General features: G+C 67.2%; 37 protein-coding genes and 2 pseudogenes. 29 read left to right on the plus strand and 10 right to left on the minus strand.

What is annotated here, in order from left to right:
* The first annotated feature begins 482 nt into the window (after positions 1–482).
* The 5 genes from AOK08_RS23580 (at position 483) to AOK08_RS45885 (ending at position 4,717) form a co-directional block, all read left to right on the plus strand.
* Entirely contained in the window at positions 483–2,633 is a 2,151-nt protein-coding gene (locus AOK08_RS23580) for a hypothetical protein (RefSeq protein WP_157876761.1), read from the plus strand.
* A gap of 225 nt (positions 2,634–2,858) precedes the next feature.
* A complete protein-coding gene (locus tag AOK08_RS23585) occupies positions 2,859–3,077 on the plus strand; it encodes a hypothetical protein (RefSeq protein ID WP_055529538.1) in 219 nt (72 codons plus the stop codon).
* Between the two features lie 139 nt (positions 3,078–3,216).
* Positions 3,217–3,621 carry a hypothetical protein gene (locus AOK08_RS23590; protein WP_055529540.1) on the plus strand — a complete coding sequence of 135 codons (405 nt, stop codon included), beginning with the start codon at positions 3,217–3,219 and terminating at the stop codon, positions 3,619–3,621.
* Complete coding sequence (locus AOK08_RS43545; RefSeq protein ID WP_079054228.1) at positions 3,618–4,148, plus strand: RNA polymerase sigma factor; 531 nt, start codon at positions 3,618–3,620, stop codon at positions 4,146–4,148. The genes AOK08_RS23590 and AOK08_RS43545 overlap by 4 nt, the downstream gene beginning before the upstream one ends.
* Positions 4,145–4,717, plus strand: coding sequence for a hypothetical protein (locus AOK08_RS45885; protein WP_157876762.1), 573 nt, complete (start codon positions 4,145–4,147; stop codon positions 4,715–4,717). The genes AOK08_RS43545 and AOK08_RS45885 overlap by 4 nt, the downstream gene beginning before the upstream one ends.
* A 191-nt stretch (positions 4,718–4,908) precedes the next feature.
* Here AOK08_RS45885 and AOK08_RS23600 read toward each other — a convergent pair whose 3' ends face one another.
* Both AOK08_RS23600 and AOK08_RS23605 read right to left on the minus strand, forming a co-directional pair.
* Positions 4,909–6,450, minus strand: coding sequence for a site-specific integrase (locus AOK08_RS23600; RefSeq protein WP_055529544.1), 1,542 nt, complete (start codon positions 6,448–6,450; stop codon positions 4,909–4,911).
* On the minus strand, positions 6,447–7,127 hold the full coding sequence (locus AOK08_RS23605) for a helix-turn-helix domain-containing protein (protein WP_241827061.1): 681 nt from the start codon (positions 7,125–7,127) through the stop codon (positions 6,447–6,449). The genes AOK08_RS23600 and AOK08_RS23605 overlap by 4 nt, the downstream gene beginning before the upstream one ends.
* A 95-nt stretch (positions 7,128–7,222) precedes the next feature.
* Between AOK08_RS23605 and AOK08_RS23610 the strand changes: the two genes are divergently transcribed.
* The 5 genes from AOK08_RS23610 (at position 7,223) to AOK08_RS23630 (ending at position 12,792) form a co-directional block, all read left to right on the plus strand.
* Positions 7,223–7,462, plus strand: a complete 240-nt coding sequence (locus AOK08_RS23610) for a hypothetical protein (RefSeq protein ID WP_055529546.1) — start codon at positions 7,223–7,225, stop codon at positions 7,460–7,462.
* A gap of 233 nt (positions 7,463–7,695) precedes the next feature.
* Entirely contained in the window at positions 7,696–8,985 is a 1,290-nt protein-coding gene (locus AOK08_RS23615; RefSeq protein ID WP_055529548.1) for a DUF3631 domain-containing protein, read from the plus strand.
* Positions 8,986–9,356: 371 nt separating this feature from the next.
* On the plus strand, positions 9,357–10,151 hold the full coding sequence (locus tag AOK08_RS23620) for a DUF2637 domain-containing protein (protein ID WP_055529550.1): 795 nt from the start codon (positions 9,357–9,359) through the stop codon (positions 10,149–10,151).
* A gap of 347 nt (positions 10,152–10,498) precedes the next feature.
* Complete coding sequence (locus tag AOK08_RS23625; RefSeq protein WP_055529552.1) at positions 10,499–11,059, plus strand: MobC family plasmid mobilization relaxosome protein; 561 nt, start codon at positions 10,499–10,501, stop codon at positions 11,057–11,059.
* Positions 11,056–12,792 carry a relaxase/mobilization nuclease domain-containing protein gene (locus AOK08_RS23630; protein ID WP_055529554.1) on the plus strand — a complete coding sequence of 579 codons (1,737 nt, stop codon included), beginning with the start codon at positions 11,056–11,058 and terminating at the stop codon, positions 12,790–12,792. Before AOK08_RS23625 ends, AOK08_RS23630 begins: the two co-directional genes overlap by 4 nt.
* A 406-nt stretch (positions 12,793–13,198) precedes the next feature.
* Here AOK08_RS23630 and AOK08_RS23635 read toward each other — a convergent pair whose 3' ends face one another.
* On the minus strand, positions 13,199–15,664 hold the full coding sequence (locus tag AOK08_RS23635; RefSeq protein WP_079054229.1) for an NACHT domain-containing protein: 2,466 nt from the start codon (positions 15,662–15,664) through the stop codon (positions 13,199–13,201).
* A gap of 319 nt (positions 15,665–15,983) precedes the next feature.
* Here AOK08_RS23635 and AOK08_RS23640 point away from each other — a divergent pair, with 319 nt between their 5' ends.
* From AOK08_RS23640 to AOK08_RS23680, 10 genes are all read left to right on the plus strand, one after another.
* Complete coding sequence (locus AOK08_RS23640; protein WP_198539353.1) at positions 15,984–16,652, plus strand: HAD-IA family hydrolase; 669 nt, start codon at positions 15,984–15,986, stop codon at positions 16,650–16,652.
* A gap of 95 nt (positions 16,653–16,747) precedes the next feature.
* Entirely contained in the window at positions 16,748–17,959 is a 1,212-nt protein-coding gene (locus AOK08_RS23645) for a helix-turn-helix domain-containing protein (protein ID WP_241827062.1), read from the plus strand.
* Between the two features lie 182 nt (positions 17,960–18,141).
* Entirely contained in the window at positions 18,142–18,585 is a 444-nt protein-coding gene (locus AOK08_RS43550) for a hypothetical protein (RefSeq protein ID WP_079054230.1), read from the plus strand.
* On the plus strand, positions 18,582–18,791 hold the full coding sequence (locus AOK08_RS23650; RefSeq protein ID WP_055529598.1) for a hypothetical protein: 210 nt from the start codon (positions 18,582–18,584) through the stop codon (positions 18,789–18,791). The genes AOK08_RS43550 and AOK08_RS23650 overlap by 4 nt, the downstream gene beginning before the upstream one ends.
* A gap of 157 nt (positions 18,792–18,948) precedes the next feature.
* Positions 18,949–19,836, plus strand: coding sequence for a glycosyltransferase family 8 protein (locus tag AOK08_RS23655; RefSeq protein WP_055529560.1), 888 nt, complete (start codon positions 18,949–18,951; stop codon positions 19,834–19,836).
* On the plus strand, positions 19,833–20,714 hold the full coding sequence (locus AOK08_RS23660; protein ID WP_055529562.1) for a phosphotransferase family protein: 882 nt from the start codon (positions 19,833–19,835) through the stop codon (positions 20,712–20,714). Before AOK08_RS23655 ends, AOK08_RS23660 begins: the two co-directional genes overlap by 4 nt.
* The gene (locus AOK08_RS23665) at positions 20,711–21,442 is read left to right on the plus strand and encodes a glycosyltransferase (RefSeq protein ID WP_055529564.1); all 732 of its coding nucleotides are present in this window, start codon (positions 20,711–20,713) and stop codon (positions 21,440–21,442) included. Before AOK08_RS23660 ends, AOK08_RS23665 begins: the two co-directional genes overlap by 4 nt.
* Positions 21,439–22,338 carry a PIG-L deacetylase family protein gene (locus tag AOK08_RS23670; protein WP_055529567.1) on the plus strand — a complete coding sequence of 300 codons (900 nt, stop codon included), beginning with the start codon at positions 21,439–21,441 and terminating at the stop codon, positions 22,336–22,338. The genes AOK08_RS23665 and AOK08_RS23670 overlap by 4 nt, the downstream gene beginning before the upstream one ends.
* Positions 22,335–22,949 (plus strand): hypothetical protein, encoded by a 615-nt coding sequence (locus AOK08_RS23675; RefSeq protein WP_055529569.1) that lies wholly within the window; start codon positions 22,335–22,337, stop codon positions 22,947–22,949. The genes AOK08_RS23670 and AOK08_RS23675 overlap by 4 nt, the downstream gene beginning before the upstream one ends.
* Positions 22,950–22,956: 7 nt before the next feature.
* Positions 22,957–24,021, plus strand: coding sequence for a glycosyltransferase (locus AOK08_RS23680; protein ID WP_055529571.1), 1,065 nt, complete (start codon positions 22,957–22,959; stop codon positions 24,019–24,021).
* Here the strand turns inward: AOK08_RS23680 and AOK08_RS23685 are convergent.
* Complete coding sequence (locus tag AOK08_RS23685) at positions 24,008–25,051, minus strand: phosphotransferase (protein ID WP_055529573.1); 1,044 nt, start codon at positions 25,049–25,051, stop codon at positions 24,008–24,010. The two genes, AOK08_RS23680 and AOK08_RS23685, sit on opposite strands and share 14 nt — an antisense overlap.
* A 377-nt stretch (positions 25,052–25,428) precedes the next feature.
* Complete coding sequence (locus AOK08_RS43555; RefSeq protein ID WP_079054231.1) at positions 25,429–27,612, minus strand: AAA family ATPase; 2,184 nt, start codon at positions 27,610–27,612, stop codon at positions 25,429–25,431.
* 283 nt (positions 27,613–27,895) lie between these two features.
* Between AOK08_RS43555 and AOK08_RS23695 the strand changes: the two genes are divergently transcribed.
* On the plus strand, positions 27,896–29,572 hold the full coding sequence (locus AOK08_RS23695; RefSeq protein WP_079054232.1) for an Eco57I restriction-modification methylase domain-containing protein: 1,677 nt from the start codon (positions 27,896–27,898) through the stop codon (positions 29,570–29,572).
* Positions 29,573–29,585: 13 nt separating this feature from the next.
* Positions 29,586–30,311 (plus strand): PaeR7I family type II restriction endonuclease, encoded by a 726-nt coding sequence (locus AOK08_RS23700; protein WP_055529577.1) that lies wholly within the window; start codon positions 29,586–29,588, stop codon positions 30,309–30,311.
* Positions 30,312–30,374: 63 nt separating this feature from the next.
* On the opposite strand, the gene AOK08_RS23705 is transcribed toward AOK08_RS23700, so the two are convergent.
* Positions 30,375–30,683 carry a hypothetical protein gene (locus AOK08_RS23705; protein ID WP_157876764.1) on the minus strand — a complete coding sequence of 103 codons (309 nt, stop codon included), beginning with the start codon at positions 30,681–30,683 and terminating at the stop codon, positions 30,375–30,377.
* 187 nt (positions 30,684–30,870) lie between these two features.
* Between AOK08_RS23705 and AOK08_RS45890 the strand changes: the two genes are divergently transcribed.
* Positions 30,871–31,767: a DUF4231 domain-containing protein gene (locus tag AOK08_RS45890; RefSeq protein WP_157876765.1), complete on the plus strand. Its 897-nt coding sequence runs from the start codon at positions 30,871–30,873 to the stop codon at positions 31,765–31,767.
* Positions 31,768–31,920: 153 nt separating this feature from the next.
* Positions 31,921–32,037, plus strand: a pseudogene (locus AOK08_RS48915) (IS630 family transposase); the annotation flags it as partial.
* Positions 32,038–32,448: 411 nt separating this feature from the next.
* On the opposite strand, the gene AOK08_RS23715 reads toward AOK08_RS48915, so the two are convergent.
* The 4 genes from AOK08_RS23715 to AOK08_RS23730 all read right to left on the minus strand — a co-directional run bounded on the left by AOK08_RS23715 (position 32,449) and on the right by AOK08_RS23730 (position 35,494).
* A complete protein-coding gene (locus AOK08_RS23715; RefSeq protein ID WP_055529581.1) occupies positions 32,449–33,027 on the minus strand; it encodes an HAD domain-containing protein in 579 nt (192 codons plus the stop codon).
* A 30-nt stretch (positions 33,028–33,057) separates the two neighbouring features.
* Positions 33,058–33,756 (minus strand): class I SAM-dependent methyltransferase, encoded by a 699-nt coding sequence (locus AOK08_RS23720; protein WP_055529583.1) that lies wholly within the window; start codon positions 33,754–33,756, stop codon positions 33,058–33,060.
* On the minus strand, positions 33,757–34,668 hold the full coding sequence (locus AOK08_RS23725) for a phosphotransferase family protein (RefSeq protein WP_055529585.1): 912 nt from the start codon (positions 34,666–34,668) through the stop codon (positions 33,757–33,759). It lies immediately after the preceding gene.
* 76 nt (positions 34,669–34,744) lie between these two features.
* Positions 34,745–35,494 carry a hypothetical protein gene (locus AOK08_RS23730; protein WP_055529587.1) on the minus strand — a complete coding sequence of 250 codons (750 nt, stop codon included), beginning with the start codon at positions 35,492–35,494 and terminating at the stop codon, positions 34,745–34,747.
* A 223-nt stretch (positions 35,495–35,717) separates the two neighbouring features.
* Here AOK08_RS23730 and AOK08_RS23735 point away from each other — a divergent pair, with 223 nt between their 5' ends.
* The 5 genes and pseudogenes from AOK08_RS23735 to AOK08_RS23750 all read left to right on the plus strand — a co-directional run bounded on the left by AOK08_RS23735 (position 35,718) and on the right by AOK08_RS23750 (position 40,933).
* Complete coding sequence (locus AOK08_RS23735; RefSeq protein WP_055529589.1) at positions 35,718–37,073, plus strand: NsdA family TPR-like regulatory protein; 1,356 nt, start codon at positions 35,718–35,720, stop codon at positions 37,071–37,073.
* 36 nt (positions 37,074–37,109) lie between these two features.
* Positions 37,110–37,610: an NUDIX domain-containing protein gene (locus AOK08_RS23740; RefSeq protein WP_055529591.1), complete on the plus strand. Its 501-nt coding sequence runs from the start codon at positions 37,110–37,112 to the stop codon at positions 37,608–37,610.
* A 50-nt stretch (positions 37,611–37,660) separates the two neighbouring features.
* Positions 37,661–37,777 (plus strand): annotated as a pseudogene (locus AOK08_RS47515) (GNAT family N-acetyltransferase); the annotation flags it as partial.
* A 620-nt stretch (positions 37,778–38,397) separates the two neighbouring features.
* Positions 38,398–38,874, plus strand: coding sequence for an HAD family hydrolase (locus tag AOK08_RS23745; protein ID WP_241827063.1), 477 nt, complete (start codon positions 38,398–38,400; stop codon positions 38,872–38,874).
* Between the two features lie 862 nt (positions 38,875–39,736).
* Entirely contained in the window at positions 39,737–40,933 is a 1,197-nt protein-coding gene (locus AOK08_RS23750) for an ice-binding family protein (RefSeq protein ID WP_055529593.1), read from the plus strand.
* Positions 40,934–41,134 lie beyond the last annotated feature (201 nt).

The following is a 41,134-nucleotide window of genomic DNA, read 5'->3' on the forward strand; positions in this document are numbered from 1 at the left end:
GCGGGGGAGGCGGCTGTGGCGGGGGAGGCGGCTGGGGCTGGGGCGCCCGAACCGGTCGATCCGTAGCGAGGGCGCCTATTTCACTCCGTGGGCCGGCACTCGGTCGTGGAGTGCTCCGGCAAGTGACCCGGCCGTGTACCCGATANNGGACTTTTAATCCATTGGTTGTGGGTTCGAGTCCCACAGGGTCTACGGTGCGGGTGGCGGGGGCAACCCCTCTGACCTGCTGCGCAGCGCCTGAGTCGACTTCGGTCGGGTCGGGCGCTGCTTCGTTTTCAAGCCACTGCGTGAGCGATGCGTGAGCGGATGTGCCCGTGGCCTGCGGGTCGGCTACGACTGAGCCCCTACGGAACGGCAGTGGCAACAGGCAGGTGGGTCGAAGCCGTCGGTCCTGCCCGCGTCAAACCTGCTGAAATTCGATGTTGAGCGCCTGAAGTGACCGGCTGGACCCGATGTCGGACCTGGATGGCACGATTCCCGGCATGGAACTCGTACACCCGCTCGACGGCCTGGACGGCCATCCCTGGTCTTCCTTCTCCCACGCCTACGGCAGCGCGGAAGATCTCCCCGATCTCCTGAGGACCCTGGCCGGCACCGACGAGGGTGCGGGGGACGAAGCATTGTCGGAGTTGTACGGATGCGTGCTGCACCAGGGGACCGTCTACGCCGCCAGCGCGGAGGCGGTTCCGTTCCTGGCCAGGATCGCCGCGGTCGGTCACCGGACGGCAGATGTGCTGATGCTGCTCGGGGGAATGGCCGAGAGCGATGACGAGCACGGCGTGGTACCGGGCACGGTCCGGGCGGCCGTGGTTGAGCAACTCCCGCTGATCCTGCCTCTGTTGGCTGCCACCGAGCGGGAGACCCGCCGGACCGCAGCCTGGGCAGCGTCCCACACCCGCGCGACCGCACGCGTGCTTCCCGCCCTCCGTACGCGTTGGAACGAGGAGCCGGAGCCCTCGGTGCGCGCGGAGGTGTTGGCAGGGATTTCCCGGCTCGACCCGTCGGCCGGCGCGGCGGGAGCCGCCACTGTCCTGGACCCGTCCCAGCCTGCCGAGCTACGCATGGCTGCCGTCTTCGCCTGCCTCGACGCGGATGGGTCCTGGACCGAGTCCCACCACACGACCATGCTGTCCCTTCTGCCCGCCGACGCACTTGGGTCCGACCTCGCTTTCGAACGCAACGAACCTCTGGCAGCCGTAGTGGAGAAGCTGCTGAGCCGAGGCCGGGACGCTGACAGGGAGGCGGCGTTCGCGCTCCTCGACGCCGCCCTGCGCGATGGCCGGGCCGATGTGCGGGCCGAGGCTCTGTGGGCGGCCGACCGTGCCTGCATGCTCTCCCGCAGCGCACCGCGGCGGCTGCTGGCAGGTCTGCGCGCGGCGGCTGTCGACGAGAACGCCGTGGTCGCCGTGTCATCCCTCCTGGGCCGTCTGGGCACCGCCGCCGCATCGGCCGCAGACGTCCTGGTTCCGCTCGCCGGCCGGAACCCGGAGCAGGACGACGACCATGCGGACCGGGCGCTGGCCGCGCTCGTGCTGGTCGCGCCCGCTCAGGCCGCACCGCTGCTGTCCGCCGGGCTCGGGCGACGCCCGCGGGCGCTCGATGCGGCTGCCGGGTTCCGGAGGCCGACGGACAGCGCCTTCCCGTACGACGGTGAGCTCCTCGACGCGCTCAGGCACCGCCTCTCCCAGCCCGAGGCCCTGAGCGGCAACGAACCAGGGCAGCTGACGAGCCTTCTGGCAGGTTGGGGCGCCCGGGCCGGGGCGGCGCTGGCCGAACTGCACATGATGCTCCCGCACTTCCCGGCCCAGGCAGCCCGGGCCATCGTCGCCATCGCCTCCGACGGAACTCCCGGCGAACGTGCCCAGGCGGTCACGTCGTTGCGGACCGAGGCGGAAAGCGGCTCACTCCCCGCGGCGAAGGCCCTGTGCGAACTCGTCGGCGAGCACACGCTCCTGGCAGACTGCCTCGATCGGGAGTTTCGCCACGGTGGCCGTCGGCTCACGGAAGCCGCGGCGACGGCCGGTACGCTCGGCCCCAGGGCGGCAGCCCTGGCGTCCGCCCTGCGCGAGGCGCTCAGCGGCCCGGACGGCGACACCACCACGCCCGCGCTGGACGCGGACGTAGCACTCGCCGAAGCGCTGTGGCGCATCACGGGGGACGCCGCCACAGCGGTCGCTGCCCTGGACTCGGTCTTCGCCCGCGCCGCACGCAACTCCTGGTCCCAGTGGTCCCTCATACGGGCCGCCCGAACGACGGCACTCTTCGGGGCGGCGGGGCGGCCGCTCACCTCTCGCCTGGAAGCCCTTCTCGACCACCCGACCCAGACACCGGCCGCGGTGCTGGCCCTCACCAGCGTGGCGGAACCCGCCTCACTTGACCGCACCACACTCGCCGCGGCCGTCCTGCGTTCAGCCGAACAGGAAGCCGATCCTTCGGGGGCCTGCGACGCCCTGGAAGCCCTCGGTGTCCGAGCTCTGACCGCCGACCACCTGTGTCGGCTGACCACCCTCGCCGACGGCGACGCCCGGGTCATCCGCTCGGGAGTAGTAGACCGCATCATCCGCGAGGACGAAGCCTTCCGAAGCCGCGCCCGGGCGCTCCTCACCACATTCACGACTCCCGCCGTCCCCTGACGTCCAGGCGCCACAGATCGCTGCAACGTCGCCCGAGTATGGTCCGCACTTCCCGAACCGAGACCATGCGCCGTAGCGGGCCGAACGGGTCAACTACTGGACTCTTGCCGTGCTTCCTGCACGCCGGCCGAGGAGGGACGAGGGTCGGCAGTCCGCCGTGCTTCGCTCCAGACCGACCTCGCCAACGCCCTCAGCCGAAACTCCCGCCTCACGTCGCGCATCCAGATGCTGGAGCGACGCCTGTCCGGCACCCTGGGCCAGAAGGTCTGGGAGGAATCCGGGCTGGGTCCCTCGGCCGACATCGACCACCTCCAGCGGCGCATCTCGGCGCTGGAGCAGGAACTCGTCGACAAGAACCGTGAACTCGACGAACGCGCGGAAGAGCTTGAGGCAGCCCGAGCCGCCAACCGGGATCTCACCCGGGCTCTCAACCTCCAGCACTAGCGAAGCCGTCCAGCTGCCGCCGTCCCCAGCCCATACTGGCGCCGCCCAGAAAATCTCGAAGCCGTCCCCAACCGATCTGCTCGTCGAGCCCTTTACACCTTCGAAGCAGAACAGCAGGCGACGAGAGGAACCCCCTCCGATGGAACTGTGGACCATGGCCACCGGCCTCTTCCGCCGAGGCGGAGGCGGCTTCTGGGCCTACATGACCGAGCGGACGAAGAACCGCACGGCCGTCGAGCTGGAGCGGGAGCGCAACGCGGCCACCGCGAACGTCATCCCGCTGCTGGCCCCGGGCACCGACTTCATGGAGTCCGAGGACGGCGGCCGAACCCGAGTGATCCGCACGGCTCCGCAACCGCCGAGTGCCGACAGCCGCGAGGCCGTGGACACGGCGGACACGATTCCCTCGCCGCTTCAGGCCGATGAACCGGACGTTCTTCCGTCCACTCGGCTCGCTCTTGGACAGGCCAATGGCGGCCTGACCCCAACCGTCGCGCCGCAGGGGCGCCAGGAGGAACTCCCGGTGGGTGACCTGCCCAGGTGAACGAGAAAGACAAAGAGCTCTACGACAACGAGATCATCGATCTCTACCGTGAACACAGTCCGGTAATGCTCGGGTGGCTCATCCGTAGGAAGATTCCGCGCCCCGTCGCTGAAGAGATCGTCAACGATGTCTTCGTTGCCGTCCGGCGCAGATGGCCCTACATCCGCGAGGGAAGCCCGGTGAGCTACGCCTACAAAATCGCCAAGAATGAATGCGCAACATGGTGGAGCAAGAACAAAAAAGAAGAAAACAATCGCCACTTCGGTGAAATTGACGAGATCGCCGATCACGACAAAATCAACGAGCTCATCACCCACATCGCGCTCGCGGAGGCGATCAAAGATCTGTCACCCCGAGAACAGCAAGTAATCCGACTACGATTTTTCAAACGGTTGAGCGTCAGGGAAACCGCCGAAGCCATGGGAGTTTCGGAAGGGTCGGTCAAAGGTTACACGCATACAGCAATTAACAAGTTGCGCGAGAAAGTGGATCCTGACTACAACAACAGCGGGGAGGAGGAGCAGTGAACAAGGACCAGGAAGAGAACCGCTCCGAGGAGGCACGCGTCGATTCGTTCATGCAGGCCCTCCAGCGGATGCACAACGACCCCGCCGAAGCGGCACGCATCGACGCAATCATCGAGGACGCCGAGAACCTCGACGAAGAAGCTAACAGCCACGACCGGCCGCTCGTGGTCCACATCCACAACGAAGGCGGACACAACATCGTTGACCTGTCCCCTTCCCCGCAACCACAAATTTTGGAAGAACCGGATCCCAATAAGGCCCCTCGGGAAACAAAGCTTAGGCGCTCACACGCTCTTGGCTGGCGCCTCCCTGCGGCCCTGCCTGCACTCACTCTAATGACGACTGTCGTCATCACGTCGATGGGGCGCGCCTCTTCAGTGACCTGGACAATTCTCGCCTCGCTCTTCATGGCGATTGCGGGAGTTTCGGTTTGGCTGTCAGAGACGATCGGGTCCAAAGCTCACTCGCATGCCGTTCGACTAACCCGCGCAGTTCTCGCAGAACCGGCAGCGCGCGAAGCAGAAAACTCCGAAATGAGCGAAGTGCCGGAAGCGCCCAGAACAGGATGATCATTTGAGGGTGCAGTTAAGCAACTGCACCCTCAAATGTTATTTCGACCAACCACTCCTCACCTCGGCATGTGATTGCGCAACACCTGTCGTACTGGATAACCTCTGGAACGGCAGCGCTGAGTTGCATCAACGCGAGGTCACTTGCCGCAGCCACAGGCTGAGCCCCAGAGAACCGAACCAACGCCCCTTCACCCCGCGGTGGTCGAGCCGGATGAATCAGTAGTTGCCGGACGCGACCGGGGGATCAGTTTCGCTGCTTTCTCGGCGATTTCACGGTCCAGCTCCGGGAGCAGGCTCGTATACGTGTCCGACGTCAGCGTGATGGTGGAGTGCCGCAACGTCTCCTTCACCGTGTGGATGTCGCCGCCACCTCCGTGCGTGAGCGTCGCGGTGACGTGGCGTAGGTCCCGCAGGGTGATGGGCGGCAGGTCGGTCGTGGCGAGGATGCGGCGGAAGGTCTCGGAGACCGTCCCCGGGTGCAGCCAGGAGCCGTCCTCCTTGGTGAAGACCTTGCCTGTGTCCTGCCAGGCGTCGCCCCACTGCGCGCGCTCCTTCTCCTGGCGGGCTTTGTGGTCGCGCAGTTCGGAGATGGTCGTACTGTCGAGCGCGATGGTGTTCGCGCTGCCGTCCGTCTTCGGCTCCGACTCGTAGATGTCCCAGCCGTCCACCACGATCTCCTTGGCGGGAGTGATGAGGCCGACGTCGAGGTCGATCTCATGCCAGTCCTGGCCGACCGCCTCGCCGCGCCGGAGGCCACGGGTGCCCATGAGGTGGAGTATCGCGTAGAGCCGGTCGCCCTCGGCTGCGTCGAGGAAGGCGCCGAACTGCTGAGGTGTCCACACCATGACCGGACCGGGGATCTGACTGGTCTCTCGCCACCGCCGGACGCGTTCGTCGGTCCACAGGAGGGGCTTCGGGCGCCTGCCGGACTCCAACTCAACGTGGGACGCCGGGTTGAAGGTGATCAGCTGCTGGGCGATCGCGGAGTTCAGGGCCGCGCGCAGGGTGCGGCGGATCGCCTGTCGGCTGGCCGGACCGGTGATCTTCCGGAACGGCTTCATCTCGTCCAGCTTGGCCCGTTCGGCCGCGAGCAGCTTCCGCTCGGCTCCGACAGGCCGTCCGGGCTTGCTCGGCTTGCATCGGGCGATCTGCTCGCGGCGGGCCTCGTTCTCGACCGCGATCACCTCGTTCTCGTCGGCGATCGCGTCGAACATCTCGACCAGGTGGCCGACGTTGAGGCGGTCGAGGCGTACACGTCCGATGCGCGGCTTCAAGTGGACGCGGATATGGGAGGCGTAGCCGTTGAGCGTGGTCTTGCGGCGCTTCTTCGCGGCGAACCACTGGTCCAGCCACTCGCCGACGGTGAGGTTGCCACGGAGTGCCAAGCCCGCCCTCAGACGGCGCCGGGTCTCTTCGATGGCTGGGAGCGACGCCTTCTCGACGGCGACCTCCTCCAGCATGTCGACGAGGCGCTGGAGGCTGTCGGGGTCGTCCTTCTCCGCCAGCGCCAGCAGGGAACGGACGTGGTCGAGGTCCGTCTGCGCGGCCTTGAGGGACTCGTACCCGGCGCGGCTGAAGGAACGGCGAGCGCCGTCTTCGGTCGGCGGGAGTTCCTGGCGTATGGAGTACGAGCCGTGCTTGCGGTTGGAGAGCTTGGGGCAGTTCTTGCCGAGCGGCTTGCCGGTCTCGGTGTCACGGCAGTAGCAGCGGCGGTGGGTGGAGCCCTTCAAAGGCGTTCCTCCGGGGTGGTGTTGGGTTCGGGTTCGGGTGGGTCGACGTCGCCCAGTCCCGGTGGGAGATAGGGCGGGGTGGCGCCTTCGTCGCGGATGTCGCGGCGGAGGTAGCGGAGTCTGTACTTGGCGGAGATGGCCTCGTCGGCGTACTTGGTCCGCCTGCGCTCGGCTTCTTCCTGCTGGGCGCGGTTGGTTGCCGTCTTGGCTGCGAACTGTGCCCGTTCCTCTTCTTCAAGGGCGGCCAGGGCGGTGCGTACGAGGCTGGCGTGTGCTTCGAAATCGGGGATCAGGCCCGCGTCGTACGAGGGCATGTCCTCGTCACCGACGAAGCGCCGCAAAGCCTCCCAGGTGGGCACCAGGCTCTGGAAGGGGAGTTCCTGGGTCTGGTCGACGTAGCCGACCGGGAAGATCAGGCAGACCGGGTATGTCTCCAGGGCGGCGGCCAGGACGATGACGTCCACCAGGGGAAGGCTGGCCCGGCGGCCGGACTCCATGTTGGCGATGACGTTGCGAGGGATGGGATGCCCGAGCTGCTCGCACTGGTCCGCCAAGTCCTGTGCGCTCCACCCCATCTCCTTCCTTCTCCGCCGGACTTCGCCGGCCACGTTGGCCTTGACCCGGTCCACCCACTCGGGAACGTCGTCCTCATCAGCATCCACACCGCGTTGTGTCATGGAGACACATTAGCTTGGTCATCCTGTAGGTAGACGTCTGGAGCCGGATGTGATGGACACGTTCGCCGAGGGCTGTACCGAAAGGGGCGCGCTGTATGCGCGAAGACGCGACGGCCGGACGATCGAAGGGCTCGAAGGGGATGAGTCGGGAAGAGCTGATTGCTCTCCCTGTGTCGGTTGACCTGGAGACAGGCAACCGCGCTCTGGGCCTCGGGCGGAGCAAGGGGTACGAGCTGGCAAAGCGGGGCGAGTACCCGTGCAAGGTACTGAGGCTCGGCAACGCCTACCGGGTCGTGACCGCGGATCTGCTCGATCTGTTGGGCCTGGCGGCGTGATGGGGTGGCAGAGTAGCAAACCGTTCTGCGCTGAGCTGACACAGAAGCGCTGGACTGTTGCCGGGTGTGGACGTACCGTCCGTGTTCCCTCGCGATGGCCTGGTGCCCGCGAGAAGGGGGCGGGTCCCCGGCGATGCAACGCCGGAGACCCCAGCAACCCCGACCGGCCCTGGAAGAACCAACCCGGCGGCAAGGGCGCACAAGCCCGCCACCGCCAGACGAGGAGCTGCCCCGTGGAACATGCGGGAGCCGAGCCCTATTCCGACTCCGACAAGCCCTCGTGGCCGCCCGTCACCGTCCCCGGCCAACTCGGCCACCACGCCAGTGAAGCCCCGACGTCCGCCAACGACGTTGCGCCTGACGCCACTTCGGCGGATCGACCCGCCGAGGAAGCGGCGCCGGATCCTGAGCCGACTCATGGCTCGGCGTTGCTGGACGAACTGCGTGCGCAGATAGCTAAGTTCGTGATCCTGCCCTCGCCGGAAGCGCTGGACGCGGTCACGCTGTGGGTGGCGGCGACGCATCTACAGCCCGCGTGGCAGCACGCGCCGCGCCTGGCGGTGGTGGGGCCGGCGAAGAGGTGCGGCAAGTCACGGCTGCTGGACGTGCTGACCGAGACGGTCCACGAGCCGATGCTCACCATCAACACCACCCCGGCCGCGGTCTTCCGGTCGATCACCGAGGAGCCGCCCACGCTCCTGGTGGACGAGGCGGACACCATCTTCGGCACGCCGAAGCAGGCGGAGAAGAACGAGGAGATGCGCGGCCTGCTCAACGCCGGCCACCAGCGCAACCGGTATGTCACCCGGGTCGTCGGCAACGACCACACCCCGCACCGGTTCGCCACCTTCGCCATGGCCGCGATCGCGGGCATCGGTGACCTGCCCGACACGATCATGGACCGGTCGGTCGTGGTCCGCATGCGCCGTCGCGCCCAGGGGGAGCACGTCAAGCCCTTCCGCTCCCGCCGCGACATCCCCGGGCTCCATGAACTGCGGGACCGCATCGCCGCATGGGCCCGGCCGTCGCTGGACGAGGCGGCGGAGGCGGAACCGGTCCTGCCGGTGGAGGACCGGGCCGCCGACACCTGGGAACCCTTGGTCATCATCGCCGACCTCGCTGCCGGGTCATGGCCTCGTCGGGCCCGTACGGCGTGTGCGCGGATGGTGGCCGCAGAGGTCGAGGCGGAGGAGGAACGGCCCGGCGGAGCCCGGATTCTCGCCGACATCCGCAGGGTCTTCGCCGCCCAGCGCGAGGTGGACAGCCTCTCCACGGACGAGCTGCTGTACCACCTGCGCCAGGACGTCGAGGCGCCCTGGGCGGAGTGGGGGCGCAACGGACTGGATGCCCGCGAACTGGCCAGGATGCTGAGCCCGTACGTCATCAAGCCCGGCAACGTCCGCCTCGCCGACGGGACCCAGCGCAAGGGCTACATGCGCAACAAGTTCCTCGACGCTTGGCGGCGCTACTGCCCCGCCGTCCACCCGGTGGACCCTGAGCCCGTCGCCACCGCTTCGGGCTGAGCCCCGCACCCCTCGGGTGACCGTCCCTGCCGTCCCTACCGTGATCTCGCAGGTCAAACGGCATGCAGACAAGACGGCAACCGGGGTCAAGACGGCAACGCGATCATGATGAGCGCGTTGCCTGACCAGGACCATGTCCCGATCCGTCTTGTGCCGTCCCGCGCGTCCCCGCCGTATCGCCGCAGGTCAGGGCGCCAGCCGCCGGGACGGCATCACACCACTACGCCGTCCCGGCCGAACAGGTCGGAGAACGCCTCCGGCATCGGCCGGGACGGCAGACCGAACCCCATGCCGTACCTGCCCTGACCTGCGCTTGCAACGGCCAAGACGGCAAAGACGGACCACACCAACAACGCCCAGGAGCACCCCGCTTGACCAAGCTCTCCACCTCCAGCCGCCAGGACAACCGCCTCGACGAGGGACGGCCGATGCTGACCAAGCAGGCTGCCGAGCGATTCACGCTCATCGCAGCGGGCGTGGTCATCGTGGCCCTTACGGCCGGTGGGTTCTGGCTCTCGTACGCGCATCTCGCCGAGGTCGCCGGACAACACGGCCTCAAGAGCTCCCCGGCCCGCCAGTGGGCCTGGCCGGCGACCCTGGACGCGTTCATCGTCGCGGGCGAACTGCTCATGCTCCGCGCGGGCCTGCGCCGGGTGACCGACAAGGGGGCGATCGCTCTCACGGCCACCGGATCGGTCGGCTCCATCGCGCTCAACGTGGCCGGGGTCAGCGGCACGGGTGGCACCGGCGCCGTGCCCCTGCTCGACTACGTGGTCGCTGCGGTTCCCCCGACAGCCGCGCTGCTGGCCTTCGGTGTCCTGATGCGGCAGATCCACCAGCTCGTCGATCAACCCGCAGGCTATGCGGACACCCCTTCCGTACGGCCCGCCGACATGGTGGCGACCACGTCCGCCGGGCCGCTGGAACCACCGGTCCGGGTTTCGGAGAGCAAGTCGCGCGGTGGCCGTCCTGCAAGCGCCACGGTTGAGGATCTTGTGGAGATCGGCCGGATCGCTATCGCTGAGCACGGCACGCTCAGCCGGTCCCTTCTCCGGAAGGCCGTCAAGGGCAGGGAATTGACGATCGGCAGTGAGCGGCAGACCGAGGTGATGGAGATCCTCCGGCCTGAAATCGAAGCCGCTGGGGCAGGTCCGGACAGCAACTGACCGGAATCCCGACGGGGTCGCCGGAACTGCTTCCGGTCACCCCCTGCCAGTCGGTCACAGCCCCACCCGCCCCCGTTTATCCACACCTGTGGAGGGGGCGCCGATCACCAACACCCTGCCGACCCCTCCCCGGCGCCCCACCTACCCTTGCGACCACTTCCGGAGAACCGCTCGTGACGCACCACCCGGACCACCCCGACCGCACTCCCGACGATTCCCTGCCTCAGGTGAAGTCCCCTACGCTGCTGGGACGTTTGCGGCAGGCGTTCGGACGGGCTGCCCCTGGCGGAGCCAGTAGTACCCCGAGTCCGACTCATGGCCGGTCTTCGGGGGTCTCCGCCCCGGGAGTGGCGGAGACGGCCCGGCGCCAGGGGGCGCCGGGCCAGGGAGTCGGGGCCGAGGGCGGCTCCGACCTGGACACGCTTTATGACGTCCAGCGCGAGACCCTGAGCCGCGTTCGCGCTGCCGAGACTGCTGCGGGCGAGCCCACTGTGAAGAGCGCGCAGCCCACGATCCGCCGCTTCAGCGGAGACAAGCGCGTAGAACGCGTCGGTCCGCTGCGTTTCCTCGGTGAGGAGCGCGCCCTGCTCCAGGAGGTCGCGGCCGAGCACGGCTACAAGGGGGAGTCCGGGTTCGCGGCCGATGTCGTACTGGCCTTCCTGGACGGGCGGTTCACCGCGAATCTCCCTCTGTCCGAGGACCGTCGGCGCCTGCACGAGTTCCGCGCCCAGGTGCTTCGTCAGCTCAACCGGATCGGCGTCAACGTCAACCAGATCGCCCGCGCCCTGAACAGCGATCTCACCCCACCCGAAATGCGCCGCCACCTCGATGAGCTTCAGCACCTGCTCTCCGTGATAGCCGAGGCGCTGCGCGAGCCCGCCGACCCGACGAAGGGCCCGCTCGCGTGATCGCCGCCATCAAACCGACCGGATCCAACACCCGTGGCCTGCTCGCCTACCTCTACGGTCCCGGTCGCCATGACGAACACCTCGACCCGCACCTGGTGACCGCCTACGCGATGCTCGGCATGCCCGACCCGGGCCGCGACGAGAGTGCCACCCTCACCCAACTCGCCCGCTACCTCGACGAGCCGGTCCGGCTGCGCAACGACGAGTTCGGCAAGCCCGTCACCGACCACGTCTGGCACTGCCCCGTCCGCTCCGCGCCCGAGGACCGACACCTCTCCGACACCGAGTGGGCGGAGATCGCCCAGCGCATCGTCCACGCCGCCGGTATCGCCCCCGCCGGCGACGACCTCGGATGCCGCTGGATCGCCGTACGCCACGCCGACGACCACATCCACATCCTCGCCACCACCGTCCGTGAAGACGGTCGCCGCCCCAAACTCCACGGCAGCGGTGTCCGCGTCGGTGATGCGTGCCGGGAGATCGAGAAGGACTACGGGCTGCGGCAGCTGAAGAAGGGCGACGGCACCGGCACCCGCCGTCCCAGTCAAGCGGAGATGCACAAGGCGGCCCGCCTCGGCTGGGAGCAGACCAGTCCCGAGTGGCTCCAGGACCGCATCCGCGCGGCCATTCCGCACGCGCGCACCGTCGAGGAACTGCTCGCCTACCTCGAAGCCGATGGCGTCGAGGTCAAGGGGCGCCGAGGGCCGTCCGGCGACCTTCTGGGCTACGTGGCAGGCCGCCCCGGCGACCTGGCCGAGAACGGCGAGCAGATCTTCCACGCCGGCGGAAGGATTGCCCCTGACCTCTCCCTGCCGAAACTGCGGGCACGACTGGAAAGCACCACCCCAGAAGAGCACCCCACCGCCCGACGCGACCGATCCACCACCCCCTGGCACCAGGCGACCGAAGCCCTTGACATCTTCCAGATCTTCCAAGCGGACGCATACGGCACCACCTCATGGTCGGACGCCCAGGCACAAGGCCAGGCCACCGCGCTCGGTGAACTCATCGAGGCCGCCGCCCAGAAGGCTCCCGCCGATCTCCGCCACGAACTGCGCGTCGCCGGCCAGGCGTTCGCACGCGCCCAGCGATCCCAGATCCGAGCCGAAGACAGCGCCGCACACGCCCTGCGGAGCGCGGCCCGCGACATCGTCCACACCGCCACCGGGCCCGACGGGAGCGCACTCGCCGCCTTGGTCGCCGCAATGCTCTGGGCAGCGATACTCGCCGGGCGCTGGCACGAGGCCAAGGGCCACGCCCACCAGGCCGACGCCGCTCGTCGAACCGTCCAGCACCTTCAGGCGGCGGCAGACCGGACCTTCGCCCCCGTACTCACCGAGCTAACGGCCCGTCGGCCCGACGAGGCCGTCCGCCTCACTCACGCCCACGACGTACGGGCCGCCCTCCCTACACACGCGGACCGCATCCTCTCCGACACCAGCTGGCCCGCCCTGGCCGCCGTCCTCTCCGACGCCGAAGCACGAGGCCACCGACCGCACCAGCTCCTGACGGAGGCTGCGGCCCGACGCGAACTCACCACAGCCCGCCAACCCGCTCGCGTCCTGATCACACGCATCCAGCACACCGGCCGCAACCCCGCCCCCAACCGCCGAGCTGAGGCGGCCCGCCGACGCACCACCATGAACTCGCCCATGGCTGGCGTCGGGCCGCACGTGGCACGGACCGCCACGATTCCGCTGCCCGCAAAGCCGAGCAACCGACGACAGCCGTAAGGAGACCAAATCCGGCTTCTCGAAGGCGTGACGTAAATGCCTTCCGGCGATCACGCATGGGCTTCTTCCGTCAATTCGGCTGTGAGACATCACTGACGCCGGTACTGCTCTTGCGGATGGCTCACCGCGCGCTCGCCCACCGTCGGATTTGCATCTCCGTCTGCGGCCAGTCAGCCGCGTCAGCGCTCGGCCGCATTGCGCCTTGCTGGCCAGGCGCTGGGCCTTGCCCTCTCGGTCAAGGAAGTCAGCGGTGGCCAGGTCTCGTAGCCCGGCTCGGAGGCGCCACGGTTGCTGGGGCCGCGTTCGCCCTCAGTGCCGACGGCGGTATCTCGCGCATCTGGGCTGTGGGCTCGCGAACCTGCAAGGTCGGCGGGGACGTCCGAACCCCGGGCCCGGCCGGCCCTGTTCAAGATGGGGCGTGTCCCGGAGGCGACGCCTGTTGGCCGTCCGGCTGTCCGCCCGTGCCAGTGGCCGAGGCGCGCGAGGAGTCTCGTCCGTCGCGGGCCCTGGGAGTCGGCACGGGCGGGCGTGCCAGTTCGTCCTGCAGCAGTGCGTGCCGGAACTGGTAGACCGCGCCTACCTGGCGGAGCACGCCCAGCCGGTGTGCCTCCGCGAGGCATGCCTGGAGCCGCCAGGGAAGGTGTCCGGCAAGGGCGTGCCGGAGGCGGGCTAGCGTGTAGTACGGCCAGCAGGTGCTCATGACGGCAACGGCCGCCCCGAGCGGGCCGACGGTGCCGACAAGATCCTGCAGGAGCAGCAGGGCGAATTCGCTGAGCGGCACAGCGCGGCTGTTCATCGACGCCATGACCCAGGTGACGGTTGTGTCGACGAGGGCGAGCGCAGCGCCGGCCGCGATGAACGCGCACGCGAGTCGCCTGTCGTGGCGGAGCGAGGAGCGGGGCGTGGACGGCCCCTGCCCAGCCTGCACGCCTGTGCTCTCGTACCAGTACGCCATCGCCGCCATGGCTCCGACGATGGCGCCTACTGCCAACGCCGAATCGATGTTTCCGGCCGCGCAGACCGGTTGGAATTGAAATTGACCACGGGATTGCAGGCAGAAATTCATCGATTCGACCGTCAGTGATGCCGCCCCCACCACCGCCGTCACCGTCGCGAATCTACGAGTGCTGGAACGGAGTCGCGCGCGCCATGCCCGCGTGGAGAAGTGGCCGCGCCGAGGCTGGCGAGGGCTGGAGGGGAGCCCCGCCACCATGAGCACCGGCAGGAACTGTGTGACGAGCACCGCGATGGTGAGGAGTGCCGACAGCAGTGGCCCACTGGGTGAGTCGTGCACATAGACGAGGGTGTAGGCGGCTGCGAGCGCTGCCGGGGCGATCGAGGCCAGCGTCACCACTGCGACCGCGTCGCGTACTCGGTTGGGCCGGTGCCGTGCGAGCCGCAGCAGGCTCGGCACGATCAGCAACAGGGAGAGCAGCCGTAGGACGAGCAGCGGAACCCAGGGGTCACCGTAGTCGCGAACGGCGGGATTGGATTTCGCGGAGTCCACGAGCCCGGGCAATGTCACCGCCACCGCAAGCGCTCCAACGAAGGCCCCGACGCCCCAGGTGGAACGGGTGGCCCCGGAGGTGTCATGCAGTTTCCACCAGGCGAGGTCACGGGTCCTCTGGCGTGCCATCGCGCCGGCGAGGAAGCGCAACCAGCCCTCCGCGCGCTCCGGCGAGCCCCCGTACACGTCCTGTGGATCGCGGGCGGCGGCCCGCGCGTAGAGCGCGGGCACCAGAGTGCCGAGGAGATGCCGCTGCAGCGTGTGCCGGTCCGCGAACCGGTGCCGGTCCAACAGCTCGCGCGGATCGATGGTGCCCTCCACACAGTGCGCGCGCACGAGGCTGACCCCCAGCGGGGTGGCGAGCACAGAGGCGAGCGGACCGTCCGGCGTGGCCGCGACTTCCTCGGCAACCCTGCGCCAAGCCGCCTGACGTGGCCCCGGCTGGTCGCACAACGCGAGCGACCGCACTGCCTCCGCCGGTGCCACCGGCGACGGCGCGAGCACCGCCGCACGGGGCAGCACCCCGCACTCCGCGACCGCCTCGGCGTACTCACGGCTGCGGCAGGTCAGCATCAACGGTGCCCGCGGATCCAGCCCTTCAACGAGCGAGCACAGCACCCGCGTGCGCCGCTCCGGCTCCAGCTCGTCCAACCCGTCGATCACGGGCGCCACCCTGTGCCGCGCCAGCAGGTCCCCGGCTGCATCGGGCCCGAACCGCTCACGGTCACCGAGCACCGGATACTCCGCGAGCAGTTGCCGGCGCAGCCACCGCTCGGCGGACTCCCGCTCGGGCCGGAACGAGGACGCTGTGAGGATCACCGGGACGGGAATATCCGGCGAATGGCGCATTTCAAGCAATGCCAGTGTGAACAGCACCGCGCAACTCGTCTTCCCGCTGCCCGCGTCGCCGACCAGCACAGTCCGCCTCCGAGCCAAGTCGGCCCAGAATTCGGCGAGCTCCTGCGCCCCGGAGAACCGGACCCCGGGCCGCATCCCGGTCAGCTCCGCGTGGTCGGCCAGCTCCGCCCCTCCGCCGACGGGTGTCCAGACCACAGCCACCGGCCACGGGTCGAACAGCTGCCGGAACACCGCCTCCCGGGACCACTGCTCCCGCACTGCATCGGACAGCACCTGTTCTGCATCTGCTCGCTGGCCGCCGCTTGTCCCGCCGACCACCTCAGGGCCCCGCCAGGTCCACGGAACCCCGGCGGTCACCACCGCCACCAGCGCCGCGACCACCGCCACGTACGCCTCAGGCGACACCGGATCGCCCCGCTTCCGCAACAGCAACGCGCCGCCCCAGGCGGCACCAGCAACTACCACTGCAGCCAAACAAACCCACACGGAACGGGTACGGCGGTTCATACGGGCGCGATCCTTTTGGTGCGGTCATGTGCTCACCGGACCAACGAGCAGCGGGAGAACAGGTGTCGCCGCCTTCCCGGCGCCCTGGCCGCCGCATCCTGGCATGCGGTCCTCGCCCGACGCCGACGACGTCGACTGAGTTGGATGGCATAGCGATTAGGTTCGCTGTCAAAGGACAAGTTCGACTGCTGCTCCGCCGTGATCAACTGCCCGAATTTGCCAGCGCTGTTGGCCACTCGGCTCGGATGCCCAGGGATCTCTCGCTGCCCTCGCACGGGGTAGCGTTTCCTTGAGGTCGATGGAGAGGACGTTCGCAGCCATGCCGATGCCTGCCGGTACCGACGAGCCCGGAGTCCTGCGCGGGCTCATCCTGGACTTCGCCGGAGTGCTGACCGCTGATCCGAGGCCGACCCACCGCCTGTGGGCCGAATCCGAGGGGCTCCACGCGGAGGCGTGGCGTGCTGCCCTCAACGACAGCGCCGACGGGCGGCGTCTGTACGCGGCGCTGGAAATCGGGCAGCTCGGCCAGGACGAGTGGAACGTGCAGACGGCCGCTTTGCTCGGCACACACATCGACCCGGCGAACCTGATGGGCCGTGCCTGGTCAAAGGTGCCCGCAGCCCAACGCATGGCCGCACTCGCCCGTGCTGCCAAGGAGGCGGGTTACCGGCTCGCCCTCTTGTCGAACAGCTTCGGCCTGGAGCCCTTCAACCCGTACGAGCACGTCGGCATCTGGGACCTCTTCGATGTACACGTCATCTCCGAAGTGGTCGGCATGGCGAAACCGGACCCGGCGATCTACCAACTGACCCTGGACCGTATTGGCCTTCCTGGGACAGAGTGCGTGTTCGTCGACGACCACCCGGTGAATCTTCCTCCCGCCGAAGCACTTGGGATCACCACCGTCCTCGCAACGAACGAGGACACGGCGGTGTCCGAGTTGGAGAGCCTGCTCGGTGTGACCGCCGGGGTACCCGTGCAGGGCTGATTTCAGTTGCCGGGGCCGGACCCGGCGCGGACGCGGGCTGTCGGCCGCGCCCCAGAAGTCGGTACGGTCCACTTCCTGGCGGAGCAGAGGAGGAAATGGCTGTCATGAAATGGTCGGAGTACACCACCGCCCAAAGACTCAAAGCGCTCCGCAACGGCATGACGCAGGAGAAGTTGGCCGAGATCGCTGACGTATCCGTCGGCGTAATTCGAAAGCTGGAGCGCGGCGGCACGGCTTCCCTGCCCTCCTTGCTGTCCATCGCTTCGGCCCTCGGTACCGACATCGCCGTCCTCTTCGGGCAGCAGGAGCCCCGTCGCTCGATGGACCGTGACGAACGGGCGGCCCTGCGCACCTTGTCCGCCGCGACCCATGACGCCGCCATCGGCTTCTCCTCCGACGTGGAGCCGGGAACGGTCGACGAACTCCGGGCCGTCGTCCAGCATGCCGACGCGGCCTACTGGCAGGGGCGATACACAGAGTTGGGGGCTTTGCTCGGCGCCCTGTTACCCGAGGCCCGCGCGCGGTACGACGCCTCGAACACGCACGAGAGGGCAGCCGCGGCCGGCGTTCTGGCCGACACCTTCCAGACTGCCGGAATGGCCGCGAACGTCTGGGGATCACGAGATCTCGCCTACGCGGCGCTCACCTACGGCCGCCAGATCGCCGTACAGGCAGGTGACGATCTGCGCGACGCTCATCTTGCCGCCACCATCTCGTGGGTCAACCTTCGCGATGGGCGGACGGCGCAAGGCTTCTCGCTGGCCGCTGCCCAGGCTGACCGGATCGAGCCGAAGATGTCGGAGCACGACCCGGATCGGCTCTCGGTGTACGGGCAGCTCGTCACCAATGCGGCCGTGGCCGCTTCCCGTGGCGGTTCCTCTCCGGAGACGGCCCGCGAGTACCTGTCCCAGGCCCATGCCGTCGGCGCCCGCCTCGGTACCGAGCACGCTCGTGGGGAACATGCCCAGCCCTACGGGCCGCTGTACGCCGCCACGCAGGCCATGAGTATCGCCGTCGCCCTCGGCGATATCCCAGGAGCCCTGCGGCTGATGGACACAATCAGGCTGGACGACACCGTCCCCCTGGCCACGCGAGCCCGCTACGGCCTCGACGTCGCCCTGACCCATGTGGAATGCCAGCGGTGGGAACGGGCCGCCGACACTCTCGAAGCGGTCTGCGCCATGGCACCCGGATGGGTGCAGCATCAGATGCTGCCCGGAGTGATCATCTCCCGCCTCGCCGGTCTCCCGGTCAGTCGCCTGCGCGGACTGGCCCACGCAGCAGGAGTGCCCCTGGGCGTCCGCTGACTGCCACGACCCGTGGCAGCCTGACGACGAGCCGGTGCGGTACCTGCCACGCTCCATGACGCCACACCCCACCACCAACTGCCGGAACCCGCACGCGGCATGGCGGTACCGGCTCTGCGAACCTCTTCCGCAGCCACGGGACGTGCCTGTTCCGCGCACACCTCCGGCAGCACGCTGGGGACATGCCGAACTCCCTACTCGGCGGCCTCGGACACGTCCCGGTCGCCGTCTACTCCTGTGCCGCGACAGCGGCTCTCGTACGTGAGGCCGAGCGCTGTACGCGCCAATACGCCGACGCCCGGCATTGGCACGTGGCCGGCGCGTGGTTCGACACCGACCCGACCGTGCCCTTGGAGACCCGGCCCGGCTGGTCGGCCATGGCAGGCGCTCTGTCGTCCGGTCTGATCCGTGGCATCGTCGTCGTAGCCGCCTCCCATGTAGTTCTCGACGCAGCGCAGTTCGCTGCCCTGGGTGTCCTGATCCGCGACCGAGGCGGCTTCCTCGCGGAAGCGACGCCCGGGCCACCGCGCCGCACTCCCGGCCAGCAGGTTCGCCGTCGAGCGCTCCTCGAAGGAGCAGCTGGATGGTTTCCGTACGGGCACCTCGCCCCTGAGGCGTCGTGGTGAGCCGGGCGCGGGCCGAAGTCGGCGACGTCGTCCAGGACGCCGCGGGCCAGCAGGCGATCGTGACCGACATCAGACGCAGCGGGACCTGGGTCCTGCGACCTCGGTGGGGTCCCATGACAGCTCAGTGGGAGACCGTCGAGCCCGACTCGCTCACCGTCGTGGAAACCCGCGCTTCCCGCTTCAGCAGCGGACAGGACGCCTGGTGAGGGGCCGCCGCAGCGTCCGCGCCGGGCGCGTTGAACGGTGCGTCCGGGTGCGCCTCGGCAGGCGGCTCGTCGGCCAGGTGGCGACGGCATCCGCCCGCCACCACCCGACGCATGTCACCGCCTACGGCTCCGTCGCTGCCCGGAAGGGGGCTCCAACATGTACGCGTTCGGCCTGTGCATCGACCAGAACTACCTCTCGCCCGGTCTCGTGACGATCGCTGGTCTGGCGGACGGTCTCGCCCCCAGCGCACGTCGAAGCGCGGCCCTGCGCATTCTCACCCTCGACCTTGCTCCCGCGCACATGGTCCTGCTCGCCGACCTTGCCAAGCGCGTCGGCTTCGGACACTTCGACGTCGCTCGTCGCTCACCGCTGCGCGCCTCGCGGATGGCCGACGCCTCGTACATCTCCCTCACGACGTACCTGCGGTTCGAGTTCACGCCCGCGTTCGTCCGCCGCCCCTACCTGGTCTACGTGGACGCCGACACGCTCGTGCGCGGAGATCTGACCGTTCCCCTCCACGACCTCCTCCCGGGGGAAGTCGGCGCTGTGCGCGACGAGTTCAACCCGGTGGTCGGCGCATCCCCCGCGCTTCCCGGCGCGGCGGAGCGATGGCCTCACCTCAAAGGCCGCCCCTACTACAACGCCGGTCTGCTGTGGACCCGCACCTCCGAGCTTTCCGGTATCAGGGCGGGCGTCCAACGTGTCCTGTCCCAGCAGCGCAGGCACATCCTGCACAACGACCAGGACGCGCTGAACCTGTGGCTTCTGCACCACGGGAGAGTGCGCGAGGTCGACCCGGAGTTCAACCGATTCGAAGTCGGCCGGTACCTCGAACGCGGAAACTGGGTCCGCCGCGTCGTCGCCCGGCCTCTACGCTCCGATCCGAACGCCGCGGTGGTCCACTTCGTCGGCCCTGAGAAGCCGTGGCAGGCGGCATGTCCCCCGACGGAGGACGTCCGCGAGTACCGGGCACTCCTGCGGTGCACGATGCGGCACGTCCGCGCGCTGGGCGCGGCCCATCCCGAGCCGGCGGGGATGCGATGACCAGGCCACCGACGATGGTCTCCCGGGCCTGCGCCACCCTCCTCGGGACGCCCGCCCGATCTGCGGACCGACTGAAGGCCAGCTCCCGCATCGCCGTCTACCGCACCGCCCTGCATGACGGCCGGCACGTGATCGTGAAGCTGTACGCGCCCACGGCCCGCCGCAACGCGTTCACCGAGGCGAGGGCGATCAGGGCCGCCGCGACAGCGGTACCCGTTCCCGATGTCCTCGGCCGCGGCACCATGTCCGACGAGGGGGCGACGGCGCTCATCATGGCGGACCTGGGGACGCTCACCCTCGGCGCGGCCGTCCAGGCAGGCCACATTCCACGCGCCCGGGCGCTGAGGGATCTCGGCGGTCTTCTCGCCCGGCTTCACCGAGCACCCGTCGCGCCGTCGATCCCCCGGCGACCGTTCTTCGACACCGTTGCGTCGCTGACCCACCACTGCCCGCCCGACCTGCTGGGCGAGATCGCCCCCGCCCTTGCTGTCCTCGCCGACGCCCCGGACTCGGCGCCGACCGTGTGGTGCCACGGCGACCTTCACTTCGACAACGTCGTCCTCGCAGGGTCGGCACGCACCCCCCACCTGGTCGACTTCACCGACGCTGCCCCCGGACGCCGGGAATCGGATCTCGCCCACGCCGTCGTCATGACGGCCGCCCACTCGCCCTGGGACCGAAGCGCGCTCACCGGGGCCTACTCCCTTGCCTGGAACGACACCCGCCTCGCGGCCTGGGTCGTCATCCACACGGTCAGCTCTCTGATTCACGCCGCCCCCGGCACAGACCACGCCCTGTGGTCGAGCCGTCTGGCCGACCTCGGTCGCCAGACGCCCCACCTCTTCCGACCCGTACCGAAGAAGGGAACCCTCCGATGACCCACCCTGGACTCACGGTTGTCATCCCCGCCCACAACGAAGCGGCCTACCTGCCGCGCTACCTCCCCACGGTCCTGGCCTCCCTCGCACAGTGGCAGGACACAAGCGGGGAGCAGGGCGAAGTGGTTGTGGTCGACAACGCCTCCACCGACGCGACGGCCGACATGGCCGCGTCTTTCGGCGTCCGTGTGATCAGCGAGACCGTCCGCAACATCGGCCGGGTCCGCAACAGAGGCGCTGCTGCCGCCCATGGATCGAGGCTCTTCTTCACGGACGCCGACGTCGCCCTGCCTGCGGAGGCGATCACCGCCGCGGCGGCCGTGATGGACTCGGGGGCCGTCGGCGGCGCCATCCCTCCGCTGTACACCCCCGAGCGCCTGGGCGCCCGCCTGCTGTGCGCGTACTGGGACCACTACCGCACCGCCCACGGAGGCGCGCAGGGCGTCGCCCAGTTCTCCACCGCCACGGCGTTCAAGGCGATCGGCGGCTACCGCGACGACCTGTACATGAGCGAGGACGTCGACTTCTTCGCCCGGCTGGCCGCCCACGGCGGTGCCACCGCCGCCCCGGTCGAGATTCTGGAAGAACTGCGCGTACGGCCGTCCACACGCCGCTATGACCAGTGGTCCAGTCTGCGCATGCTGTGGTGGCAGAACCCCGTCACCGCCCGCCTGCGGCTGAACTCCCCGCGCATGTGGCGCCACTGGTACGAGAGCACCGTCCGATGAGCCACCAGGCCGCCACGCCAGTGGATCTGCCCGTACCGGACGCCGAGGGTATTTACACGTTCCCCGACGACCTCGTCCGCGCACACCAACAGTGGACCGATCAGCTTGGCGAACGGCACCGTGCGGACGACGACCGAGTCATCGAGCTGAAGGCACCCCACAGCCGGCATTCGTACTACATCGAGGCGCGTCGCCCGGAGGGCCGGCCCGTCCTCGTCATCGAACCGCACCACGACGACTTCGCCCTGTCGGCCTCCGGAACCTTTCTGGCCCACCCTCGCCCGCTCACCGTGGTTACGGTGTTCACCCGGTCGCGCAGTGTCCACCCAGCGCTGGAGGGCACCTACTCCACCGAGGCGGCGGTATCCGCCCTGCGCGGCCAGGAAGGCGCTGCCGCACTCACCCCGTTCTCCGCCGCCAGGCTCCTCCTCGACCACAAGGACGCCGACCCGCCCTACCGGCCCTATGACAAGCGCCAGTTGGAGCGCATCACGGATGAACTCCGCGAGATCATCGCCCAGCACCCCGGCACCGAACTCCTGGCCCCCGCCGCCGTCACGCGCCACCCCGACCACCTGCTCGTACACGAAGCCGCGGTCCGTCTCGGATGCCGGTGGTTCTGGGAGGACCTCGCTTTCTGGTCCACGTACGCGCTCACCAGCTGTGACCAGCACCTCTTCCGCACGCGATCAGACCGCCCGGCTCTCAGCCCGTCACTGGTCGACATCACCGACGTCATCCTCGACAAGGTCACGGTTCTCCGCATGCACGGCTCGCAGATGCACCCGGCCCGGAAGGCGTACCGACCGTTCCGCCATGCGTGGACCACTGCCGCTGATCTCCTGGCCGGCACCGGGACCTACGCCGAGCGCTTCTACCGGACGGAGTCCCTGTGAAGGTCATCGCCCTCGAAGGGCCCTCCTACGCCGGAAAGTCCACCGCCATCGCTCACCTGCGCCAACAGGGCATCGAGGACCGTGCGTTCGTCTCGGACTGCTACGTCGACCACATCACCCCCGGCCAGGACATTCCTCCGGTCCGTACGGCGTCCGCAGCCGCACAACTCGCCGCGTTCGAGACGTTCATGTCCATCGAGGGCGTCCGCGTCCGCCGAGCACTGGCCAGCGCCAAGCCCGTGGTGCTCCTCGATCGTTCCGTAGACACCCTGCTCACCCATGCCCACGCCCTCGACGCACTCTTCGGCTTCGACGTCCACCACCAGTTGCGCGACCGGCTCCAACAGCTTCCATTCCTCCGCCCCGATCACACCCTCTACCTCGACGTGCCTGCCGAATTACTGAGCCTGCGCCGCAAGGCCGCCGGGCACACGGCGGCGGAATCCGACTACTTCCTCCACGAGCCCGGGTTCCTCGACCAGACCCGCGACTACTTCGTCTCCGAGACCCACCAACTGGTCTCCCGCAAGGTGACCGTGCTCGCCGCCGACGCCACGCCGCCCGAGGTCGCACACCGGGTGGAAGCCCTCATCACGTCGTGGAAGCGGTGATCGACCGATGCCCACCGTCCTCTTCGCCTGGCGGCGCACACCGCCCCCGCTCCTCATCGGCGGGGCCGAGGTCACCCAGCAGCTCCTCGCCGAGGAGCTGGCCAGATCCGGCTGGCGGACCATCTACCTCGGCTCCCACCAGGCACCCTGGGACCAGACCACGCAGTTGCCTCAAATCCGCGCCTTCCTCGACTCCCACGGCTCCCTGTACGAGGAGACACGGAGCGTCCTGCGCTACCAGTGGAACGGTGTGGACTGCATCGCCGCACCACAGGACCGGATCACGTTCGCCCTGCGCAACCTGCTCGCTCAGGCCCGGCCCGACATCGTGATCACCTCGCAGGAGGGCGCGGACGACATCGCCGAACAGGCCAGGCCAACCACGCTCGTCGCCGGCATCCTGCACTCGGTGTCGAAGACGGGCCTCGGAGTCCTGGCTGGCCGCCCACAGTACGGACTCGCCGTCTCGGAGTTCGTCCGCCGCCGAGCTCCGGAGCTCGGCGGCGGACGCCTCAGTGTCGTCTACCCGCCCTTCACACCCCTCCGGCACGCCCCACTGGCCCCACGAAGCACGTCCGTACTGATGGTCAACCCGATTCCCGCGAAGGGTTCCGGCCTACTCCACCAGCTCATCCGTGACATGCCCGAGCAACACTTCACCCTGATCGAAGGGTGGTGGAACACCGCCGATCAATTCGTTGAGTACCCCAACGTCACTTACGTCCCACGGGTCTACGACATGGACCCGCTCTACCGCACGCACCGCCTTCTGCTGGTGCCGTCCACGGTGGAGGACGCGTTCCCACGTGTGATCATCGAGGCTGCCCTGCACGGGACACCGACCATCGGTTCCGACCGGGGCGGCATTCCGGAGGCTGTCGGAGCCAGCGGGATCGTCATGCCGCGCAGTGCCGGACCGCAGGACTGGGCGAGTGCCATCCGCCCCGCCCGTCACGGGGCTCTCGGGGAGGCGGCCCAGCAGCACGCGGCCCAGTTCGTGCAGCCGCGCCTGCCCGACCTCGAAGCCCTGGGCATCTGCCCCTCGGGGCTTTCCCGGTCTACCCCTCGGTGAAGGCGTCCTCGACCTGGCCGAGCCGGTCGGTCCACCAGTGCAGCAGTGCCTCGTCCGCGATGAACAGCTCCTGGAAGGAGTGATCACCGCGGTCGTAGTGGAACTCCAGCTGCCAGTAGTCCGTCATCCGCTTCCACCACAGCCGACGCACACCATCCGCCAGGGCCTCCACCTCCAGAGGTACCACGGACCGGTAACCACGGACGAACGCCGACACATGTGCGAGGTCGAGCACCCCATCCACCCCGAACTGCACCTGGGCCGTCCGCACGACCTCCTCCGCGTAGGGCCGGACACCGACCCGATCCCAGTCGAGGACGGCGATCAACTCCCCGCCCTCCCACAGCAGATTCCGGTACTGGACATCACCATGTGTCCACCCGTGCCCGCCCGCGGGGACTGTGTCCTTCGGCCGACGGTCCGCATGTTTGACGATCAGTTCACGCCGCTGCTCCAGGGCAGCCGTGACCGCGACATCGAAGGCACTACCGGCGCCTTTCTCCTGGACCGCTCCGGACAGCCGCTCCGATTTCTCAACCGCCCGTTCCGGGCTCGGAACGTCGGCGGTCATCTCCTCGGGCACCATGGGCAGCAGTCCCTGCGCGCAGGCCCGGCCGAGTCCTTCGTGCAGGCGGCCCAGGTGAACGCCCAGATCGGCAGCCTGGCCCGGCGTGAGGTCAACACCGCGGACGTGGGCGCCGTCCGCCCACGGAAACAGGCACCAGGCCCCGCCACCGACCTCGGCAACCAGAGAACCGGAAGCGGTAGCCACGGGGGCAGTGACGGGCAGCCCGTCAGCGGCCAGCGAAGCGAGCACCCCGAGGTTGCGCCCCAACCGATCGAGCGACACATCGGTCACCCGCTTCAGTGCGAACGCCCCGGCCGGAGTGTCCACTTTCCAGTTCGCGTTCATCAGCCCGTCGGCAAGATATCGGCGCTCGCGGACCTCGCCGAGCTCAAAAGCACTGGCCAGCTCGACGAGGAAGCTCTCCGGAATATCGGCCTTGCCTGCCGAGATCGCATCAGTCACATGACGGACGATAGAGGCTGCTCAGGGAGGCTGTGTGCGTATCGCAGACCCGGAGGCTGAACGGATTGGGGCGGAGCCGCCAGGCAGTGGTCTGGCTCTCAGGCCCAGCGGCAGCGCGTTGTCAGTGGTGACGCCTGGACTGGAGTAGCGACGAGGAGTGTCGAGCCGGTCGAATCTGTGGACAACCATGTAGCTCGCCGACCATTTCAACGAGTTCCTGCGCACCACGGTGGACCTGGGCCAGATCAAACTCGATCTTCTCGATACCAAGGTGGAGGCGATTTGCCGGACGCTTAAGGCGGACGAGGGGATCGGCTCGATGATCCTGGACAAGATTCACAGGGCTCGTGGGGGCATCGCACGATCACTGATAGGGCTCACCCTCCATCCCCGACAGGGGACGGGGTGACCGAATCCGAACCCAATTGATTTGGGATCTGACCAGCAAGTTCCGAGGAGGACGCTCCGAAGAATGATTCGAAAATCAGATCGAATTCGCATTGATCTGAATCCTTGAACACGGGCAAACCTCTAATATCTTCCGCAGTCACATGGCGTTCGCAGAATGTACGAGCACGGTCGTTCTTATTTGCCGACTCGTTTTGTCCCAGCGCGGGGTAATAATCCTCAATCGCGCCGCGCTCCCAAACGTAGATATCCTCCTCGCGCAGCGCCTGCAGTAGTTCTAGTTTCAGTTTTCTGAGTTCAGGTTCTGTGGCCTCCTCTAGGATTCTTCGCATAGTGCCTGAAATGGAGCGTGCAAAAAATTCACTGACGGCCTTGTCGAGCTCTTCCCATTCGCAGAGCCCTTGCGCGTACAGCTCCCGCTTGTTTCGTGCTTGCTTCCAGATTTCCTGCACTGCACCACTGGAGCGCATGCTCTTCAAGGTCTTCCCGGAAACTTCAGAGCCCAGATCTTCGGCCTCAGCCATCTCCTTCACCTTGGTAATTAGGAGGTCTCGCATCCTGTGGCAATCTTTGCTGGCACCTAGCTTGTCGAAGCCACTGATCAGAGCGTCCAGGTCGGCTAGTACGGCGACTCGCATTTCGAATCTTGAGAAGAAATTTCGATAGCGTGCAATGCTGCCCTTTCCCTCTACCTTGGCGATTGCTGCTGCATGCTTCTCGAAATCCCACTCCGCGTTGAGGGTCCGAGCGATATGAGGGACAAGGACGTGGTCGCTGGGGCCTTCTACGAGTAGTACAGAGTTGGCGAAAAATGCCGCCTCGTTATTTTCATGCTTGATGATTTCGAATTGGTCGCGAGCCTCCATGTTCGATAGATCGATTACACAGGTTCGACTCGCTGGCGGGTCCAAAGCGTGATCCTTGATCACCTTTACGAAGGTACCAGTTGCTCCAGGCGCATAGAACGATGAGGAGTGAGTGCTGACTAGCACATCATTGAATTCAGAGAAAAAAGTGAGGGCTTCGAAGAGTTTCCGCTGGGCCCGAGGATGCAAGAAGACCTCAGGTTCCTCGAAGAGGAGTAGGCAAGGCTGCTGTGTGCGGTCTGTCGTGACGGGATGAGAAGTTTTCATGTCCACATATGCGCGAAGGATGGCGAAAGCGACTGACCTTCGAAGACCATCTCCCTTGGTCTTAAAGTGACCGCTGATTCCATCATCGATGGAGATCTGAGCCTCTTCCAACAGGCTACGCAAACGAGGCGGAGGGATTTCCAGCCGAACGTTCGCCCGGGGGAACGATTCCTGGAGATTGTTTTGAATTAGTGACTCAATTTTCCGAACTTCGGCCAGGCGCTTGTCTGACTCCTTGCCATTCTCATCTGTGACTACGTTGAGCTGACCTCGAAGTGCTTCGAAGGATGACTCCAGTTCGGGAAGTTGATGCTCGATTTGCCCGAATAGAAGTGCAAGAAGTCGTCCAAAAGTGGCAGTCGACGTTGTCTTTACTTCTTCATTTAGCTCCTTCACGGCTGGAATATAGATTGGCTCTGGGAGGAGGGGGGAAATGGATTTGTCCAGGCCAGTTGGAAGCGTCTCGTCTCCAGCGGTGTAATCGGCATCACTGAATGCTTCAGTGATTACAGAGATCTCTCGCCTCACCGCTGCACGACTAATCTTCCCCTGAAGTTTTTCGGCGACTTCCGGGTACACCTCAGCGACGTTCGCGGCGATAACTTCAGGGGATAGGCCAGGTTTCAGGGTGTCATCGATTACGAGCTTCGTGTACCGATGGTCCTTGGGGACCCTCGTGACGACGCGGAATGTTCCTTTTCCGGAGCCCTCGTAGACCCTCGACAGTGTGATTTTTCCGTCTCGAATATCCCGCTCGATTCGACTCCGATGTCCCGCTTCGAGTCGCATCAAATCGGCGTCAACAATGCCGCCAAAAGTGAGCTGGATTCTGATTGCTCGCTTTCTGTCAAGAAAGTCTGTATCGGCAGCGATTCCTGACCTTAGGAACATGTTAAGCGCTTGGAACACGGATGACTTTCCTGCATTGTTCTCGCCAATGAGGCAGCCGAACCGAGAGAAAGGGACATCCACATGCGTGAGTCCGCGGAAATTCTCGATCTTGATGTTTTCGAGGCGCATGGTGCTCCAAGGGACGCTTGAGCCGCAGAGAGATCATCGTAGATGCCAGTCGCGCGAGCCGGATGTGCTTCCGGAACACGCGTGCTGCTCCCGGGTGGTGTAGGGCTGTGGTGATCATGGCCCAGGTGCACCGGCGGTCGCCGAGACAGCCGACTCACCTACCTCGGGCCTCACACCGATGATGAATATCGCGACTGGCCCAGCGAGACTGTTGGTACGGGCCCAAAGCCACTCGTTCGTGGACGGAACCCTGGCCAGAATCGCCCCCTAGTAGGGTCAAGGCGTGGCCACTCCTCTGTTCTCCGACACCGACCTCCACGGCCTTCCCGCCCTCCCCACAGAGGCCGTGGAGCACGGCGAGGTCTTCACGCGACGCTGGGTGGTCGATCTGATCCTCGACCTCCTTGGCTACACGGCTGACAAGGACCTCTGTGACGTGAGGCTCGTCGAGCCGGCCTGTGGCTCCGGTGCGTTCCTTACGGCCGTGGCTTCGCGTATTAGCACCTCCTGCCGTACGCATGATCGCCCCATCACAGACGCCATTACGGCGGTGCGTGCTCTGGATCTGCTGGAGCGCAACGTGCAGGAGAGTCGTGCAGTCGTCGAGAAGCAGTTGATTGACGAAGGCTGGCGGACTGAGGAAGCGCGGAAAGTAGCCGCATGCTGGGTCGAACAGGGTGACTACCTGCTTCAGCCTGATGCCGATCACCGAGCCGATTATGTGGTCGGGAACCCCCCCTACATCCGTCTCGAAGACGTACCCGATCATCGGATGGCTGCCTACCGCAATGCCTGCCCCACGATGGGCGGCAGAGCAGACATCTACGTTGGGTTTTACGAGGTCGCGCTCCGAAGCCTCAACCCCGGAGGCCGACTTGGTTTCATCTGCGCGGACCGCTGGATGCGCAACCAGTACGGCCGTCGGCTCAGGCAGCTGGTGACGCGCCGCTTCAGCGTGGACCTGGCCCTCGTCATGCACGACGTGGACGCCTTTGATGATCAGGTTTCGGCCTATCCAGCGATCACGATCATCTCTGGCCGTCCCCAGGGCGAAGCGGTCGCGGCTGACACGACCCGGGCGTTCGGAAGCTCTCAGGCCAATGACTTCGCCGACTGGTACATGAGAGGCACGTCGGAGTCGATTACCACGGAGGCATTCCAAGCTGCGCGCATGCCACACTGGTTCCCGGACGAGGACTCCTGGCCAGCCGCGTCACCGGCCAGGCTGGCGCTCCTGGAGGAGCTGACTGAGCGCTTCCGGCTCCTGGAGGACAGCAGGACCGGAACACGTGTCGGCATCGGCATCGCTACCGGCGCCGACAAGGTATTCCTCACCGAGGACGACAACCTCGTCGAACGTGAACGGCTTCTGCCCATGGCCATGGTCCGCGACACCACCAGTGGCACCCTGAACTGGCACGGCACCTACCTGGTCAACCCGTGGACCACCCAGGGTGACTTGGTAGAGCTCACTGCCTACCCTCGGCTGGCCTCGTACTTCGAGAAGCACGGAACTGCCTTGCGTAGGCGCTATGTCGCGGTCAAGCAGCCCCAGCGTTGGTACAAGACAATCGACAAGGTGGACCCCCGCCTGACCCGGCGGCCCAAGCTGCTGTTTCCGGACATGAAGCTGACGATCCACCCGGTCCTGGATGAAGGCGGCTTGTACCCTCACCACAACCTGTACTTCATCGTCTCGGACGTCTGGGACATGCGCGTACTCGGTGGTCTGCTGCTGTCCAAGATCGCGGAAGCGTTCGTGGAGGCGTACGCGGTCAAGATGCGCGGGGGAACACTCCGCTTCCAGGCGCAGTACCTCCGTAAGATCCGCGTGCCCGACCCAGAAGCGATCAGCGAGAGCGACAGGACTGCCCTTGCAGAAGCCTTCGACAACCGCGATGTCGAGGCAGCAACGGAGGCCGCCCTGCGTGTCTACGGGCTCGCCGAGCTGCCTGACTAGGGAGGAACAGATCTTGACGGTATCCCGCCAGGACTTCGAGGACGCCATCGCGGCGTACTGGGGCGCAAAACAACTGCAGAACGAGCAGTCAGCCATCAAGGCCGCAGTCGGCGCCGGCACAGCAGGGGCCGTTCGGGGTGGCAAGCACTTCGACGTGATCGCGATCCTCTTGGCGAAGTTCTTCCTCGAAGCGGGCTACCCGTCTGAGAGTATCCGTGTCAGCAAATCCCAGGGCTTGGAACTGCCTGGTTATTACCGGCCACAGAAGCAGTGGGACCTCGTGGTCGTCCACAATGAAGTGCTCGTCGCGGCCTTTGAATTGAAGGCGCTCGGAGGCCCGTCGTACGGCAACAACTACAACAACCGGGTTGAGGAAGCACTCGGCAGTGCGGTGGACCTCCGCCGAGCGGCCCTCGCAGAGCTGTACCCGAGGGAGAAGCCCTGGCTCGGCTACTTCTTCATAATGCAGGACGGTGAAGGTTCCCGGAGGCCGGTCAAGACCGCCAAGGGAGCTTTGCCTACCGACGAGGTCTGGCACGGTACCTCGTACCAGGACCGGTTTGGCATCTTCTGCGAGCGACTCATGGCTGAACAGCTCTACGACGCAGCCTGTTACGTCACGTCGTCCGCCGAGAACCCGAAGCCGATCGAGCTGGTGGAACGCCTTGACTGGAGACACTTCTCGGCAGCGATCAATGCCCGTCTCACCTATCTTAGGGACCTCGGCATCCCCGGCTAGCCTCACCGCGAGCGGTTCGAACATCCGCCGGATGTCCTGTGACTAGTGCGGCGGATCCTTACGCTACTCAGGTTGAACTTGTAGACATCGGCTGGTCGAGTATGGGGGTTCGGCGATCAGGCCGGTCGCCGCGAGGCCGCCGTCGATCAGGTGAGGGTGGGACTGGATCTTCTTCAGTCTGCGCTTCATGGCGGAGATCAGCTGGCCGGTGGTGCAGTACACCTGGATGAACTCGCTGAAGGCTACGGGCACCTCGCAGGGTTCAGCCCGGCCCATAAACAGCGTCCCCAGGCAGGCAAACCGGCCTATCACCAGCGTTCGCTGGCCGTGGAGAAATCTCGCATCCACCGGCCGAACCGCGAATTCCCCCACGCGGATGACGGCGGCCGGGCTGCCTGGCCGCCAAGACGCCCGTGAGGCCCCGCCCTGCGCTGTCAGAATCCACACACGTATCCGGGGCGCAAGTTCGAGTCGGTGAGAAATAGAGACCGTCGGCGCAATCCTGAGATAGGAAGAACGGGGAGGGCACGAGCATCCGACAGACGAATAGGGGGCAGTCTTGACCAGCAACTCTGGCAGCAGCACTGGGGTCCTGGCTGGCAGGCAACAACTCTCGCGTCTTCGCAAGTCTGTTCGACAGAAAGAGCAAGTCCTGACCTGGAAGCGAAAGCGGGCCCGGTTACGGCTGGCAGCGACCGTCCTGGGCGCATCGGCCTTGGCGATTTGGGTGGTGTGGACAGCGCTGCATTGGGGAGACAGGGCTGTCCTGGTGCGGGGGAGTTGGGTGTGTGCGCCGTCGCTTGGGGCCGCAGTGCTCGTTCTGATCACCATGACTATCCAACACACCGTCATGAAGGAGGCGACCGACAACGTCCAGTCGATGTTCTACCCGGTGCCTTCCCCTGAGCGGTACACCGACTCCATGGCCAAGGTGAAGGACGAGCTAGAGGATCTGCAGGAGGAGATACGGCTTGTCACTGTCACCCCATCCCTGCTAGAGCGCCGGAACTTGTATCGCGAGGAGATGCCGGACGTCATAGAACAGTATCGGTCAGAGAGCCGCCGCTACCGCAGAGTTCACAACTCTCTGCAAGCACTGATCATGGTGGGTTCCACCGCTGTAACCACTCTGGCCGCCATGGAAGCGAAAGACTGGACCTGGCAGACCATCTTGATGATCGGCCTCGGGTTCTGCGTCACCATCGCCACGGCCTTCACGGGCTACTACAAGTACAGAGAGCGCAGCTACTTCCTCCAGCAGACGGCGGATGCCATCGAGGAGGAAGTCAATGGCTTTATGCTCGGTGTCGGCCCGTACACCGAGCAACCAGCGGATCAGGCCATGGCTTTGTTCACACAGCGGGTGGAATCTCTTCGCAACGAACAACGCCGCCGTCAGCAGCAGCTGGATCAGCCTGCCGACCAGGCGCAGGAGCACAGCCAGCCTGTTAGCTGAGGAGTTGCACTATCGGTCACCGTTCGAGACGGGCTACGCCCGCGGGTCTTCGACGGAGTTGGTGGCGCGCCGACGGGTAAACGTGTGACAGCTGGCGGCCGGGTTGAAGCGCAGCCCGACCATGCCCAGGCCGGTGATTACCACGCTAAGTCGTTGGAGCGGGAGTTGCGCTGCAGGTCGCTCGCACACGGCTGGGACTATGAGACCCAGGGCTGGACGCTGGCGCGGGTGCAACTGTCGATCGGGCGGATGTTCCACATCGGGTACACAAAAATGCGTGAGCGATGCGTGAGCGGACGGTGTGGCAGGACATGTCACGGAGTAGTGAACGTATCCAGTCGAACCTGCCCTGACCAGGTGGTTCCGGACGCCGAAGAACCGTCCGGAACCACCCAGCAAGCTTTGGCCAGGACTTTTAATCCATTGGTTGTGGGTTCGAGTCCCACAGGGTCTACGGGTAGTGGGCGGGGGTTATGCCTCTGACCTGCAGTGCAGCGCCTGGGTCGACTTCGGTCGGGTCGGGCGCTGCTTCGTTTTCGGGCGGCGGCCGTAGGCAGCGGCCAGCTCGATCAGAGCTGGGTCGCATGTCGACGAGGCGCTGGAGGCTGTCGGGGTTGTCCTTCGCCGTCAGCGCCGGCAGGGAACGGGGATGGTCGAGGCGCGTCCTGCGGCTTGTCCCAGCTATCCGGCCTCGGCCTCATGCGGAATGGCTGGGACATCGGTTTGTGCAACGGGTAACAGCACGGACCACGCCAGGACCTCGACCAAGTGCTCGGCCAGCAGACCGACGTGGGGATCAGGCTGGACAAGCGCGGTCGTCCGGCCGCGGGCGGTGCGCTCTGCGGCCCATTCGTGGTCGAGGTCCGTGAAGTCGTCGTCGATCCAGATGACGGGCGCGTTGCCGAGCCAGGCGTCGACGTGGTCGCGTTTCCACAGGTATCCGTTGGGGTGGCTGGTGGTGATCTGCGGGCGTGGGAGGTCGATGTACGGCAGGCGCGGGAGGCCGAGGAGCGGGCCGATCAGAGTGCTGGCGTCTTGGCGCCAGCTGGTGCACCAGACGGGGATGACCAGGCCGGTCCGGATCACCTGCGTGAGCAAGGGGCCATGCGCAGGGTTGAGCCACACGGTGACCGGGTTGTCGCTCCTGCGGTCGATGGGCACGACATCGTGCCGGGTGTGGCTTGCCGGACCGGCACCGTCAGCGTCCGGGAAAGGTATGAGGACGCCGTCGACGTCAAGGAGCAGGTAGGGCGGGCGCATCGGGTTCTCCCAGGGAAGCCGGGGGCGGAGTCAGAGTCTGCGCGCGGTGATCAGCAGGGTGGTGGGCCAGCGGCCACCGGGACGGGCGTCCTGGAACTCCTGAGCCGAGGTGAGCCAGAGGCCGGCGCGGTTGAGGTGTTTCTCCCAGCGGTCGGTGTCGAAGTCCCAGCGGGCGATGGGTAGTCGGCTGCGGTCGGGGAGGGCGACGTAGTCGCGGCGGGGCCGGTCGTCGGTGGCGGGGTGCAGGCCGCCACGCCGGGGGTGGGGAACCGAGAAGGCGAGAGTGCACCCGGTGTTCAGGTGCCGGGTGATCGCCGGGAGGAGAAGCTCGGGGGCTACGAGCCCGATGGCGCCGAAGACCGAGTAGACGGCGTCGAACTGTTCCTCGGAGGCTTGTAGGTAGTGCAGGGCGTGACCGGCGGCGAAGGTGAGGTTGTTCAGCCGGCCGTAGTGCGAGCGGGCCCGGCGGACCTGGAGGCCGACTAGGTCGATGCCGGTGACGTGGGCGCCGTAGCGGGTGGCGAGGTGGGCGGCGTTGTGGCCGACGCCGCAGCCGAGTTCGAGCAGTCGCTTGTGGCGCAGGTCCGGGCCGAGGATTTCGGCGCCGGGCCCGCTGCCGGGCCGGGTGGTCCATTCCATCCGGGCGGGTACGGCCAGTGGTTCGGCGGGAGCAGCCGTGGTGCGTTGCAACGCGTGGACGTACCAGGGGGAAGCCTGAGCGGCGAGCACCTATACCTCCAGGAGGTGGAGGACGTCGGTGAGGTGGCGGCGTACGGCCCTGATGTATGCGGGGTCGGTGGCCGGGTCGTTGATCCAGCGGATGGACTGTTCCATGAACCACTCGACGGCCCACATGCGGTGCCAGCCCAATGCCCACTTCTCGGCGGACAGCCCGCCGCGTTCGGTGAGGGCGTCGGGGGTGCCGCCTTCGGTGACGTACGTGTTCAGGAAGACCCGCAGACGGACGGGGTCGGGGGTGTCGAGGGTGCCGTGCCAGCTGGCGAGGTCGAGCAGGCCGGGGCCGGTGAAGGCGCGGGCGAAGTCCAGTAGCCGCCAGCCGTGTCGGCCGATGTGGAGGCTGGTGGGGTGGAACTCGGAGTGCACCCAGCCGAACGGGGCCACCGTCGTACCGGCGGAGCGCGTCTCGGAAGCCCGGGTGATCCGGTCGAGGGCGTCTTCGACGTCGTACGTGTCCTGCCACCGGTCGGCCTTGCGGAGTCGGCCGAGGTGTTCCAGGGCTCGTCTCGGCAGGGTGCGCAGCCGTTCCTGATCCAGGACGGGCAGGGCGGAGGCGGTGCGGGTGCCGTGCAGGACGACGGCCGCAGCTGCGCCGTCGAGGTCGTCAGCCTCGCGAATCGGAGCGCCGAGGTCTTCCAGCAGCATGCCGAGCCAGCCGTCCAGCCCCGCGGAGGCACGAACGACGGGCACCGGGACCCCGAGGGTTTGGGCCAGCCGGAGGGCCTGGTCCTCGCTGTCGAACGGCCTCTTGGCGTACTTGAAGATGGCGGTGGTGCCGTCGGGGAAGGCCAGACGCTCGACGCCGGACATGGACCACACGCGCACCTCCTCGCGAACGGCGGCGGTGAGGCCGGCCAGGGTGAGCAGGTTGTCGAGGAGTTCGGTACTGGGGTTCGCGGTCATGTGGGAGCTCCAGGGGGTTGGTGGCGTCCGGGGCGGGCGAGAGGTGCCGGCCCGCCCCGGAGCCAGGGCGGTGGCGCTACGCGGCAGGGCTCACGCGGTGGGCGTAGACCTGCTCGATCCACCCGGACTTGAAGGCGGCGAGGTCGTCGCGGAAGGCGTTCATCGAGGCACCGTAGGGCGCCACGACGCCACCGCTCTGGTCCGGCACGGACTGGCAGCCGTGCACGAGCCGTCCGCCGAGGGCGGCGTGGGCCTTGATGGACTCGATGCGGCGGTGCTCGTTGAACCAGCCGCCGTGGTAGACCTCGTCGAGCATGCCGCCGGTCTCGTCGTCCAGGTCGAAGACGACGGAGGTGGCGGCGGGGAAGAACCAGCACGGGCCGACGTTGGAGATGTGTCCGTCCAGCTCGACCTTGTTGAGCGCCATCAGCGTGGCCGCCTCGCGCAGCATCCGCAGGTGGTCGGCGGTGAACTGCGGCAGGCCGAGGGCGGGGAGGTGCTCATCGCGGAAGAGGTACGCGTACACCTCGTAGGCGGTGGTGAGTACTTGGGCGGCGTCCGAGGTGGACTCGGCGTGGACCTTGATGAACTCCAGCGCGAGCTGCTCGACCGCGCTCTCGGTCGTCTCCTCCACGTCCAGGAGCTGGGACTTGACCAGCTCCCAGTCGGCGACGAGCCACGTGCTGGACTCGAAGCGGAAGAAGTACTCGGCCGGGTCGATGATGATGCGCCGGCCGTCGACCTGGATGCCGGGCAAGCGGCTCCAGCGCTCGTCGAACGCCTCGGGCAGTACGACCGTGATGGCCGCGGTGCCGATGGTGGTCACCTTGTCTCCGTCTCTGATCGGCCGGGTCCGGGCACAGGAATGCCCGAACCCGGTTTAGGCGTACGGAACTTCGGGGCCGCCCGGCTGAAGGGGGAGCCTGGTCGCGGTGTCGGACCGGGGGCGGGCGGCTGATGATTAGTGAACACTTCGTCACGCACAGTGGGTACGGTGAGAGGCAGTTGAAGCGGTATACGCGGTTTACGGCCCCGGACGGGAGGCGAGCGTGGCAGCGCCGAGAGGCCCCAACTCCCGCCTGCGCGACACCATTGCCGCGACCGGCTGCACCTACGAGGCCCTGGCGCGAGACGTCCGGCGCATCGCGGCTGAGAACGGCGAGATCCTCCAGACCAACAAGTCGGCCGTCTCCCACTGGGCCAACGGCACCCGCCAGCCCACCGGCCGGACCGGGCAGTACCTCGCCGAAGCCCTGTCCCGCCGAACGGGCCGCATCATCACCCAGACCGAGATCGGCCTACGCGCACCTGATGGCGAGAAGTCAGCCGAAGGGGATCCCGTCGTAGCTGCAACTGACCTCGGCCGGGCCGATGTTGAGCGCCGCCGCTTCCTCGCGGTGGCCGCCTTCACCACCGCCGGTGTCGCCATGCCGCTCGCCCACGACCACGAGGCCACCGCCCGCATGCTCCGCGCCCGTACCGGCACGTTCGTGGTCGGAGCGGAGGACGTGGATGTCGTACGGCAGATCACCGAGGCCTTCAGCGCGGCCGACGAACGCCTCGGCGGCGGCCACGGACTGACCACGGTCACCGCGTACCTCGCCGACACCGCCGCCCCTATGCTCCGGGGCCGCTTCCCGAGCGAAGCCCTACGACGAGCAGCCTTCGGCGCGGTGGCCGAACTCGCCTACCTGGCAGGCTGGAAGCACCACGACCTCGGCCAGGAAGGTGCCGCCCAGCGCTACTACCAGGTCGGCTACCAGCTCGCCTGTGAAGCCGACCCGCACGGCCACGCCGCCTGGATGATGCGTGCCCTCGCCCACCAGGCACTCAGCCTCAAACAGCCCCACCACTGCGTCGACCTCGTCGAAGGCGCGCTCACTCGTGGCCTCGGGCACGTCGACGGCCAGACCGAGGCCCTCCTGCACATCACCCATGCCCGCGCCTACGCCGCTGTCGGTGAGCGGCCCGCAGCGGCCCGCGCCCTGCTCGCAGCCGAAGACGCCCTCCTGCGGGGCGACGTTCCTCAGCCCAGCTACTCCCGCGTCAGCGGCCCTGCCGCCGGTACCGTCGCCAGCCACACCGCCCGCACGCTCACCGACCTTGGCGACCACATCGGCACCGAGCAACAACACCGAGACGCCCTGATCCGCTGGGACCCCGGGAAGTACAAGCGCGTCCACGCCCTCACCTACGCCGACCTGGGCGACAGCCTCGCCGCCCAGGCCCGCGCCGACGAAGCGGTCGCTGCCTGGTCCCAGGCCCTGACCTTGATGGAGGGCATGACCTCCGACCGCACCCGCAAGGCCATCACCTCGCTCCGATCCACCCTCTCCATCTACCACCGCCGCAAAGTGCCCGGAGCCGCCGAACTCGCCCGCCGCGCACGCGAAGCACTGGCCTAAGCTGCCCACCAACCGGCCGACGAAGGGACACCAGCCGTGGCTCAGCGGACAACCGACGACCAGCCCAAAGCCCTGCCGCCCGCCCTCGAATCCATGACCTTGCTGGTCGCCGCCGTCATCGTCCACGACCAGGCCACCAACCGGGTTGTGCTCCTCCAGCGGAGCCAGAACGCCAAGTTCGCCCAGGGCATGTGGGACCTCCCCGTCGGCAAGAGCGAACCCGGCGAGCCTGTTACCGAGACCGCGGTACGGGAGCTGTACGAGGAGACCGGCCTGACCGTGAAACCGGAGTCCCTGAAGGTCGCCCACATCATCCACGGCGCCTGGGGCGTCGAGGCCCCCAACGGCTTCCTCACCGTCGTCTTCGCCGCCCACGAGTGGAGCGGCGAAGCAGAGAACCGTGAGCCACGCAAGCACGCCCAGGTCTGCTGGGTTGATGCCGATGCCATCCCCGAGGAGTTCGTGGACACCACTGCGAGCGCGCTCCACCGGTATCTCACCGGTGGGCCTCAGGTGTCGCTGGACGGATGGGCATAGGGACGAGCGTGGCGTCACCATGGCCGGACAGAATGGAATCCGTCCTGCCGGCCGCGGACGGAAAGGTTCACGTGCTCTATGAGTCGTGGGGGTATGAGGACATCGGACAGAGCCAGCCGTCACCAGCCTCGCCGGTCCTCACCGTAATGATTCGCGCCAACCGCTGACTGGCACTTACATGCGACCGATCCTGGTCACAGCGGGAATCCGCTCGAACCGTCAACCTGAACGTCATGAAGGAGTACGGCCCCTACCTGGTGGGCGCCATCCTGTTCGCCCGGATCACCCTGCTCGTCGTGCTGATCACCCAGGCTCCTCAGCCTGTCCGTTGAGTCGGCGAAGGCTGGGCGACGACGCTGAATTGGCTGCTCAGCAGTGCTCCTCTGCGTGAGCGATGCGTGAGCGGACGGAGCCGCACAGGTCATCACGGAGAAGACCGTGCAACGAGCCACATCTGTCCTGACCAGGTGGGTCCGGACACCGAAGCAGCGTCCGGACCCACCCAGCAAGATCACGCCAGGACTTTTAATCCATTGGTTGTGGGTTCGAGTCCCACAGGGTCTACGGGTAAGCCCCAGTTCAGAGTGCGTCTGGACTGGGGCTTCCGTTGTTTTCGGGGGTGAGTGATCGCTGGCTGGCCCGCTGCTCGCCCGGTGCTCGACCGGAATGCTGGCGATCACGGAGCGGACGTGAGGACGGGTAGGTCCGGGTGGGCGGCTTCTCGCACAGCGGCTCGTGCAGGACGACGGTTCCGCCGCCGCCCGATGCCGAGTCTTTCGGGAGCGTCGTGGAGTTGGTCGGGCGAGATACCGGCCAGGCCGGCGACAGCCTCCGCCACGCGGCCGAGCTGCGCGAGCGGGGGCACGCTCTGCCCGGCGCCGGGCAACTCCTCGCAGCCCTGGAGGAACGAGGCGTGCGCCAGTCCGTCGTGACCGGCAACGTACGGCAGGCCGCGGAGACGAAACTCGCCGCGTTCGGGCTGGACGGCTATGTGCGCCTCGATGATGGTGCGTACGCCGAGGACGGCGAGGGTCGGCCTGAGCTGCTGCCTGCTGCTCTCAAGCGGGCCGGAGTGGGTCCGCAGGGTGCGGTGTTCCTCGGAGACACTCCCGCCGACGTCGCCGGAGGGCTGGAGGCCGGTCTCCGGGTGGTGGCGGTTGCCACGGGCCGCACATCTGCGAGCGACCTGCGCGCCGCCGGCGCCCACGCTGTGCTGGACGGGCTGTCGGACACTGACCGGGCGCTCGCCGTGATCGGTGCCTGAACAATTGCGGTCTGGTGGGAACGCGGTCCAGTTCGCGCAGCCGCGCCTGCCCGACCTCGAAGCCCTGAGGATCTGGCCCTCGGGCCTTGCCCGATCTACCCCTCGGTGAAGGCGTCCTCGACCTGAAGCCCGCACGCGGCAGGGCTCCGGCGGCGTCGCACGATCACGAACCGGACATCCTGCGACTACGCCGAAGTCCTGGCACGGGAAGGCTCCGACTGGGGTAACTGGCCCGCCATTGAACTTGTCGACTGGGTGCAGAGGGCCAGGAACTCCGGGGCGCGGGCTCGATACTGCAATCGCCGCGCAAACACGCCGGGTCGTCATTCCGGGCGGTTGCACGGGAGAGTGAACCGGCCCGCAGTAAATAATATTGCGGATGTCGCGGCTCGGACATTCCTCAGCCGGTGCGTCGACTGCGCAGACTTCCTCGCTCCGCCAGGCGCTGGACACCGTGATGTGTCGACCTGGTTGTGCCGAGTGCCCAGCAAGTGACTGCCTACCGCCATGAGGCCTCGCGCATCAGATAAGTGCAGGCCGTGGCCTGATCCTCGGCGAGGATCCCAAGATCGTGAAGTGGCCTCGCCTCGACCGATGCCCATGGTGACTGCCTTCTTCGCGGGGCGTACGTGATCTTCCGGCGGTGATATTCCGTTCCGCCCGCCGGGCCGTGTGATTGCATCGGGCACGAATTATGGTTTTACAACCACCCGGCCCAATAAGTATTTCTACGCATCGCGCGTCACCCTTCGCGGGAATTATCACTCGGCACACTTCTCAGTAATATGCCAGCCCCAGGTACAGGCGATTCTGTGCGACCGGGAACCGCCAAAACCACACGCTCAAAGGAGTTGGCCCCTCGATGACGCTGAATATCCCTGAAGCGCCGCTACGGCGCACCATGTCGGTCTGGTTCGCGGCGCTGACGGCCGTGGTGATCGCCGCCGTCGTGCTCGCGATGACGCCGACACGTGCAAGTGCCATTGCCACACCCGTACCTCTCGGTACGGCGACCAGCTTCGCCGTACTGGCCGGTTCACAAGTCACCAACACCGGGCCCTCATCGATCACCGGTGACCTCGGAGTATCGCCGGGAACGGCCATCACCGGATTCCCGCCCGGCACGGTGATCGGGGCCCAGCACTCCGCGGACGCGGTGGCGCTCCAGGCCAAGAGCGACCTGGTCACGGGGTACAACAACGCCGCCGGTCAGGCGCCGGACGTCACCTACCCCACCGCTCCCGACCCCGTGGAGCTAGGGGGCAGGACGCTGGATCCGGGCGTCTACAAGGCGCCCATCTCCGCGGGTATCACCGGCACGCTCACACTCGACGCACACGGCGACCCCAACGCCGTATGGGTCTTCCAGATCGGTTCGACTCTGACGACGGCATCCGGCAGCAACGTGTCGCTCGTCAACGGCGCCTCGCCGTGCAACGTGTACTGGCAGATCGGCAGTTCGGCCACCCTCGGTACCAACTCCGCGTTCGTGGGCACCATCATGGCCCAGGAGTCGATCACCGTCACGACGGGAACGACCATCGCCGGCCGGGCGCTGGCCCGTACCGGCGCCGTGACGCTGGACAACAACACGATCAACCGCGGTACGTGTGCCGCCGGCGGAACCACCGGTGGCCTGATCACGGGTGGCGTTGTGGCCGGTGCCACGACGGGCGGCGCCACAGCGGGCACGACGGGCAGCACCACGGTCGGCGTCATCGGCGGCGTGCCGACGGGTGGCGGAACCGGCGGCGGTCTTCTGGGCGGTGTCCTGACGTCGGGTGGAACCACCGGCGGCGCGCTTGGTGGTCTCATCGCGGGCGCCACCACAAGCGGAACCACGGGCGGTACGAACGGTGGTGTGACAGGCGGTGGCTCGACCGGTGGAAACGGCTATCCCGATCACGGCCACAAGCCCGGCGGCCACGGTCACGGCGGGAAGCCTGATGAGCACGGTGGTTACGGCGGTAAGGGCGGGCATAAAGGCAAGCCCGACAAGCCCCACAAGCCCGAGGGCTACGACAACGGTCACGAAGGCCATCAAAGGAAAGCTGCCTAGCTCCCCTTGAGCGAGCAGGGCGACGGCGCGCGACGGATCGTGGTCGATTCCGTCGCGCGCCGTTGGCGCAATCTCAGGAGAAACAGTGAGAGAAGCCAGGATGGAAGGCCCGGGTGGGGCCGTCGCGGGCGGCACCGAAACGGCGGACGTCGACGAACCGGACCGGAGGAGCCGGGATCGGGATGGCGACCGGGGCGGGGA

Source organism: Streptomyces graminilatus, from assembly GCF_001418565.1.
GTDB classification, from domain to species: domain Bacteria; phylum Actinomycetota; class Actinomycetes; order Streptomycetales; family Streptomycetaceae; genus Streptomyces; species Streptomyces graminilatus.

Bases quoted from the DNA above. Each gene is read 5' to 3' on its own strand.
- AOK08_RS23655 (WP_055529560.1), top strand. From the start codon at position 18,949: ATGTACGCGTTCGGCCTGTGCATCGACCAGAACTACCTCTCGCCCGGT.
- AOK08_RS43550 (WP_079054230.1), top strand. From the start codon at position 18,142: ATGCCGAACTCCCTACTCGGCGGCCTCGGACACGTCCCGGTCGCCGTC.
- AOK08_RS23665 (WP_055529564.1), top strand. From the start codon at position 20,711: ATGACCCACCCTGGACTCACGGTTGTCATCCCCGCCCACAACGAAGCG.
- AOK08_RS23590 (WP_055529540.1), top strand. From the start codon at position 3,217: ATGGAACTGTGGACCATGGCCACCGGCCTCTTCCGCCGAGGCGGAGGC.
- AOK08_RS23680 (WP_055529571.1), top strand. From the start codon at position 22,957: ATGCCCACCGTCCTCTTCGCCTGGCGGCGCACACCGCCCCCGCTCCTC.
- AOK08_RS23585 (WP_055529538.1), top strand. From the start codon at position 2,859: ATGCTGGAGCGACGCCTGTCCGGCACCCTGGGCCAGAAGGTCTGGGAG.
- AOK08_RS23670 (WP_055529567.1), top strand. From the start codon at position 21,439: ATGAGCCACCAGGCCGCCACGCCAGTGGATCTGCCCGTACCGGACGCC.
- AOK08_RS43555 (WP_079054231.1), bottom strand. From the start codon at position 27,612: ATGCGCCTCGAAAACATCAAGATCGAGAATTTCCGCGGACTCACGCAT.
- AOK08_RS23645 (WP_241827062.1), top strand. From the start codon at position 16,748: ATGGCTGTCATGAAATGGTCGGAGTACACCACCGCCCAAAGACTCAAA.
- AOK08_RS23610 (WP_055529546.1), top strand. From the start codon at position 7,223: ATGCGCGAAGACGCGACGGCCGGACGATCGAAGGGCTCGAAGGGGATG.
- AOK08_RS23725 (WP_055529585.1), bottom strand. From the start codon at position 34,668: ATGACCGCGAACCCCAGTACCGAACTCCTCGACAACCTGCTCACCCTG.
- AOK08_RS23635 (WP_079054229.1), bottom strand. From the start codon at position 15,664: ATGAACCGCCGTACCCGTTCCGTGTGGGTTTGTTTGGCTGCAGTGGTA.
- AOK08_RS23605 (WP_241827061.1), bottom strand. From the start codon at position 7,127: ATGACACAACGCGGTGTGGATGCTGATGAGGACGACGTTCCCGAGTGG.
- AOK08_RS23750 (WP_055529593.1), top strand. From the start codon at position 39,737: ATGACGCTGAATATCCCTGAAGCGCCGCTACGGCGCACCATGTCGGTC.
- AOK08_RS23660 (WP_055529562.1), top strand. From the start codon at position 19,833: ATGACCAGGCCACCGACGATGGTCTCCCGGGCCTGCGCCACCCTCCTC.
- AOK08_RS23640 (WP_198539353.1), top strand. From the start codon at position 15,984: ATGCCGATGCCTGCCGGTACCGACGAGCCCGGAGTCCTGCGCGGGCTC.
- AOK08_RS23580 (WP_157876761.1), top strand. From the start codon at position 483: ATGGAACTCGTACACCCGCTCGACGGCCTGGACGGCCATCCCTGGTCT.
- AOK08_RS23715 (WP_055529581.1), bottom strand. From the start codon at position 33,027: ATGCGCCCGCCCTACCTGCTCCTTGACGTCGACGGCGTCCTCATACCT.